Annotated in this window: 53 protein-coding genes (1 of these 53 running past the window's edge); 14 read left to right on the plus strand and 39 right to left on the minus strand. The window is 61.6% G+C overall.

Annotated features, from left to right (window positions below):
* Positions 1–68: 68 nt before the first annotated feature.
* The 4 genes from acs to GOQ28_RS02905 form a co-directional block, all read right to left on the minus strand.
* Positions 69–2,048 carry an acetate--CoA ligase gene (gene acs, locus GOQ28_RS02890; RefSeq protein WP_160355363.1) on the minus strand — a complete coding sequence of 660 codons (1,980 nt, stop codon included), beginning with the start codon at positions 2,046–2,048 and terminating at the stop codon, positions 69–71.
* Between the two features lie 191 nt (positions 2,049–2,239).
* Positions 2,240–3,529: an MFS transporter gene (locus tag GOQ28_RS02895; protein WP_236844204.1), complete on the minus strand. Its 1,290-nt coding sequence runs from the start codon at positions 3,527–3,529 to the stop codon at positions 2,240–2,242.
* 79 nt (positions 3,530–3,608) lie between these two features.
* The gene (locus GOQ28_RS02900; protein ID WP_160355364.1) at positions 3,609–4,016 is read right to left on the minus strand and encodes a GlcG/HbpS family heme-binding protein; all 408 of its coding nucleotides are present in this window, start codon (positions 4,014–4,016) and stop codon (positions 3,609–3,611) included.
* Positions 4,013–5,902: a propionate--CoA ligase gene (locus GOQ28_RS02905; RefSeq protein WP_160355365.1), complete on the minus strand. Its 1,890-nt coding sequence runs from the start codon at positions 5,900–5,902 to the stop codon at positions 4,013–4,015. The genes GOQ28_RS02900 and GOQ28_RS02905 overlap by 4 nt, the downstream gene beginning before the upstream one ends.
* A gap of 307 nt (positions 5,903–6,209) precedes the next feature.
* Here GOQ28_RS02905 and GOQ28_RS02910 point away from each other — a divergent pair, with 307 nt between their 5' ends.
* Positions 6,210–6,854 carry a C40 family peptidase gene (locus tag GOQ28_RS02910; protein ID WP_160355366.1) on the plus strand — a complete coding sequence of 215 codons (645 nt, stop codon included), beginning with the start codon at positions 6,210–6,212 and terminating at the stop codon, positions 6,852–6,854.
* A 12-nt stretch (positions 6,855–6,866) separates the two neighbouring features.
* Here the strand turns inward: GOQ28_RS02910 and GOQ28_RS02915 are convergent, their stop codons facing one another.
* The 5 genes from GOQ28_RS02915 to lptF all read right to left on the minus strand — a co-directional run bounded on the left by GOQ28_RS02915 (position 6,867) and on the right by lptF (position 12,601).
* Positions 6,867–7,193: a DUF2325 domain-containing protein gene (locus tag GOQ28_RS02915; protein WP_160355367.1), complete on the minus strand. Its 327-nt coding sequence runs from the start codon at positions 7,191–7,193 to the stop codon at positions 6,867–6,869.
* A gap of 253 nt (positions 7,194–7,446) precedes the next feature.
* Positions 7,447–8,391 (minus strand): CysB family HTH-type transcriptional regulator, encoded by a 945-nt coding sequence (locus tag GOQ28_RS02920; protein ID WP_160355368.1) that lies wholly within the window; start codon positions 8,389–8,391, stop codon positions 7,447–7,449.
* Positions 8,392–8,566: 175 nt separating this feature from the next.
* On the minus strand, positions 8,567–10,060 hold the full coding sequence (locus tag GOQ28_RS02925) for a CoA-acylating methylmalonate-semialdehyde dehydrogenase (protein ID WP_160355369.1): 1,494 nt from the start codon (positions 10,058–10,060) through the stop codon (positions 8,567–8,569).
* Positions 10,061–10,183: 123 nt separating this feature from the next.
* On the minus strand, positions 10,184–11,401 hold the full coding sequence (locus tag GOQ28_RS02930) for an ABC transporter substrate-binding protein (protein WP_160355370.1): 1,218 nt from the start codon (positions 11,399–11,401) through the stop codon (positions 10,184–10,186).
* A 102-nt stretch (positions 11,402–11,503) separates the two neighbouring features.
* Positions 11,504–12,601: an LPS export ABC transporter permease LptF gene (gene lptF / locus GOQ28_RS02935; RefSeq protein WP_160350348.1), complete on the minus strand. Its 1,098-nt coding sequence runs from the start codon at positions 12,599–12,601 to the stop codon at positions 11,504–11,506.
* A gap of 54 nt (positions 12,602–12,655) precedes the next feature.
* Here lptF and GOQ28_RS02940 point away from each other — a divergent pair, with 54 nt between their 5' ends.
* The 4 genes from GOQ28_RS02940 to GOQ28_RS02955 all read left to right on the plus strand — a co-directional run bounded on the left by GOQ28_RS02940 (position 12,656) and on the right by GOQ28_RS02955 (position 16,024).
* The gene (locus GOQ28_RS02940) at positions 12,656–14,152 is read left to right on the plus strand and encodes a leucyl aminopeptidase (RefSeq protein WP_160355371.1); all 1,497 of its coding nucleotides are present in this window, start codon (positions 12,656–12,658) and stop codon (positions 14,150–14,152) included.
* A 52-nt stretch (positions 14,153–14,204) separates the two neighbouring features.
* A complete protein-coding gene (locus GOQ28_RS02945; protein WP_160350350.1) occupies positions 14,205–14,648 on the plus strand; it encodes a DNA polymerase III subunit chi in 444 nt (147 codons plus the stop codon).
* A gap of 18 nt (positions 14,649–14,666) precedes the next feature.
* Positions 14,667–15,035: a hypothetical protein gene (locus GOQ28_RS02950; protein ID WP_160355372.1), complete on the plus strand. Its 369-nt coding sequence runs from the start codon at positions 14,667–14,669 to the stop codon at positions 15,033–15,035.
* Between the two features lie 278 nt (positions 15,036–15,313).
* Positions 15,314–16,024 (plus strand): Bax inhibitor-1/YccA family protein, encoded by a 711-nt coding sequence (locus tag GOQ28_RS02955; protein ID WP_160350352.1) that lies wholly within the window; start codon positions 15,314–15,316, stop codon positions 16,022–16,024.
* Between the two features lie 83 nt (positions 16,025–16,107).
* Here the strand turns inward: GOQ28_RS02955 and recO are convergent, their stop codons facing one another.
* The 17 genes from recO to GOQ28_RS03040 form a co-directional block, all read right to left on the minus strand.
* The gene (recO, locus tag GOQ28_RS02960) at positions 16,108–16,695 is read right to left on the minus strand and encodes a DNA repair protein RecO (protein WP_160350353.1); all 588 of its coding nucleotides are present in this window, start codon (positions 16,693–16,695) and stop codon (positions 16,108–16,110) included.
* Positions 16,688–17,578, minus strand: a complete 891-nt coding sequence (era, locus tag GOQ28_RS02965) for a GTPase Era (protein ID WP_160350354.1) — start codon at positions 17,576–17,578, stop codon at positions 16,688–16,690. Before era ends, recO begins: the two co-directional genes overlap by 8 nt.
* Positions 17,575–18,336 carry a ribonuclease III gene (gene rnc, locus GOQ28_RS02970; RefSeq protein ID WP_160355373.1) on the minus strand — a complete coding sequence of 254 codons (762 nt, stop codon included), beginning with the start codon at positions 18,334–18,336 and terminating at the stop codon, positions 17,575–17,577. The genes era and rnc overlap by 4 nt, the downstream gene beginning before the upstream one ends.
* A gap of 1 nt (position 18,337) precedes the next feature.
* On the minus strand, positions 18,338–19,222 hold the full coding sequence (gene lepB, locus GOQ28_RS02975) for a signal peptidase I (protein WP_160355374.1): 885 nt from the start codon (positions 19,220–19,222) through the stop codon (positions 18,338–18,340).
* A 22-nt stretch (positions 19,223–19,244) separates the two neighbouring features.
* Complete coding sequence (lepA, locus tag GOQ28_RS02980) at positions 19,245–21,038, minus strand: translation elongation factor 4 (RefSeq protein ID WP_160355375.1); 1,794 nt, start codon at positions 21,036–21,038, stop codon at positions 19,245–19,247.
* Positions 21,039–21,228: 190 nt separating this feature from the next.
* Complete coding sequence (locus GOQ28_RS02985) at positions 21,229–22,713, minus strand: DegQ family serine endoprotease (RefSeq protein ID WP_160350358.1); 1,485 nt, start codon at positions 22,711–22,713, stop codon at positions 21,229–21,231.
* A 42-nt stretch (positions 22,714–22,755) separates the two neighbouring features.
* Positions 22,756–23,760: a MucB/RseB C-terminal domain-containing protein gene (locus tag GOQ28_RS02990; protein ID WP_160355414.1), complete on the minus strand. Its 1,005-nt coding sequence runs from the start codon at positions 23,758–23,760 to the stop codon at positions 22,756–22,758.
* Between the two features lie 50 nt (positions 23,761–23,810).
* Complete coding sequence (locus tag GOQ28_RS02995; protein WP_160355376.1) at positions 23,811–24,311, minus strand: sigma-E factor negative regulatory protein; 501 nt, start codon at positions 24,309–24,311, stop codon at positions 23,811–23,813.
* Positions 24,312–24,323: 12 nt separating this feature from the next.
* The gene (gene rpoE, locus GOQ28_RS03000; protein WP_160350360.1) at positions 24,324–24,923 is read right to left on the minus strand and encodes an RNA polymerase sigma factor RpoE; all 600 of its coding nucleotides are present in this window, start codon (positions 24,921–24,923) and stop codon (positions 24,324–24,326) included.
* A gap of 384 nt (positions 24,924–25,307) precedes the next feature.
* A complete protein-coding gene (gene fabF / locus GOQ28_RS03005; RefSeq protein ID WP_160350361.1) occupies positions 25,308–26,537 on the minus strand; it encodes a beta-ketoacyl-ACP synthase II in 1,230 nt (409 codons plus the stop codon).
* A 178-nt stretch (positions 26,538–26,715) separates the two neighbouring features.
* The gene (gene acpP, locus GOQ28_RS03010) at positions 26,716–26,955 is read right to left on the minus strand and encodes an acyl carrier protein (protein ID WP_003813816.1); all 240 of its coding nucleotides are present in this window, start codon (positions 26,953–26,955) and stop codon (positions 26,716–26,718) included.
* 126 nt (positions 26,956–27,081) lie between these two features.
* A complete protein-coding gene (gene fabG, locus GOQ28_RS03015) occupies positions 27,082–27,837 on the minus strand; it encodes a 3-oxoacyl-ACP reductase FabG (protein ID WP_160350362.1) in 756 nt (251 codons plus the stop codon).
* A gap of 54 nt (positions 27,838–27,891) precedes the next feature.
* A complete protein-coding gene (fabD, locus tag GOQ28_RS03020; RefSeq protein WP_160355377.1) occupies positions 27,892–28,821 on the minus strand; it encodes an ACP S-malonyltransferase in 930 nt (309 codons plus the stop codon).
* A 91-nt stretch (positions 28,822–28,912) separates the two neighbouring features.
* Positions 28,913–29,899, minus strand: a complete 987-nt coding sequence (locus tag GOQ28_RS03025) for a beta-ketoacyl-ACP synthase III (RefSeq protein WP_160355415.1) — start codon at positions 29,897–29,899, stop codon at positions 28,913–28,915.
* Positions 29,899–30,963, minus strand: a complete 1,065-nt coding sequence (plsX, locus tag GOQ28_RS03030) for a phosphate acyltransferase PlsX (protein ID WP_160355378.1) — start codon at positions 30,961–30,963, stop codon at positions 29,899–29,901. The genes GOQ28_RS03025 and plsX overlap by 1 nt, the downstream gene beginning before the upstream one ends.
* A 46-nt stretch (positions 30,964–31,009) precedes the next feature.
* The gene (gene rpmF / locus GOQ28_RS03035; RefSeq protein ID WP_026640362.1) at positions 31,010–31,192 is read right to left on the minus strand and encodes a 50S ribosomal protein L32; all 183 of its coding nucleotides are present in this window, start codon (positions 31,190–31,192) and stop codon (positions 31,010–31,012) included.
* A gap of 52 nt (positions 31,193–31,244) precedes the next feature.
* Positions 31,245–31,862, minus strand: coding sequence for a YceD family protein (locus GOQ28_RS03040; protein ID WP_160350365.1), 618 nt, complete (start codon positions 31,860–31,862; stop codon positions 31,245–31,247).
* Between the two features lie 251 nt (positions 31,863–32,113).
* Between GOQ28_RS03040 and GOQ28_RS03045 the strand changes: the two genes are divergently transcribed.
* From GOQ28_RS03045 to GOQ28_RS03055, 3 genes are read left to right on the plus strand one after another with little or no spacing between them, the layout of a single operon-like run.
* On the plus strand, positions 32,114–32,728 hold the full coding sequence (locus GOQ28_RS03045) for a Maf family nucleotide pyrophosphatase (protein ID WP_160350366.1): 615 nt from the start codon (positions 32,114–32,116) through the stop codon (positions 32,726–32,728).
* Positions 32,725–33,441: an SAM-dependent methyltransferase gene (locus tag GOQ28_RS03050; RefSeq protein WP_160355379.1), complete on the plus strand. Its 717-nt coding sequence runs from the start codon at positions 32,725–32,727 to the stop codon at positions 33,439–33,441. Before GOQ28_RS03045 ends, GOQ28_RS03050 begins: the two co-directional genes overlap by 4 nt.
* Before the next feature lie 7 nt (positions 33,442–33,448).
* A complete protein-coding gene (locus GOQ28_RS03055; protein ID WP_160350368.1) occupies positions 33,449–34,273 on the plus strand; it encodes an N-acetylmuramoyl-L-alanine amidase in 825 nt (274 codons plus the stop codon).
* Here GOQ28_RS03055 and msrQ read toward each other — a convergent pair.
* The 4 genes from msrQ to GOQ28_RS03075 form a co-directional block, all read right to left on the minus strand.
* On the minus strand, positions 34,253–34,849 hold the full coding sequence (gene msrQ, locus GOQ28_RS03060; protein WP_160350369.1) for a protein-methionine-sulfoxide reductase heme-binding subunit MsrQ: 597 nt from the start codon (positions 34,847–34,849) through the stop codon (positions 34,253–34,255). The two genes, GOQ28_RS03055 and msrQ, sit on opposite strands and share 21 nt — an antisense overlap.
* 13 nt (positions 34,850–34,862) lie before the next feature.
* Complete coding sequence (msrP, locus tag GOQ28_RS03065; RefSeq protein WP_160355380.1) at positions 34,863–35,828, minus strand: protein-methionine-sulfoxide reductase catalytic subunit MsrP; 966 nt, start codon at positions 35,826–35,828, stop codon at positions 34,863–34,865.
* A gap of 91 nt (positions 35,829–35,919) precedes the next feature.
* Positions 35,920–36,579, minus strand: coding sequence for an HAD family hydrolase (locus GOQ28_RS03070; protein ID WP_160355381.1), 660 nt, complete (start codon positions 36,577–36,579; stop codon positions 35,920–35,922).
* 2 nt (positions 36,580–36,581) lie between these two features.
* Complete coding sequence (locus GOQ28_RS03075; protein ID WP_160355382.1) at positions 36,582–37,547, minus strand: RluA family pseudouridine synthase; 966 nt, start codon at positions 37,545–37,547, stop codon at positions 36,582–36,584.
* Positions 37,548–38,083: 536 nt separating this feature from the next.
* Between GOQ28_RS03075 and GOQ28_RS03080 the strand changes: the two genes are divergently transcribed.
* Entirely contained in the window at positions 38,084–41,485 is a 3,402-nt protein-coding gene (locus tag GOQ28_RS03080) for an Rne/Rng family ribonuclease (protein ID WP_160355383.1), read from the plus strand.
* A gap of 75 nt (positions 41,486–41,560) precedes the next feature.
* Here the strand turns inward: GOQ28_RS03080 and GOQ28_RS03085 are convergent, their stop codons facing one another.
* From GOQ28_RS03085 to GOQ28_RS03115, 7 genes are all read right to left on the minus strand, one after another.
* Entirely contained in the window at positions 41,561–43,831 is a 2,271-nt protein-coding gene (locus GOQ28_RS03085; RefSeq protein WP_160355384.1) for an FdhF/YdeP family oxidoreductase, read from the minus strand.
* A 294-nt stretch (positions 43,832–44,125) separates the two neighbouring features.
* A complete protein-coding gene (locus tag GOQ28_RS03090; RefSeq protein WP_160355385.1) occupies positions 44,126–44,668 on the minus strand; it encodes an acyloxyacyl hydrolase in 543 nt (180 codons plus the stop codon).
* A gap of 119 nt (positions 44,669–44,787) precedes the next feature.
* Positions 44,788–45,666: an acetyl-CoA carboxylase, carboxyltransferase subunit beta gene (gene accD / locus GOQ28_RS03095; RefSeq protein ID WP_160350376.1), complete on the minus strand. Its 879-nt coding sequence runs from the start codon at positions 45,664–45,666 to the stop codon at positions 44,788–44,790.
* A 33-nt stretch (positions 45,667–45,699) separates the two neighbouring features.
* Positions 45,700–46,560: a tryptophan synthase subunit alpha gene (trpA, locus tag GOQ28_RS03100; protein ID WP_160355386.1), complete on the minus strand. Its 861-nt coding sequence runs from the start codon at positions 46,558–46,560 to the stop codon at positions 45,700–45,702.
* Positions 46,561–46,564: 4 nt separating this feature from the next.
* A complete protein-coding gene (gene trpB / locus GOQ28_RS03105; protein WP_160355387.1) occupies positions 46,565–47,764 on the minus strand; it encodes a tryptophan synthase subunit beta in 1,200 nt (399 codons plus the stop codon).
* Positions 47,765–47,977: 213 nt separating this feature from the next.
* Complete coding sequence (argE, locus tag GOQ28_RS03110) at positions 47,978–49,132, minus strand: acetylornithine deacetylase (RefSeq protein WP_160355388.1); 1,155 nt, start codon at positions 49,130–49,132, stop codon at positions 47,978–47,980.
* Positions 49,133–49,225: 93 nt separating this feature from the next.
* On the minus strand, positions 49,226–51,580 hold the full coding sequence (locus tag GOQ28_RS03115; RefSeq protein ID WP_336603728.1) for a RelA/SpoT family protein: 2,355 nt from the start codon (positions 51,578–51,580) through the stop codon (positions 49,226–49,228).
* A gap of 98 nt (positions 51,581–51,678) precedes the next feature.
* Here GOQ28_RS03115 and GOQ28_RS03120 point away from each other — a divergent pair, with 98 nt between their 5' ends.
* Both GOQ28_RS03120 and GOQ28_RS03125 read left to right on the plus strand, forming a co-directional pair.
* The gene (locus GOQ28_RS03120; protein ID WP_160355390.1) at positions 51,679–52,542 is read left to right on the plus strand and encodes a zinc-dependent peptidase; all 864 of its coding nucleotides are present in this window, start codon (positions 51,679–51,681) and stop codon (positions 52,540–52,542) included.
* Positions 52,539–53,051, plus strand: a complete 513-nt coding sequence (locus GOQ28_RS03125) for a flavodoxin family protein (RefSeq protein ID WP_160350382.1) — start codon at positions 52,539–52,541, stop codon at positions 53,049–53,051. The genes GOQ28_RS03120 and GOQ28_RS03125 overlap by 4 nt, the downstream gene beginning before the upstream one ends.
* 400 nt (positions 53,052–53,451) lie before the next feature.
* Here GOQ28_RS03125 and GOQ28_RS03130 read toward each other — a convergent pair whose 3' ends face one another.
* Positions 53,452–53,805, minus strand: a complete 354-nt coding sequence (locus GOQ28_RS03130; RefSeq protein WP_160350383.1) for a RidA family protein — start codon at positions 53,803–53,805, stop codon at positions 53,452–53,454.
* Positions 53,806–53,851: 46 nt separating this feature from the next.
* The gene (gene pncB / locus GOQ28_RS03135; RefSeq protein ID WP_160350384.1) at positions 53,852–55,027 is read right to left on the minus strand and encodes a nicotinate phosphoribosyltransferase; all 1,176 of its coding nucleotides are present in this window, start codon (positions 55,025–55,027) and stop codon (positions 53,852–53,854) included.
* 196 nt (positions 55,028–55,223) lie between these two features.
* On the opposite strand from pncB, the gene fdxA reads away from it, so the two are divergent.
* The 3 genes from fdxA to GOQ28_RS03150 form a co-directional block, all read left to right on the plus strand.
* Positions 55,224–55,547: a ferredoxin FdxA gene (gene fdxA, locus GOQ28_RS03140; RefSeq protein WP_160350385.1), complete on the plus strand. Its 324-nt coding sequence runs from the start codon at positions 55,224–55,226 to the stop codon at positions 55,545–55,547.
* A gap of 41 nt (positions 55,548–55,588) precedes the next feature.
* Entirely contained in the window at positions 55,589–56,386 is a 798-nt protein-coding gene (locus tag GOQ28_RS03145; protein WP_160355391.1) for a ferredoxin--NADP reductase, read from the plus strand.
* A gap of 184 nt (positions 56,387–56,570) precedes the next feature.
* Positions 56,571–57,671: the 5' portion of a polyhydroxyalkanoate depolymerase gene (locus tag GOQ28_RS03150; RefSeq protein ID WP_160355392.1), read on the plus strand. Its footprint extends 114 nt past the window's final position; the window shows 1,101 of its 1,215 coding nt (coding positions 1–1,101); its start codon is at positions 56,571–56,573; the stop codon falls past the right edge of the window.

Below are 57,671 nucleotides of genomic sequence, written 5' to 3' on the forward strand. Positions count from 1 at the left end.
GGCCCGATCGCAACGAGCCGCGCGCGTATGCCACGCTACGTATGGCATATCGGCGCACGGATCGTTTGTCACACGGGTTTGGCGAGCTGCTCAAGAATCGCCGGGTTTTCCAGCGTGGACACGTCCTGAGTGACTTCCTCGCCCTTGGCCACCACGCGCAGCAATCGGCGCATGATCTTGCCCGAACGCGTCTTAGGCAGGTTGTCACCGAAACGAATGTCCTTAGGCTTGGCGATCGGGCCGATCTCCTTGCCCACCCAGTCGCGCAATTGCTTCGCGATGGCTTGCGCCTGTTCGCCTTCCGGGCGCGCGCCCTTTAGCACCACGAATGCGACCACGGCCTCGCCCGTCGTATCGTCTGGTCGGCCCACGACAGCGGCCTCGGCCACCAATTCATGCGCGACCAGCGCCGATTCGACTTCCATCGTACCCAAGCGGTGACCAGACACGTTCAGCACGTCATCGATACGACCCATGATCCAGAAATAGCCATCGGCATCGCGCTGCGCGCCGTCTCCGGCCAGATAGCAGCCATTGAGCTCGGGCGGGAAATAGCTCTTCTTGAAACGCTCCGGATCGCCCCAGATCGTACGGATCATGGATGGCCACGGACGCTTGATTGCGAGGAACCCGCCATTGCCCGGCGCCACTTCGTTACCCGTTTCGTCCACGATGGCAGCGGCAATACCCGGCAGCGGCAAGGTGCATGAGCCCGGCTTGGTCGGCGTCGCGCCAGGCAAGGGGTTGATCATGTGCCCGCCCGTCTCGGTCTGCCACCACGTATCGACAATCGGGCAACGCTCCTGCCCGACGTTCTTGTGATACCACATCCAGGCTTCGGGATTAATGGGCTCGCCCACCGTGCCGATCAAGCGCAGGCTGGACAAATCATAGTTGCGCGGATGCGTCGACGGCGTCGCCTCCGAAGCCTTGATCAGCGATCGGATCGCGGTAGGCGCGGTGTAGAAAGTCGTCACCTTGTGACGCGCGATCATGTCCCAGAAACGGCCCGCATCGGGATACGTGGGCACGCCTTCGAAGACCACCTGCGTCAAGCCCGCGGCCAGGGGGCCATACGTGATGTAGCTATGACCCGTTATCCAGCCCACGTCCGCGGTGCACCAATAGACATCATCCTCGCGCGCGTCGAAGGTCCACTTCACCGTCATCTTCGCCCACAGCAGATAGCCCGCGGACGAGTGCTGCACGCCCTTGGGTTTGCCAGTCGAACCCGAGGTGTAGAGGATAAAGAGCGGGTGCTCGGCATTGACTGGCACAGGCTCGCATGTGTCGGCCTGTTCGCTCACGACATCGTGCAGCCAGACATCGCGACCCTCGGTCCACGCCACGTCGCCACCCGTGCGGCGATACACGATGACCTTGCTCACCGCCTCGCATCCGCCCATCGCGATCGCATCATCGACCGCGGGCTTCAGCGGTATCGTTTTGCCGCCACGGATCTGCGCATCCGCCGTGATCACCAACGAAGCGCCAACATCACAAATGCGTTCCTGCAAGCTCTTGGAGGAAAAGCCGCCAAACACCACGGAATGCGTCACCCCCAGGCGCGCGCAAGCCTGCATCGCCACGACTGCCTCGATCGACATGGGCAGATAGATAATGGCGCGGTCGCCTTTCTTGTAGCCCAGCGACTTCAGCCCGTTGGCAAAGCGGCAAACGCGAGCCAGCAGCTCGCGATAGGTCACCTTGGTGACCGTGCCGTCATCGGCCTCGAAAATAATCGCCGTCTTGTCGGCATTGCCATTGGTCAAATGCACATCCAGGCAATTGGCCGAGACATTCAGTTCGCCATCACCGAACCAGCGATAAAACGGTGCATTCGATTCGTCTAGCACCTGCGTAAAAGGCTTGGTCCACTGCAGATTCTCGTTGGCATGGCGCGTCCAGAAGCCGTCATGGTCTTGCTCGACCTCCTGGCAAAGGGCGCGATAAGCTTCCATGCTGTCGACCCGCGCGCCCTTTTTCGCCGGCTCCGGCGGCGGGAATACGCGCGTTTCGACCAGGACGGACTCGATATTGTTGGACATGAAAGTCTCCGGATTGCTAATAATTCGAATGGAAGAGCGTCATCGATACGGAACCGTATCGCCGTGCTCTTACGGGCACCTTACGCGGCGGCCACTTATCGGCCGGCCGCGGCGTCACCGCATTGCCAAGGCTGTATAGCGTTAGGATACCAGCCGGAAACGCCGCCTTTTTTCGCAGCGCAGCATGGTTGCTAGGTCAACCGTCTCGCGATGCCACGCTGCATATCGACGCGCGCCAAGAGCAGCAACCCCAACACAAAGAACACCCCCGTCACCAAGATGGCCAGGCGATGGTTACCCATCGTCAACCAAGTGACCAACCCATAGGTCAGCGGCCCCACCACGGCCGCCAGTTGCACCGCAAAAGTCCATAACGCGAAGAACTCGGCCAGGCGCTTCGCGGGCGCAAATGCCCCCACCATGGCGCGCCCCGCGCTCTGGCTGGTGCCCATACACAATCCCGCCAGCGTGGCCGCCACCCAGAACACCGGCACGGTCACCGCCGAATAGGCGACCAGGACCATCACAATCCAGCCAACCAAAGTCAGCGCCAGCGCGCGCTTATGTCCAATACGATCCTGGACATAACCAAAACTGAACGCGCCTATGGCCGCGCCGATATTGACGGTAAACACCAGTAGCATGATCTGCGACATGGTGAACCCCATCACCTGATCCGCATACACTGCGGCCAAGGTCACGACCACCGCGATACCCGCCTGATAACAGGCCCCACACATCAATAGCCGGCGAAACTCGGGATAATGCACCCCCGTGTCACGCCATTCGGCCGCCAGGCGGCTAAGCATGCCGGGGCTTTTCAAGCTTTCCGTATGTGGCATCGCGCGTTCGCGCAACATGAAAAACGACGGCAAGGCCGCCAGCGCAAACACCGCGCTGGTGATGACGATCACCCAGGGCACATATTCAGTGGCCGCCAGTCCACGTGATTCCCCAACCGTCACGGCCGCCAGGGACAAGCCCAACGTCAGCATGCCGCCGCAATATCCAAAGCTCCATCCCCATCCGGAGACACGGCCCAACGCATCGGGCCGCGCGAGCTCGGGCAGAAACGCCGCCACAACCGATTCGCCTATGCAGTAGCAATAATTCGAGATCGCTAAAGCGGCGAGCGCCAGCCACACATCGCCGGGCCCGGCTTGTGTTAACACCAGCGTGGCGGCCACACAGCCCAGTGTGCTGGTATAGAGCAGACGGCGCTTGGCCGCGCGCGCATCCGCCCGCGCCCCCAGCCCGGGCATGGTCAGCATGATAAGCAGATAAGACAATGACAGCGCCGCCGTCCAGGCCAATGTCGCCCAAGGCGCACGCTGCCCCACCACACTCACGAAGTAAGTGCTGAACACCGTCGTCAGAATCACGGTGGTATAGCCCGAGTTGGCGAAGTCATACATCGCCCATGCCCAGACTTCACGTCGTTGGACGCCGGGATTTAACGCGCCCGGCGCGAGTCCGGGCATTTCCAGTGCACTCGCGGGCGGCGCCGCCGGTGCGTCACGATTTGCGGTCGTCAAGACACACCTCCCGCGCCGCCAGACATCACAGACCCAGGGCCGCGATCCCGGCGCGGGCGATTTCCACATCCTCGTTCGACTTCACGCCCGAGACGCCCACCGCGCCGACCACCTCGCCTTCGGCCACCACGGGCACACCGCCTTCGAGCATGCCTTCAAGCAAGGGCGCCGACAGAAATGCCACGCGCCCCTTATTGATGAGGTCCTCGTACGTGCTCGACTCGCGACGGCCCAACGCTGCTGTCTTGGCCTTGGCGGGTGCGATATGGCTGGACACCGGCGGCGCGCCATCCAGGCGCAACATGCCTAATGCATGCCCCCCATCGTCGACCACCGCGATGGTCACTGCCCAGCTGTTCTTTACCGCATGCGCTTCAGCGGCAGCCAGGATTTTCTTCACGTCTTCGGCGGTCAACACGGGTTTGCTTTTCATTGCAATGCATCCTTTATTTGTTCAAGGGACGAAGGGTCTTCGATGGTGGTGAGATCACCGGGGTCGCGACCTTCGCAGATCGCGACAATCGCACGCCGCAGCACCTTGCCCGAACGCGTCTTGGGCAGAGCCGCCACGAACCGGATACGAGCTGGGCGCGCTACCGCGCCCAGCTGATCCTCGACTACGCGCATGATATCGCCTTCCACCGCGCGCGCGTCCTCGGGACGCTCGGCGAGCGCGGGATTTTTCAACACAGCAAACGCCATGGCGACCTGTCCCTTCAAGCTGTCGGCCACCCCCACCACCGCACATTCCGCGATGCCACTATGACTGTTGATGGACTCCTCGATCTCGCGCGTGCCCAGTCGGTGGCCAGCCACGTTGATCACATCATCGGTCCGCCCGAGGATGAACCAATAGCCGTCTTCGTCCACGCGCCCCCAATCGAAGGTCGAATACAGCTGCCGCCCAGGAATCGACGTAAAGTAGGTCTGCACAAAACGATCGTCATCGCCCCAGATCGTCGACATGGCGCCCGGCGGCAGTGGCGGCACGATGGCCACCACGCCTTTCTCGCCGGCGGGCAGGTCCTCGCCCGTCTGCTCGCTGACAATGCGCGCATCGAAGCCATAGACGGGAAACGACGGGCTGCCGAATCGTGTCGCTACGCGTTCGACCCCTGGCTGCGCGGACAGAATCGGCCAGCCTGATTCTGTCTGCCAGTAGTTGTCGATGATGGGCTTGCCCAGCCCTTCCGAAATCCATTGCGCGGTAGGCTCGTCCAGCGGTTCCCCCGCCAGATAGACGGCGCGCAGCGTGGAAAGATCATGTCGGGAAAGCAATTCCGGCGCTTGCCGCTTGAGCACGCGGACCGCCGTCGGCGCCGAAAACAAGGTGTTGACGCGATGCTGCTCGACCAATTTCCACAGGATCGCGCCATCGGGCCGCACCGGCGTGCCCTCGTACAAAATCGTCGCCTGCCCGCCGATCAAGGGCCCGTACACGATATAGGAGTGCCCCACGACCCAGCCAATATCGCTGGTGCAGAAGAAGGTATCGCCCGGCTTGCCGTCGAACAAATACTCCATCGACGCGGCCAGCGCCACGGCGTAGCCGCCAACATCGCGTTGCACGCCTTTGGGCTTGCCCGTGGTGCCCGAGGTATAAAGAATGTAGCTGGGCTCCGACGACTCCAGCCATTGCACCGGCACCCGTGCGCCTTCGTGACGTTCGCGCAGCGCCTGGTAATCGAGATCACGCCGCGGCTCCAGACCGCAAGGCGCGAGGCCCCGGTTCAATACGATCACCGATTTGGGAGGATGGGCGCACAGGCTCAAGGCCTTGTCGAGCAGTGGCTTATACGGCACCACCTTGCCGGCGCGCGAGCCCGCGTCGGCCGACACAATCACCTTGGGTGTGGCGTCATCGATGCGCTGCGCCAGATTCACCGACGCAAACCCGCCGAACACCACGGAATGCACCGCGCCCAAACGCGCGCACGCCAACATCGTGAACACCGCCTGCGGCACCATCGGCATATAAAGCAGCACACGATCGCCCCGGCCCACGCCCTGCTCGCGCAGCATCGCGGCCACCGCGTTGACCTCGTCGAACAGTTGTCGGCGCGTGTAGGTGATTTCCTGATCGACCTCGGTGGACACCCAGATCAGCGCGGGCTGCTCGCCTTGCGACTCGACCCACCGGTCGACCGCGTTGAAACACAGATTCGTCTGCCCCCCGACAAACCAGCGAGCGAAAGGCGGCCGAGAAAAATCCAGCACCTCGGCAAATGGCGTGTCCCAAAGTACACGCTCGGCTTGCTCACGCCAGAAGGCATCGCGGTCCGTGATCGAGCGGCGGTGAAACTCGCGGGTCTTTTGCATGGTTTGTCTCCGGTATGTGCGGTCGTCAGCGACGATGCGACTTATTTTTTCCAGATCTTATTGTCGCGAGCGAAGCTTGCATCAGTCTTTCGCGGCCCCCTCGGGAAATCCCCTAGAAAAAAGATGAATTTCCCGCAAAGCCAGCAATACCGGGCCTCTCCAACCAATTTGGCCTGCGAATCCGTCTGAAATGCGGCCCTAAGCCGCTGTAACAGGGATGACGAGGTGTGAGTGTTTGATAGAATCGCTGCACTTCAATGCCAACCCTCTATCGCCAACCGGCGGTCTTCCAGCTCATAACGTATCTATGACGCGCGCGAACCCCACGCCTAGCGAAGTCTTTAGTTTCCGTATCCCGGGTCTGATGATTGCCGCTTGCTGCCTGGTGTTAGCAGGTTGCGCGGCGCCGCGCCAGAGCGCTGATGTGTTCATCATCGATGACCAAGATATCGCGCTCGCCTCGTTATCAAACGATCCAATAGGCGCACTGACCAAGAGCGCTGGCAAGCACGGTATCTCGCGTCAGCCAGTAGCAATGGCAGGGGCAAGCAACGCACTGATCGACGAGGCGCTGGAGCTCATCGGCATTCGCTATCGATATGGCGGCTCATCGCCCGAGACGGGGTTTGACTGCAGTGGCTTCGTGGCCTACACCGCCCAGCGCGCGCTCGGCTTGAAATTACCGCGTAACGCGGCGGCCATTGCCTCGATTGGCGCGAACGTCGACCAAAAGCAGCTGCAGCCTGGGGATCTGGTGTTTTTCAACACGCTGGGCCGCCGCTATTCCCACGTCGGCATCTATCTAGGCGAAAACCGTTTCGTGCATTCGCCCAGCGCCGGCGGCGCGGTGCGTATTGAAAGCATGACCATGGCCTATTGGTCCAAACGCTATAACGGCGCGCGCCGCTTGGACGGCAACTACGTCGCTGCGGCCGGTTCCGCCAGACGTTAACCTGCGGTCCCGTTAACCCGCGGACCCGCAGTGCCTGCCGCAAAGGCCGCACTGCTGCAGCGCCTGTTGCATGCTACATACCGAGCGCCGGCACGCCACGACCCGGATTCCTCCGCGCTGCGCCGCATTACGAAACGTCTTCATGACGTTATGGCCCAGAAAATCCGTCAGCAAAATAACCAGTTGCGTCCCCGAGGGTAATTGCAAGGTTTTCTTCTGATGCGACGGGTCGCGCCCACTGATGTGATGCGTGATTGAAATATTGTGGCCTTTGAGCAGATCCGGAATATTTCCCAGCCGGTCCGCGCCTACCACCACCGCACTTAGCGCTGCTGTCATGATCATCACTCCAGAGGTTTAAACGATTGGTGTTAATGATAATTATTCCCATTCTTTTGGGCAACTTAAATGAGATCGGTTCTTATTTAATTATTTAATCAGGTCTGCTATTGGGATAGCGGCATGCGGGAGTTCCGGACCGACTTGCCGGCCGAAGCCCACACCATGCCGTCTGCCGTATATTGAAGGACATGAAAAAACCCGGCTTTGCGCCGGGTCAAGAAATCGTCATTCGCTATCTGCCACGCCTGCACTAAGGGCGTCGACTCTGCACGGCCTCCGTCACCACCTCGCGCGTCAACGCCGGAGCCATCATTTCCAGGAACGTATAGACATAATCGCGCAGAAAAACCCCCGCCTTCACGCCCACGCGGGTGGTATGCGTGCCGAAGAGGTGCCCCACCGGCAGCCCAATCAGGTTGCCATCGCGGCGCGGATCATAGGCTACGCCCGCGATAATGCCGATGCCCAAGCCCACATCCACATAAGTTTTGATCACGTCGGCGTCGATGGCTTCCAGCACGATATCGGGATGTACGCTCTGGCTCGCAAAAACCTCGTCGATCGTGCTACGGCCGGTAAATGCGCGGTCGTACGTGACGATGGGATATTCGGCCAGTTGCGTCAGCGTGATATTACGCGCCTCGCTGGAGGTCAGATCCGCCAAGGGATGGTCCGGCCGCACCACCACCGTATGCTCCCAGGTGTAGACCGGCAAGGTAGCCAGCCCAGGCGTGAGCGCGAGCGACTCGGTCGCCAAGGCCAGATCCGCCTGTTCATGCAGCACCATTTCGGCCAATTGCGCGGGGCTGCCCTCGGCCAAAGACAGGTGGACTTTCGGAAACTGCTGTCGAAACGCGGGGATGACACGCGGCAATAGATACCGGGCCTGGGTGTGGGTGCAGGCAATCACCAGTCCGCCCTCATCCCGGCGCGCGAATTCGTCGCTGACTTTTTTCAGGTTATCGACTTCGCGCATGATGCGGTCGATCACCTGCGACACGGCTAAACCGGGCTTGGTCAGGCCCTTGATGCGCTTGCCATGACGCTCGAAGATCTTGATACCGAGCTCGTCCTCAAACTCAATGATCGCTTTAGACACCCCCGGCTGGGAGGTGTACAACATACGCGCGGCTTCCGTCAGGTTGAAGTCGCGGCGTATCGTTTCTCGCACAAAGCGAAACTGCTGAAGATTCATGATGGCCCCGTATATGTCGGAACCATTATAGGTAATATAGAAGGCGATCTATATTACTTATTGGAATTTGTAAATTTAGAGCAAGCGCGCCCTGCCGCATGGGGTAGACGCCACGCGCCCGCGCAGGCAAGCGCATGGCTTCTTGCGGCCTGCGCTGCGCGGACACCCTCCTCGTTCAACGCATAGAAATGGTCGTATTCACCGTCCGGCCATGCGCGGACCAGCGCGCCGTAACCGTCTTGGTTTGCGTCCAGAACTGCACGGCCTGTTTGCCATTGGGCCCCAGGTCACCCAGTTTGGATCCTCGCGAACCCGTGAAGCTGAACCAAGCGACCGGCACCGGAATGGGGATATTGATGCCCACCTGCCCGACATCGATATTGTTCTGGAAATAACGCGCCGCGCCGCCATCCTGAGTAAACAGCGCCACGCCGTTTCCGTTCGGATTGCGGTTGATAAACGCCACCGCCTCTTCCAATGTATCGACTCCGACCACGCACAGAACGGGGCCAAAGATTTCCTCTTTATAGACGGCCATATTTTCCGTCACCCCGTCGAAGACTGTCGGCCCGACGAAATTGCCTTGTTCGTATCCCGCGATGCTTGGATTGCGGCCATCGAGCAGCAGTTTCGCCCCCTCCTCTATGCCTTGCTGAATCAGGCTTTCTACACGCTTTCTGGCTTGTGGCGATACCAGTGGCCCCAGATCGGCCTCGCGGTCCGTGCCGGCATTGACTTTCAGCTTCTTCGCGCGCTCGACAAAATCAGGCAGCCAGTTGCGCGCCTCGCCCACCAGCACGGCGACCGAGGCGGCCATGCAGCGCTGCCCGGCCGCGCCGAACGCCGCGCCCAGAAGTTGGTTCAACGCGACCTCCGGATCCGCATCCGGCAAGATCACGCAGTGGTTTTTCGCGCCCATCATGGCCTGACAACGCTTGCCCGCATCCGAAGCGCGCCGATAGATCTCGGTGCCTACGCGCGTGGACCCGATGAATGAAATCGCCTTGATATCGGTATGATCGCAAATCGCGTTAGCGATGTCGGGGCCGCCATGCACGACGTTCAACACACCCGGCGGCAATCCGGCTTCCAGCGCGAGTTGCGCGAGAAACAGCGACGAGGTGGGATCTTGCTCGGACGGCTTGAGCACGAACGTGTTTCCGCAGGCCACGGCGATCGGGAACATGAAGCAAGGCAACATCACCGGGAAGTTAAACGCGGTAATACCCGCGCATACCCCCAGCGGCTGGATCAGCGTATACACATCGATGCCGCCCGCGGCATTCTCGGCGTATTCGCCCAGCTGCAACGAGGCGATCGAGCAGGCATGTTCGACCACTTCCAGGCCGCGCCCGACTTCGCCTTCCGCATCGGGCAAGGTTTTGCCATGCTCGCGGGTAATCATTTCCGCTAACTTGGTCGTGTTCGCTCGCAGCAGTTCTTGCAGCTTCAGCATGACGCGCATGCGGGTACCTTGCCCGCTGTTGCGCCAGGTCTGAAATGCCGCTTTGGCACTGGCTACGGCCCGGTCCAGCTCTTCACGCGTGGCGAATGGCACACGCGCTACGACTTCTTGGGTCGCGGGATTGATGACATCGCGCCATTCGCTGGTCTGCGACTGCACGAGTTGGCCATCGATCAATAGCGGTACGCGGGGGACTTCACTCATACTGGCTCCTTATGGGAGAAGGAAACACCATGCCGGCGGGATGCCGGTCAGTGATACCGGTCTACGGCGACTGCGCTCGTCACGCGCATGGGCTGGCGATCGCGCCGCCGTATCAACAGCGATTTACTGCTTGAGTAATGGACAAGTCGATTCCGACAGCGGCTGGAATGCCTCGGCCGCTGGAATGGTGGCGATGAGCTTCGAATAGTCCCACCCGCCTTTGGACTCGTCGGGTTTCTTCACCTCGTACAAGTACATGTCGTGGATCACACGCCCGTCGGGACGAATGCTGGCGTTGCGCATAATCGGGTCCTGGATCGGCAACTCGCGCATCTTGTCGGCGACGACTTTGCCCTGCGTGCTACCCGTGGCGGCAACGGCGCGCAGATAGTGCAGCACGCTGGAATACACGCCCGCCTGCGTCATGGTTGGCTTCAAGCCGCGAAAGGCTTTTTCAAACCGCGCCGACCAGTCGCGCGTGGCGTCGTCATAGTCCCAATAGAAACCATCGACGTACGAAAGCCCCTGCGCATTGTCCAGCCCCAACGCACGCAGATCCGAGAGGAAAATCAGCAGCGACACCAAACGCTGGCCGCCTTCGACGATGCCGAATTCGCGCGCCTGTTTGACCGCATTGACCGTGTCTTGTCCGCCGTTGGCCAAGGCCACTACCTGGGCCTTGGAGCTTTGCGCTTGCAGCAGGTAGGAGGCAAAATCCGGCGCATTCAAGGGATGGCGCACCGAGCCCGCGACGGTTCCACCCAGCGCTTTAACGGCTTTGGCCGTATCGGCCTCCAGTGAATGGCCAAACGCATAGTCTACGGTGATGAAATACCAGGACTTGCCGCCCGCGCGTACCGTCGCTTTGGCGCCGCCGGCGGATTGGGAATAGGTGTCGAACATCCAATGAAAACCGACCGGCGAGCATTCTTTATTGGTCAGCGCCGTGGTTGCCGGACCCGAGAACATCACGACTTTGTCTTTTTCGCGCGCGATGCCCTGCACCGCCAGCGCCACGGCCGAGTTCGTCAGGTCGGCAATCGCCGTGACACCGTCCCGATCGAACCATTCGCGCGCGCGAGCCGCGCCCACATCCGCTTTATTCTGATTGTCGGCCGAGACAAGCTCGATTTTCATGCCTTTGCATTCGGCGGCCAGACAATCGTCAATCGCCATCTGGGCAGCGGCGACAGACCCTGGTCCGCCCATCGCGGCGTACGTGCCTGACATATCCGTCAGCACCCCGATCTTGACCGGCGGCTTATCGGCCGCCCAAGCTGAACCGCAAAAAATCGCGCCCAAACACCAACCAGCGGCCAAGCCGCGAGCGTAGCGTGTCATGATGGTTGTCTCCGGTGATTATTATGATCGTCGTGGACCCTATGCACCGTCGGTCCGACGACCTAGTGTAGAGGGGCGATCTTCATCCGGCAACCCTGGGAATTACGCGTCTTTGGGTGCCTTTACCCGCAAACGCCGCCATAACAAATACATGGCAAACGCGAACACCACGGCATGAATCGCCCACACCCCCACGCTGAACGGCAGCTTGCCGCTACTGATCCAGGCTCTGGAGAGATTCATCAGATTCATATAAAGCAGGCCCACCAGCCCGGCGATCAACAAATCGCCCGAGCGCCCGAGACGCGGATTGACGGCCCCTAATGGCACGGCCAACAAAGCCAGATTCAACGCCGCGATCGGCAGGGAAATTCGCCACATGATCTGTGCCCAGGCGCTGTCCGTATCGTCAGCCACCAGCTGCAATGTCGGCCGCGCCTTGCTGGATCGCTCTGCCGCTGCGCGAGCCTCGGCCATCGGGTCGCCCGATTTGCTCTCCAAGCGCACCCCATACTGATCGAAATCGACCAACCGAATTTCGGGGGTGCCAGGTTTTAAGTCGTAGCGATGTCCGCTGCCGAGCACCAGGAACCGGTCACCATTGGGTTCGGTCTGGATGCGAGCGTTGTCAGCAGTCATGACGCTATGCCACTCTGGACCCGTTTCGCGGGCAAATACATTGCCCAACTCGTGATCCTTGGAGGTCGGCGCCTCCGCAAAAAACACGCGCTGGCCATCGTTGGACTCGGCAAATTGACCGGCGGCGACTTTTGACAGGTCCGAGCGTTGTTCGAACCGTTCGCGATATTCCGCGATCTGGCGATATGCCCAAGGCGATGCACCCAAGGTCAGAAACGCCACCACAATTGCCACCGGCACCGCGACCCGCAGCACAGGACGCAACCAGTCCGCCAACGACAGTCCGCTGGCAAACCACACCACCATTTCAGACTCGCGATAATTGCGCGTGACAGTCGTCAATACGGCGATGAACAGCGACACCGCCAATACCGTCGGCAGCGCGGTAATGGTAGAGAAAGCAGCAAGTCCGAATACGACGTCCGCGCCAATAGAGCCACCGGCGGCCTCACCCAAAAGCCGGACCAGCAGCACGCTCAGCCAGACGACAATCAAGGTGGAAAACACGACCCCAGCGTGGCTGGTGATTTCAGTGACGACAGACCGTTTAAATAAAGACATGTGAGAATATGCGGGATAATCAACCGCACTGCACCACGCACACGGGAATCCTTCATGGAATTTAGCACACAGACCACCGCTTCCCCGCACCAAATCAAGACGGCCGCATTGGCGGTTGGCGTCTTTGCCGATGGCGAACTCAGCCCCGCCGCAGATGTCATCGATCGCGCCAGCAACCAGGCCTTGCGCAATATCGTCAAAACCGAGTTTCGTGGCCTGCCCGGCAACACGCTGGTGCTGCGCGCCCTGCCCGGCGTGACCGCGCAACGTGTCGTGTTGGTCGGCCTGGGCAAGCAAAACGAATACAACGCGCGCGCGCATGCCAAGGCCGAACAGGCCTTCGCCTCCGTCTGCGTCAGCGCTCGGATCACCGAAGGCGTGTCGACGCTGGCCGCGATTGCGATCGAAGGCGTCGATCTACGCGCACGCGCTCGCGCCGCTGCCATTGCCGCCGGCGCTGCGACCTACCACTATGACGCCACATTCGGCTCGCCCGACCGCGACGATCGTCCGAAACTCAAGAAGATCGTACACGTCGTCGAGCGCGCCGATGTCGCGGCCGCGCAGCAAGGCCTGCGCGAAGGCGCCGCTATCGCTCGCGGCATGGACCTGACTCGCACGCTGGGCAACTTACCCGGCAATGTCTGCACCCCCACCTATCTCGGCGATACGGCCAAGAAACTGGCCCGCGAGTTCCCCTCGCTGAAGGCCGAAGTGCTCGACCGTAAGCAAGTCGAGGCGTTGGGCATGGGTTCGTTCCTGTCCGTGGCCCGTGGGTCCGAGGAACCACTGCGCTTTATCGTGCTGCGCCATCAGATCAAGGCTGCCAAAAAGGCCAAGACCGGTCCGGTTGTGCTGGTCGGCAAAGGCATCACATTCGATGCGGGCGGCATTTCGCTCAAGCCGGCGGCGACCATGGACGAGATGAAGTACGACATGTGCGGCGCGGCCAGCGTACTTGGCACGTTCCGCGCGCTGGCGGAATTGGAGCTGCCCGTGGAGGTCGTGGGTCTCATCCCGGCTTGCGAGAACTTGCCCAGCGGCAAGGCCAACAAACCCGGCGACGTCGTGACCAGCATGTCCGGGCAGACCATCGAGATTCTGAACACCGACGCCGAGGGCCGCCTGGTCCTGTGCGACGCGCTGACCTACGCCGAGCGCTTCAAGCCCTCGGCCGTCATCGACATCGCCACGCTCACGGGCGCGTGCGTAGTGGCGCTGGGCCACGTGAACACGGGCCTCTTCTCGACCGATGACAGCCTGGCCGACGCGTTGCTGGCCGCTGGCAAACAGTCGCTCGACACCGCCTGGCGCATGCCCATGGACGATGCCTACCAGGAACAGCTGAAGTCGAATTTCGCCGACATCGCCAACATCGGTGGCCCCCCGGCCGGATCGGTGACGGCGGCTTGCTTCCTGTCGCGCTTCACCAAAGCCTATCGTTGGGCGCACCTGGACATCGCCGGCACGGCGTGGCGCGGTGGCAAGGACAAGGGCGCGACCGGCCGTCCGGTGCCGCTGCTGATGCAATTCCTGCTGGATCAGGCCTGATCATGTCGGAGTTGCAATGCCCTGACCGGCATTTGCCCGCGCGTGTGGGCCCATGACGCGAATTGATTTCGCCTTTGGGGCCAACGACCGGCTGCGCGCGGCCTGCCAGGTGGCGCGCAAGCGTTATCAGGCAGGCCAGCGGCTGGTGGTATATTGCAGTGAAGGCGCCCGCCTCACGGCGTTCGACCGATTGCTCTGGGCTTTTGACGACGTCGCGTTCGTGCCTCATGTGCTGGCCACGGACCCGCTCGCGGCGGTCACGCCCATTGTGCTGACCGCAGCAACGCCCGTGGCGGACGCAGCGGATGCCGCCGACGCGCGTTGGCTCATGAACCTCGACGACGAGTGCCCGCCGGGCTACGAGGCGTTTCCCCGCTTACTCGAGATCGTGACCACCGAACCTTCGGATGTCCAGAACGCGCGTCAACGCTGGCGTGCCTACCAGGCCGCCGGACATACGTTGCATGCCCACGATCTGGCCGGACGTCTGGCTTAAGCCAAGCAGGAGCACTCTATGCCGCAGTACACGGATCCCGGGATTCCTACCCTCACGCAACGCGCCGAACCGTCTCTGGGAACGGCGTACGAAGCGCCGGTGGGCCCCTCGGATGACGACTTTCCTGTCCTGACGGACGTAGCCGCCCATCCCGACATGCCGGCCGAGCCGAGCATCGGAGATGCCGCCGGCCTGCGGCACGCAGTACCCGCGTCGACGGGCAGCGCTGATCCAACGCTGACCGTCCTCAGAGCCGCGCTGCAAGCGGAACTGGAGCAGGCGCTGAATCAGGCGGTAGAGGACGCAGCCGCCGACCTGCGCAGCCGGCTGGAGGCGGAGCTGCCCGCCCTTATTGACCGCGCGGTACGCCAGGTGCGGCCGGGCTGATCAGAACGCGGGCCGTAGGCCGTCAACGTATCCAGACTTTCCCTGAGAGCGGACTTGCCGCGGCGCTACGCCTGTAAGATGCGTGCTGCCCCGAGAAGTCGCAAAACTTGCATCGGCATGCCTTGTCTAAGGGATGGATGCCCTCATATAGGGTCAGACTCGACTGATTAGCCCCGAATTTCCCAGATAAGTAGATTTTTCAGGGAACTGTAAGGTATCCTATCCCTCTAAGTACTTGGGGCAACCCTTGCGTTTGCCGTACACAGGAGCCGTCCATCATGAATCAGTACCGTCCTTCACCGTTTAACCGCTCCGGCACCCTGGCCGGCGCCCCGGGCGAAGTCGTCCGCAATCAAGTCCTGCGCAACACCTACTGGCTGTTGGCGCTGTCATTGATCCCGACCGTGCTGGGTGCGGCGGTGGGTCTGTACACGGGCATCAACCAGGTCATGATGGCCAGCCCCGGCTTGTCGGCGGGCATCTTCCTGATTGGCGCCTTTGGCCTGATGTTCGCCATCGAGAAGAACAAGAACAGTTCGCTCGGCGTGGTCCTGCTGCTGGCCTTTACCTTCTTTATGGGCGTGATGCTCTCGCGCTTGCTGGGCTTCGTGCTGGGCATGGGCAATGGCGCACAGTTGGTCATGACAGCGTTCGGCGGCACCGCCGTGGTGTTTGGCACGATGGCCACGCTGGCCACGACGCTCAAGCGTGACCTGTCTGGCATGCAGAAATGGCTGTTTACCGGCGCGGTGGTGATTCTGGTCGCAGCGTTGGCCAACATCTTCCTGCAGTTGCCCGCGCTGATGCTGACCATTTCGGTGCTTGCGATTGTGATCTTCTCGGCTTTCATGCTGGTGGACCTGCAACGCGTCGTAAATGGCGGCGAGACCAACTACGTGTCTGCCACGCTGGCGATCTACCTGGACGTCTACAACGTCTTCTCGAACCTGCTGATGCTGCTGGGCATCTTCGGCGGCAATCGGGACTAAGCTTCTACGATGCCGTGAGGCATCGGCAGACGCAATAAAGGCTACGCAATGCGTAGCCTTTATTGTTTGCGGGTGCTGTGGATTTACAGGCGCTGCAGATCGAGCAGCACACGTCGCGTGGACAAAGGCCGCCCGACCAGATTGGCAGCCAAACGCTCGCGCAGGTCTTGCCTCAAACCGGCCTCGATAGTCGGGTCGTCAAAGTCGGGCAAGGCGCCTTCGATGCCGTAGCCCGTCTCGGCCAGCAACGTCCATTCGAAGCGACGCAAGGCGCCGGCCGCGCGCCCGCCTTCGGCGAGTTGCTGCAAGGCAAAGTCATACGCGTCGAACAGTGCGGGATGCGCGTCATCGCGCGGCAAGATGCGTAGCAGCAGCTCGTTCATGTACCAGGCGGACATGAGCGCGGTGCCTTTCAGCGGGCGAATGCCTGCGACCTCGGCGCGGGTCAGGGTTTTGACTTCGCCCGAGCCGCTCCACGACAGCAGCAGCGGCTGAAAGGCCGACAAGACCGGTCGCAGGACAGAATACGGGCGCTTGGCGCCCTTGGCGACCAGGGCCACACAGCCATGGTCGCGGGAAAAACTTTGAACAATCAGGGAGGTTTCGCGCCACGGCGTGGCGTGGAGCATAAATGCCGGGCAATCCTGGACGCGATGCGCCCTTCTACTCATAGCCCAGGTCGCGCAAGGCGCTTTCGCGATCGGACCAGCCCTTGCGCACCTTGATGTAGACCTCAAGATGGACAGGCTTATCCACCAGTTTGGCGATGTCCTGACGCGCCTCGGTGGCGATACGCTTCATGTGGGCGCCGCCCGAGCCAAGCAGGATAGGACGATGACTTTCACGTTCGACCACCACGCAGGCCGCGACGCGCACACCGGCCTCGTTTTCTTCCCACTGCTCGATGACCACGGTCGAACCATAAGGCAATTCGTCGCCAACCAGGCGGAAGATTTTCTCGCGCAGCAACTCGGCCGCGATAAAGCGCATCGGCCGGTCAGTGAGCGTGTCCTCTTCGAATAGGGGCTCCCCCTCGGGCAGCCGCGCGGAGATTTCCTGCAGCAGCTGATCCAATTGTTGCGACTTTAGCGCGCTGACGGGCACCACGGCGTCATACGGGTGCAGCGCCACGAGCTTAGAGACAAATGCAAACAACTCATCGCGCCGTTTGAGCGCGTCGATCTTGTTCACCACCAGAATCGTGCGCTTGGGATCGGGCAGCAGCGGCAGCAGCTTGGCGTCGCCTTCGGACCATTTGCCGGCTTCGACCACATGCACAACCACATCGACATCGGCCAGGGTCTGCGTCACCACCCGGTTCATCATGCGGTTCATCGCGCCGCCATGACGCGTCTGAAAGCCCGGGGTGTCCACGAAAATAAACTGCTCGTGCTCGCGGGTGAGCACGCCATGAATACGGTGGCGCGTGGTTTGCGCCTTGCGCGACACGATGGAAATTTTCGTACCGATCAAAGCGTTGGTCAGGGTGGACTTGCCCACATTGGGACGGCCCACCACGGCCACGAAACCAGTACGGAAGGGAATATCGCTCATTTGATCTCTTGAGCAACGGCCACCGGGAGTGACAGCTGCGCGGTTTTACGGGCTTTGCCCGATTTGCGGGCGGGACGCCCGGTAGGACTGGCGGCCAACGCCGCCTCTAGCGCCATCTTGGCGGCACCTTGTTCGGCGGCGCGACGGCTCGCGCCCGGGGCAACGATTTTGATGTCCAAGGCTGGGATCGAACACTCCACCTCGAACTGCTGATTGTGCGCAGCGCCGTGCGTCGCCACGACGGTATATTGCGGCAGAGCCATCTTTCGGCCCTGCAGGAACTCTTGCAACAAGGTTTTGGCGTCCTTGCCGAGCGTGGCCGGGTCAACGCTGGCCAGCACGGGTTCGTATTGATGCGATATGACTCTGCGCGCCACCTCGAACCCGCCATCCAGGAACGCCGCGCCAAAAATCGCCTCGACCGCATCAGCCAAAATAGACGGGCGGCGGAATCCACCGCTTTTGAGTTCGCCCTCGCCCAGGTGCAGATACTGCGAGAGCTCCAGGCGCTGGGCGATGTCCGCCAGCGACGCTTGTTTGACCAAATTGGCGCGCACCCGGGACAAATCGCCTTCGTCCAGTTTGGGATAGCGATCGAACAGCAGGGCCGCCACAACGAAATTGAGTACGGAATCGCCCAGAAATTCCAGGCGCTCGTTGTGCCGGGCACCATGGCTGCGATGCGTCAGGGCCTGCTCGAGCAGGCCCACATCGCGAAAGCGATAGTCCAGGCGGGTTTCCAGCGTGGCTAGTGACATGTTAGTTAAAGCTGCCAATGCGGCCGAGGTCGCTGAAGTTCATCCAAATAAAGAAGGCTTTCCCGACGATGTTTTCGTCCGGGACAAAACCCCAATAACGGCTATCGGCACTGTTGTCCCGATTGTCGCCCATGACGAAATAATTGCCTTCAGGTACTTTACAGCGTACTCCATTGCGGGCGTACTGGCAGTTCTGGATGTAAGGAAACTGCCAGATCGGGCCGTATACCTGGGGTTTATTCTCGTCCAGCAAGATCTGGTGGTCTACTTCGCCCAGCTTTTCCTTGTATTGCGCGATGTACGAGACGCGGTCTGGCTCGAAATATTCCCCGTCCTTGACGTGCGGCACAAGCTCGCCGTTGATGTAGAGCTTTTTATCCACGTAGGCGACCTCGTCGCCCGGCAGACCCACGACGCGCTTGATGTAATCGACGCTGGTATCGACGGGATAGCGAAACACCACCACATCGCCGCGCTGGGGCGAGCCCACGTCGATGATTTTCTTGTCGATGACAGGCAGACGCACGCCATAGTCGTACTTGTTGACCAGGATCAGATCGCCCGACTGCAAGGTCGGCAGCATGGAACCCGACGGAATGCGAAAGGGCTCGACCACAAAAGATCGCAGCACGAACACAAACAAGATGACCGGGAAAAAGCTGACCGCATATTCCACCCACCAGGGCGCGCGCGCAGCCGATTCCTGGGCGGCCTGACGCATGCGCGTGGCCTCCTGCGGATCGGTCACGTAGCCCGTGTCAACCGCCGCGGCGGCCTCGCGCCCGCGCGCTGCGCGCCGCCGGCGTAGCACCGTGATGTCCAACGCCCAAATTACGCCGGTCACCACCAACAGCACGAACAGGATCAGCGCGAAATTCCAACTCATAGAGGGCCGCCTTCTTTATTGACTACTTGTCTTCGACTTGCAGGATAGCCAGGAAGGCCTCTTGCGGGATTTCCACGCTACCGACTTGCTTCATGCGCTTTTTACCCGCCTTCTGCTTTTCCAGGAGCTTCTTCTTGCGGGTGATGTCGCCGCCATAGCACTTGGCCAGCACGTTCTTGCGCAGCGCCTTGACGTTTTCGCGGGCAATCACCTCGGCGCCGATGGCCGCCTGGATCGCCACATCGAACATCTGGCGCGGGATCAGGCCACGCATGCGCGTGACCACGTCGCGCGCGCGATAGCGTGCGTTGGCGCGGTGCACGATCATGGCGAGCGCATCGACGCGGTCGCCGTTGATCAGCAGGTCGACCTTCACCACGTCGGCGGAGCGATATTCGAGGAACTCGTAGTCCATCGACGCATAGCCACGCGAGACGGATTTGAGCTTATCGAAGAAGTCGAGCACGATTTCCGCCAGCGGAATTTCGTAGGTCAGATGCACCTGGCGGCCGTGGTAGCTCATGTTGATCTGAATACCGCGCTTTTGGTTGCACAGCGTCATGACCGGGCCCACATATTCCTGCGGCATGAACAGCGTCACTTTGACGATGGGCTCGCGGATATCGGTGATATGACCCACCTCGGGCATACGCGCCGGGCTGTCGATCACGGCCATCGTGCCGTCGCGCTGCACGACCTCGTACACCACCGACGGCGCGGTGGTGATGATGTCCATGTCGAATTCGCGCTCCAGGCGCTCCTGCACGATTTCCATGTGCAGCAGACCCAAAAAGCCGCAACGGAAACCGAAGCCCAGCGCCTGGGAGACCTCGGGCTCGAACATCAGCGCGGCATCATTGAGCTTGAGCTTTTCCAAGGAATCACGCAGCTGGTCGTATTCCGAGCTTTCCACCGGATAGAGACCGGCGAACACCTGCGGCTTGACCTCTTTGAAGCCCGGCAGCGGTGCCGGCGCGGGCTTGCCGGCCAGCGTAATGGTGTCGCCCACCTTGGCTGCGGCCAGTTCCTTGATGCCAGCGATGATAAAGCCCACCTCACCGGCCGAGAGCTTCGTGCGCGGCTGAGACTTGGGCGTGAAGACACCGAGCTGTTCGCACAAATGCGTCGAGCCCGAGGCCATCAAATGAATTTTGTCCTTCGGATGCAGCACGCCGTTGACAATACGCACCAGCATCACGACGCCCACGTAGTTATCGAACCACGAGTCGATGATGAGGGCCTGCAAGGGCGCATCCGGATCGCCCACCGGCGGCGGCACGCGGGCGACCACGGTTTCGAGGATCTCGTCGATGCCCATACCAGTCTTGGCGCTGGCAAGCACGGCTTCGCTGGCGTCGATGCCGATGACGTCTTCGACTTCCTGGCGAGCCGAATCGGGATCGGCCTGGGGCAAGTCCATTTTGTTGAGCACAGGCAAGACTTCCACGCCCAACTCAATCGCGGTGTAGCAGTTCGCCACCGTCTGCGCTTCGACGCCTTGCGAGGCATCGACCACCAGCAGCGCGCCTTCGCACGCCGAGAGCGACCGGCTGACTTCGTACGAGAAGTCCACGTGTCCCGGGGTGTCGATCAGGTTCAGGTTATAGACCTTGCCATCTTTGGCGCGATATTCCAGCGCCGCCGTCTGGGCCTTGATAGTGATGCCACGCTCGCGCTCGATATCCATGGAATCCAGCACCTGCGCGGACATTTCACGCGCCTCCAGCCCGCCACAACGCTGGATCAGCCGATCGGCCAAGGTCGATTTGCCATGATCGATGTGGGCAATGATGGAAAAGTTGCGAATATGCTGCATAGAGTGGATTTATAAGGGACAAAACGCGCGCACCAGGCGCACGGCGTGGAAGTCAATTCAAGCAGCCACCGAAAACGGGCTGCCGTGCCTAGCCGCCCGACCGCGTATTAGCCCAGGGACTCGCAAAAACGAGGGGGCGCATTGCGCCCCCTTTCTTGTGGCAACCAGCTATTTTAGCCGGTCTTGCTGCTTATTTGGACGGCTCGATCGCAACCCACTGCGCCTGCTCGCCACGACGGACCAACAAACCGGCCGCCTTGCCCTTGGGGAGCTTGCCAACCAGGCTGTTGAACTGCGCCGCATCGGTAATATCGGTCTGGTTCAGTGCCAGCACAATATCGCCCGATTGCAGGCCCACCGCACCGGCCGGCCCGGAGGCAGCACGGACCAGCGCGCCACCCTTGATGCCCAGCTTGCGCTGCAGTTCTTCGGGTACGTCCGCCACGATCAGTCCCAGGGCGTTGGTGCTGGTTTCCGCCTCGGGCTTGGCCTTGCTGGCGGCCTCGGCGGACTTCGCCTGCAACTCGCCAACCTTGACCGACAGCGTGACCATCTTGCCGCGACGCCAGACTTCCATATCGGCGCGTGTACCGGGCTTGGTCTGGCCGACGATACGCGGCAAATCGGACCAGCGCTTCACGGCTTCGCCGTTAAAGGACACAATCACGTCGCCAGCGCGTACACCGGCGTCGCCTGCCGGGCCTTCGGCCTCGACGTTGCTCACCAATGCGCCCTCGGCCTTGGGCAAACCGATGGCTTCGGCCACGTCTTTACCGACTTCGCCGATTTGCACGCCGATACGGCCACGCGTCACCTTGCCGTTCTCGCGCAGCTGGTCGGCTACGCGCATGGCCTCGTCGATAGGAATAGCCAGCGAGATACCCATGAACCCGCCGCTTCGCGACACGATCTGCGAGTTGATCCCGACCACTTCGCCATTCAGGTTGATGAGCGGTCCGCCCGAGTTACCGGGGTTGACCGCCACGTCGGTCTGGATGAAAGGCAGATACTCGCCGGTATCACGGCTGATGGCGCTGACAATGCCTGCCGTTGCCGTGGAATCCAAACCGAAGGGCGAACCGATAGCCAGGACCCATTGGCCTTTCTGCAAGCGCTTGGGATCACCGATCTTCAGCGGCGTCATGTCCTTGGCGTCGATCTTGATGAGCGCCACGTCCGTGCGCTCGTCGGTGCCAATGACCTTGGCCTTGAATTCGCGGCCGTCGGTCAAGGTGACATAAATGTCCGCTGCGTCGCTGACCACGTGGTTATTGGTCAGGATGTAGCCGTCGGCCGAGATAAAGAAACCCGAGCCCACGCCACGCGGCACCTTGCGCTCTTCAGGCGCCTGGCGCGGGGCTGGCTGAGGTTGTGGCACGCCGGGACCCTGGAAATCGGGGCCGAAGAACCAACGGAACAATTCATAAGGATCGTTGGTGGCGCCGGGCGCGCGCACGGGGACGGTAGCCGTCGTGCGAATGTTGACGACCGCGGGGTCCGCCTTGGCGATGATCGCACTGAAATCAGGCAGCGCCACCGCGGGGCCAGCCGCCGCCGGAGGCGTTTGAGCTAGAGCTGGCGCCGTCGGTCCGAAAGCGCCGGCCAGCAGAACGGCCGAGAGAACGGTGGGGGCAAAGCGCCGCAAAAAAGGGGTCGACACTGAATGTGATTCCATGAGAGAGAACTCCGAAAACTCCCCAGACCTTTTACAGGCTCGTTATTGTGACTTCGAAACCGGGACGTATTCAGTCGAGGTCGCCAGCTGTTCCAATGTCGCAGCCGGGACTTCACCCAACGCGGTCAACCAGAAATCCGCGATGCGCGTGCTGTAAATATTGATCGCACCGCGCCGCACAGCACCCTCGGCCATCGGTTGTTCATGCTGCTTATCGTAGGGCTCAATGAACACCGAAATCGCCGCGAGGCCATCCGACAACACCAGTTGATTGACTTTGTTGCGTCCCATTGAGCGCGCGACTTGCATAACCGCTACAAAACCGCCTGGGGCAGGAATACGCCAGCCTTGCGCAGCTAGGTCTACGGGCTCAACGGGGGGTTGGACAACCTTCCAGTCACGAATGTTCCACGGAGATTGCAATTCTTTTGGATCTACCCCATCACCCACGCGTATCGACGAAAACGACACCTGTTCGATGACGCGCTGGTCATGATCGACCGTTTGGGCGCGCAGCAGTAAGTTGGTCTTTGCATCCGCGCAGAGGCGATAACCATAACGCTGTCCGTCGCGCGGCTGAATCGTGATCAGCCGGCATTGGCGGTCCGCGACGCGATGCATGCCGTCTTGCAAACGGATGTCGTAGTACTGCGCCAATTCTTTCGGGTTACCGAGCAGCAAACCCGGAAAGCGGTCGCCCCGGCGCGGCTCCATCAAGACGGTTTTACGCTCGGGGATGAGGCACTGAATCTCATCGTTGTGCCGCAGATATTCTCGCGGCTGACCATCGAGGATTTCCAATCGTTCGCGTTCGCCCGTGCCATCGACCAGATGCACCAGACGCGACGACTGTATAGCCTCGCCTTGCTGGTACATGAAGACGCCCGAGTAGTCTTGCTTGCGCGCCGCCTGCTGGATGTCATAGAGCAACTGCACGGCCGCATCGGGGGCAGCGCTTTGCGCCTGGGCGCTATTCTGACTCGCCGCGAGCCCAACAAGCATCAAAGCCGCGAAGGCCCACGCGGCGCCATCGACGGGCCGGCGCATCGACCGGGCGCGATTGAACACGGGACGACAGAACTGTTGCAGCTGCGCGATCAACGTCCTACTCCGCCATCGAAAGACACCTGACGCACGGCGCTGGGGCCCGCCATCTGGCGATGCGCTTCCAGGTAATCACGCAATACAGGGGTTTCGTTGAGGGAGGCATCCGCCACCGTACGAATTTCGCCGGGGCTGGTAGCGCCGCCCATCACGTACGGCTGCGCCACCCAGGCCACGGTCGCCACGGCGGCGGCCACGGCCAGGCCAGACAAGCCCATCCGGATGGGAGAACGACGTCGCTGCGGTGCGACGATAGGCAGCTCGGCATCGAGTGCGCGCGACAACCGCGCCTGAAAGTCCGCGCTGGGACGCACGGCCAGATCCGAGTTACGCAGGGCATCGCCAATCAGGTGATAAGTGTCCCAGGTACGGCGGCCCTGCTCGCTGGCCAATTCGGAAAAATTAATGTCGGACGGCTCTCCGTCCATCCACGCGGACAACGATTCCTCTAGGGATAATTCGGTCTCGACCGCGGATTTTGCTGTTGACTGCATGACTGCCGCTCCTTACCAACGACGCTCGGCATCGGTATCCAGCAACGGACGCAATTGGGCGGCAATGGCTTCGCGCGCACGGAAAATGCGCGAGCGTACCGTTCCAATTGGACAGTCCATGCTCTGGGCGATGTCTTCGTAACTCATACCTTCGATCTCACGCAGCACGATAGCCGTGCGCAACTCTTCGGGCAAACCATCGATAACGGCATTGACCGTCTCGGCGATTTCCCGGCTTGCGACCATGGATTCCGGCGTGCTGATGTCTGTTAGGTTGTCTGTTTCGTTAAAAGTTTCACCGTCTTCGCTTTCTATTGCATTTGGCGCACTGGGACGACGGCCGGCCGAGGCCAGCCAGTTGCGCGCGGTGTTGACGGCAATGCGGTAAAGCCAGGTGTAAAAGGCGCTTTCGCCCCGGAATTGAGGCAGTGCGCGATACGCTTTGATGAAGGCTTCCTGGGCCACGTCCTCGATTTCCGAGGGATCGCGGATCATGCGCCCAAGCAGCCGCAGGATCTTGCGCTGGTACTTGAGCACCAGCAGATCGAAAGCTTTTTTATCCCCGCGCTGGACGCGGGCGACCAATTCGGCGTCTACGTCGCGCTCGCTCATGAAGCGTTCCTAGAGTCGTGAGACCGCAGGCGCCGGGCCGCACTGACCAGTATGCATAGACGGCGCCATGCTCGGGCGGGCACTAAAGGCTGCCAGATAGAAAGATGCAGGCAGTGTGCGCCCTGCCCCGCGGACCCGGTCTGCAATTGCAAATAAAGCCAGAACGGCCCGCGCCGGCTGTCGCGCAGCACGGCGGGAAACCAGCTGCGGCCCAGGCGAATTTGCCAGGTTCTGCTGCCCGCCACCGCACGCAGTGCGCGGGCGCGGACAGGGCGGCGCCCATGCGTCTGAGCCAAAGCCGGCTCGGACGCTGGCCGGGCCCGCCGGATCGGACGCAGTGGCACGCACTGCGTCCAGGAACTGGACTCCCGAAGGACGCCCAAATTAGATCCGGCGAACGGCCATGGAGCCGTTGGTGCCGCCAAAACCAAAGGAATTGGAAATTGCGACATCGATCTTCAGGTCCCGCGCCTCGTTGGCGCAGTAGTCCAGATCACACTCGGGATCCTGGTTAAAGATGTTGATCGTCGGGGGCGACTTCTGGTTGTACACCGCCAGCGTCGTGAACACAGCTTCGATACCGCCGGCCGCGCCCAACAAGTGACCCGTCATCGACTTCGTCGAATTGACCACCAGTTTCTTGGCGTGATCACCAAAGGCGAGCTTCAGTGCGTCGGTTTCGTTCTTGTCACCCAGCGGGGTAGAGGTACCGTGCGCATTGACGTAGTTCACCTCGTCGAGGTTGATGCCGCCATTGCGCAGCGCGTTGATCACGCCACGACGCGGACCATCTTTGTCCGGTGCAGTGATGTGATGCGCGTCGGAGCTCATGCCGTAGCCCGCGAACTCGCCATAGATGCGAGCGCCACGCTTTTTGGCATGCTCGTATTCTTCGAGCACCAGGACACCCGCGCCTTCGCCGAGCACGAAGCCATCGCGATCACGATCCCAGGGTCGCGAAGCGGTGGTCGGATCATCGTTACGCGTGGACAAGGCGCGCATCGCGGCAAAGCCACCGATACCCAAGGGCGAAACCGTGGATTCCGCACCGCCGGCGACCATGACGTCGGCGTCGCCGTATTCGATCAGACGCGCGGCATCACCAATGCAATGCAAGCCCGTCGTGCATGCCGAGACCACGGCATAGCTCGGGCCTTTCATGCCAAAGCGAATCGACAATTGACCGGAAATCAGGTTGATCAACGAGGCCGGCACGAAAAACGGCGAGATACGACGCGGTCCCTTGGCCAGGAACTCGGTCTGCGTTTCCTCGATGCGCGGCAGGCCGCCAATGCCGGAGCCTACGATGACGCCGATACGCTCCGCGTTTTCCTCGGTCACGGTCAGACCGCTATCTTGCCAAGCCTGGATGCCCGCGGCCATGCCGTAATGGATAAAAGTATCCATCTGGCGGGCTTCTTTGGCGGGCATGTACTGCGTGACGTCGAAGTCTTTGACCTCACCGGCGATGTGCGTGGTGATGGCTGAAGGATCGAAACGGGTGATGCGGCTAATGCCGGAACGTCCGTTGACGATATTGTCCCAGGCTGTGGAGATATCGTTGCCCACGGGCGATACGATACCCAGGCCAGTAATGACGACTCGTCGCTTCACGGAGGACTCCTAAAACAGACAAAAGAAAGGCGGTTCTCGGATGCGCCATGCGAACGGCACACCAGCAGACGTATCTTAACAATACCCTGCCAGCGAACCGCACGACACCCCTGAAACCGCCCCGATCCCGATCGCCAGCCGAAAACGGCATGACGGCGGGAAAATTTACAGGCTGCGCTTACTGCTTACCGTGCGAATTGATGTAATCAATCGCTTGCTGCACGGTCGTGATCTTCTCGGCCTCTTCGTCGGGGATCTCGGTCTCAAACTCGTCTTCGAGCGCCATGACCAGTTCCACCATGTCGAGCGAATCGGCACCGAGGTCGTCAAGGAAGGAGGATTCGTTCTTGATCTCGGCTTCGTTCACGCCAAGTTGTTCAGCGACGATCTTCTTGACGCGCTGTTCGATGCTTTCCATGCAGATCTCCAATTGGGAAAAATCCCGCGAATTATAGCTAAGCGCAGAGGAATGCAAACGCCTAGCCGTGAGAAAAGTAACTTTACGCCCGTGGGCGTACCCTAAAACCGGCCCTGAAAGACCGATTTATTGCATATACATTCCGCCGTTGACGTGCAGCGTGGTCCCGGTAATGTAACCCGCTTGCGGGCTCGCTAAAAAGGCCACCGCGTGCGCGATATCTTCGGCCGCGCCCAAACGCCCCAACGGAATTTGCTGCATCAGCGCCGAGGTCTGAGCCTCGCCCAACGCACGGGTCATGTCCGTGTCGATGAAACCCGGGGCGACGCAGTTGACCGTGATATTACGGCTGCCCAATTCACGAGCCAGCGCGCGCGACATACCGGCCACGCCTGCCTTGGCGGCAGCGTAATTGGCCTGGCCTGCGTTGCCGCTGGCGCCCACCACCGAGGTCACGTTGATGATACGACCCCAACGAGCCTTCATCATGCCGCGCATGACGGCGCGTGACAAGCGGAATACGGCCGCGAGGTTGGTGTCGATCACCGCGCTCCAGTCGTCGTCTTTCATCCGCATGGCGAGGTTATCGCGCGTGATGCCGGCATTATTGACCAAAATGTGAGGACCGCCTTCCGGGGCCTTGCTGAGCGTCTCGATCAACGCTTCGCTGGCTTGGGCGTCCGTCACATCAAGGACCACGCCGCGGCCACCGAACGGCGCGAGCGCTTCGCTGATGGCTTGCGCGCCCGACTCGCTGGTCGCCGTACCCACGACGATAGCACCGCGTTGCGCGAGTTCCAAGGCGATAGCCTTGCCGATCCCGCGCGTGGCGCCAGTGACGAGGGCCACTTTACCTTGCAGTTCTGCCAATTGTTTGTCCATGTCAGTTTCCGTGTATGTGGCGATGTGCGTGCAATGCCGAGGCGTGCCCCGGCGTTACGACAGCGTCGCCAGCGCGGCTTCGAGAGAGGCCGGATCGGTAATCGACAGACCAACGAGTTCGCTGTCGATACGCTTGGTCAATCCGGCGAGGACTTTGCCCGGCCCGCATTCGACCACGTGGGTAACGCCTTGGGCTTTCATGGCCTGCAGGGTTTCGACCCAACGAACCGGATGCCATGCCTGGCGCACCAAGGCGTCGCGGATGGCTTCGGGATCGGCGGGCGTGGCCACGTCAACGTTATTGATCACGGGCACTTGCGGAGCCGCGAGGGAGATCTTGGCGAGCGCATCGGCCAGCACATCGGCGGCCGGGCGCAGCAGGCTGGAATGGAACGGCGCGGACACCGGCAACGGCAGCGCGCGCTTGGCGCCGGCTGCCTTGGCGGCCTCACAGGCGCGCTCGACAGCGGCTTTGTGGCCGGCGATCACGACTTGCGCGGGCGCGTTGAAGTTCACGGCTTCGACGACCTCGCCTTGCGCCGCCTCGGCGCACGCAGCGCGTACCGCATCGTCGCTCAGACCCAAGATCGCCGCCATGCCACCCGTACCCACAGGCACCGCGGCCTGCATGGCATCGGCGCGCACGCGCACCAGGCGCACGGCGTCTTCGAGTGCCAGACTACCGGCAGCCGTCAGGGCGGAATACTCGCCGAGGCTGTGACCGGCTACCAAGGCGGGCATCGGGCCGCCTGCGGCACGCCAGGCGGCGAACACCGCAACGCCGGCCGTCAGCATGGCGGGCTGAGTATTGGTGGTGAGGTTGAGCTGATCCGCGGGGCCCTGGGCGATCAGAGCGCCCAAATCCTGCCCCAACGCTTCACCCGCGCGCGCGACCACATCGGCCACGGCGGCATTGCCGGCCCAGACATCGAGCATGCCGACCGACTGAGATCCCTGGCCGGGAAAGACAAACGCGATTTTCATGATAGAAGCATCAACTGATTTCAGATTGGGAGAATACCCGAGATCGTGTGGAGGCCCGTCACCGGCGCGAGCCAGCGGGCCCGCGCGACGGTCACATACGTGCCAACACCGAACCCCAAGTAAAGCCGCCGCCCACGCCCTGCATCAGGACGAGCTGGCCCGGCTGTACGCGCCCGTCGCGGCGCGCGGCGTCCAGCGCGAGCGGAACGCTTGCGGCAGACGTGTTGGCGTGCGAATCCACAGTGATCACGACCTTTTCGGTCGGCACGTGCAGCTTGCGCGCCAGGAAATTCAAAATCCGGACATTCGCCTGATGTGGAATGAGCCAGTCCACGTCAGAGACTTCGACGCCGGCCTCGGCGCAGACATCGCGCGCCGAACGGTCCAGCACGGTGACGGCTTGCTTGAAGACGGCCTGGCCGTCCATGCGCAGGAACGGATCGCCCACCACTGCGCCGTACGCCACATTGCCAGCCGCGCAGAGAATCTTGGTCTGCGAACCGTCGGCGTGCAGGTGCGCGGCCATGATGCCCGGCTCGTCGGAAGCCTTGAGCACAACAGCACCCGCACCGTCGCCAAACAATACGCAGGTGCTGCGATCGTTCCAGTCGAGGATGCTGGAGAAGACTTCGGCGCCGATCACCAGCGCGCAACGCGCCCGGCCAGCACGCACGAATGCGTCCGCGGTGCTCAGGGCATAGACAAAGCCGCTGCAAACCGCCTGCACATCGAACGCCGCGCCACCCTTGGCACCCAGATTGGCTTGCACCAGGCAAGCCGTGCTGGGAAACACAAAATCAGGCGTGGAAGTCGCAACGATAATCAAGTCAACTTCGGAGGCGTCCACGCCCGCGTCGGCCAAGGCCCGACGCGCGGCTTCGGTCGCCAACTGGCTGGTGGTCACGCCACGTTCAGCCAGATGACGTTGGCGTATCCCCGTGCGCTCGACGATCCATTCGTCGGACGTCGCGATATCGCGCGTCGCCAGTTCGGCGGCCAATTCGTCGTTGGAGACGACCCGCTCAGGCAAGAAACTACCGGAGCCAGCGATCTTGGCGTATGTCATTACCTTATCCATCAAACGGTATTTCCAGCCGCGGCAGTCTCACCGGCTGCGGCATCGCCCAGTTGTGAGCGCTGAGTGATCAGCACCACGGTCTGGGCAGTGCGTTCCAGCAGTTTACTCACGACGGCTTCGCGCGCGCGTTGCAGGGCAAAGCCATACGCATACGCATCGGCCGAGCCATGGCTTTTGATCACCACACCGCGCAAACCGAGCAACGCGGCACCGTTATACCGGCGGTTATCGACGCGGCCGCGCAAACGGTTCAGCACCGGCTTGGCGATAGCGCCCGCCAGGAGCGTGATGATGTTGCGTTTGAATTCCTCGCGAATCATGCTCGAGAGCATTTTCGCCAGGCCTTCCACGGATTTGAGCACGACATTGCCGACAAAGCCGTCACACACCACGACATCGACGGTACCCTTGAAGATGTCGTTGCCCTCGACGTTGCCGTAAAAATTCAGCGGACTGCGGCGCAGCAGCTCGGCCGCCTCTTTGACGACCTCGTTGCCTTTGATCACCTCTTCGCCAATATTCAACAAGCCCACTGAGGGGTTGTCGCGATGGTCCACCGCCTGCGTCAGCGCGGCGCCCATGATGGCGAACTGCAAGAGGTGTTCTGCCGTGCAATCGACGTTCGCCCCCAAATCCAGCACGGTGGTGGCCCGCCCGGTCTGATTGGGAATCGACGTGGCAATGGCCGGACGATCGATGCCATCCAGCGTCTTGAGCACGTAACGCGAAATCGCCATCCACGCGCCGGTATTGCCAGCGGACACGCAGGCGTCGGCCCGCCCATCCTTGACGGCTTGAGCCGCCAGGCGCATGGACGAATCTTTTTTACGACGCAAAGCCACCTCGACCGGGTCGTCCATGGTGACGACCTCGGAGGCAGGGACGATTTCCAGGCGATCGCGCGGAACGGACTGATGTTCTTTCAGAGCCGTTTCGATAGCGTCAGGCAGCCCGACCAGCAACAAGTGGGTATCGGGAAACTGCCGGGCGAATTCGATCGCAGCCGGTATCGTGACGGGCAGACCGAAGTCGCCGCCCATGCAGTCAATAGCGATGCGTATCACAGTTGCAGATCAGCTGCTGCCGTGAGAAAAAGCGCTTTGCAGCAGCTTATTCGTCAGCTTTGGTCTTCAGGACCTTGCGGCCACGGTAGAAGCCGTTGGGGCTGATGTGGTGACGCAGATGCGTTTCGCCCGTGGTGGGTTCGATCGCGGTCGGCGGGTTGACCAGAAAATCGTGCGAGCGGTGCATGCCACGCTTGGACGGGGATTTTTTGTTTTGTTGAACAGCCATGATGACTCCTAGAAACGGGGCGCATTGTACGCGATGCGCGCCCGATGTTGATCTAATCTTTACGCTTTAGTTGTTCGAGCACCGCGAACGGCGACGGACGCTGGGTGGCAGACGCTTGCTGCGCGTCGCCGTCTTCGGCCTGCGCGCCCGGGCATACGAGATGCTTGGGCACGAATGGAATGCTCAAAATGAGCTCATCTTCAACCTGGGCCAACAGGTCAAATCGATGCGAACCCACGACCTTTTCAGGTAGCGAATCCACAACATCCGGATCTTGCGTATCCATAGACAGATCGTCGTCGAGCTCATCCTCGGACTTGACCAACTGCAATACTGTCGAAGAATCTACGTCGAATACAAAGGGATCGTTGCAACGCTGGCAAATTAGGACCGGATGCGCCTCGACGTGCAGATGCAACAGCGGCTGATCGGCAGCAATGCTCGACCCGACCACGCCCTTGCCCATCTCGCCACGCACGGACCATCGCACCAGGCCCGCATCGCCCTGGGGCTGCTCGGGCAAACCCTCGATAGCGCGCGTCATGCGCGACAGCGGCACCTCGCCCTGCAGAGAACCACCCTGTCTGGCCAGCGCGAATGCATCGACTACGGTAGCCGCCGACACGGACCCGTGCGGCTTTGCCGCGCCTGCCCGTTGATTGTCACTCATGCGAACTCCGTAAACTTTGTTAGTCCCGAACCGCCGACCTTTCCGTCGAGGATCTGCCAAACTTTTCGGCGATACGACTCGTAGACAGAAAATCAGCGGGTTTAGCATTTACCGGCACGACACCCGGTCGCACCCGGCATCATAGCCGCTGCGCGACCATCCTGCGTGACACCAAAATCCTCGGGCGCCGTGCAAAAATCCCGCAAAACGTTAGATAATACCGTGACTTACGCCTAACCGTCAAACAACGCATGCCTAATTTACCACCCCGCCTGATCCTGGCTTCGAGCTCTCCCTACCGTCGCGAATTGCTGGCGCGCCTGCGCCTGCCCTTTGAGGCCATTTCGCCGGATGTGGACGAAACACCACAGGATGGCGAAACCCCGGCCGCGCTGGCGCTGCGACTGTCGGTCGCCAAAGCCATGGCAATCGCGACGAAACACCCCGGCTGCGTCGTGATCGGCTCCGATCAGGTGGCTACCATCGATGGCCAACCGATTGGCAAACCCGGCGATTTTGCCCGCGCCCAGGCGCAGCTGCGCATGCTGGCGGGGCAAACCGTGGAATTCCACAGCGCACTCGCCGTGACCGATGGACAACGCGTCGAGAAAACGGACGTAGTGACGCTGTGCCGTTTCCGCCCGCTGTCGGACGCCGCCATAGACGCTTATCTGCGCGCCGAGGCGCCGTTTGACACGGCCGGCAGCGCCAAGGCGGAGAGCCTGGGTATCGCGTTGATGGAGTCCATCCGTAGCGACGATCCGACCGCCATTATCGGCCTGCCATTGATCGCGTTGACCGGCATGCTGGCCACCTTTGGACTGGATCCTTTGACTCATGCTTCGCCGTTGGAAAACGCGGCATGAGCGGCGTGCTACACCTTATCCCGGTAGGCCTGGGCACCGCCTCGCCCGAGCGCTGGCTGCCCTCGGATGCGCGCGCGCTGGCGGGCGGCCTGGACACGTATATTGCCGAGAACGCCAAGACGGCCCGCGCTTTTTTGAAGCAGATCGGCACAGTCCGCCCCCTGCAGGAAATCACCATCCATACCCTGACGCCCAAAACCAACGCAGGCGAGATTCAGCAGTGGCTGGCGCCGGTGCGAGACGGCAAGGAAATTGGGTTGGTTTCCGAGGCCGGTTGCCCGGCCGTCGCGGACCCTGGCGCCACGGTGGTGGCCGCCGCTCACCGGATGGGCATTATCGTGCGCCCGTGGGTCGGGCCATCGTCGATTCTACTGGGATTGATGGCCAGCGGCCTGGATGGCCAGCGCTTTGCCTTTCATGGCTACGCCCCGGTGGACCCGGCCGAGCGGGCCAAGCAGCTGCGCGCGTGGGAGCAGCATTCCGCGCGCCATCATCAGACGCAGCTGCTGATCGAAACGCCTTATCGCAATGCGGCGATGTTCGCCACACTGTTGTCGAGCCTGCGGCCCGACACGCGGCTGTGCGTTGCCCGTTCCCTGACCACGGACGAGGAATGGGTACGCACGTACAGCATCGCGGAATGGAAAAAGCAGCCCGCGCCGGATCTGGACAAGCAGCCGACACTATTTCTTTATCTCGCCCAGCGCGCGTGACGGCAATATGACTCAAACCTTATTAAGGTGGCCCGCCCTGCTGTGCGCGTCACTGACGCTCGCTCTGGCCGGCTGCGCCGCGCCGCGCGCGCCGACCTCGCTGCGAATCGATGACTCGATCCGCGCCGTCAGCCAGGACAGTCGGGTGCGCTACATCGTGCTGCATTACACCTCGGCCAACAACGAGGTATCGCTCAGGCTGCTGTCTCAGGGCAACGTCAGTTCGCACTACCTGATCACCGATACGCCGCGTCCTCAGGTGTATCGATTGGTGGATGAATCGCGCACGGCGTGGCATGCGGGAGAGAGCCGCTGGTTCAAGCAGGTGTCGGTGAATCCGGTCTCGATCGGCATCGAGCTGGTCAACCAGGGCCGCACCGATCTGCCGCAGGGCCAAGCCACGTGGGAGCCTTACAGCGAAAATCAGATTCAAGCGTTGATCTTGCTGCTCAAGGATCTGATCGCCCGCCATGGCGTAAAGCCGGAAAATATCGTCGGCCATAGTGATATTGCGCCCCAACGCAAGACGGATCCGGGACCGTTATTTCCCTGGAAACGACTCGCGCAGGCAGGGATCGGCCGCTGGTATGACGAGGCGCGGGCGGCGACGTACTGGGTCAGTCTGCAACAGCAAGGCGTGCCGGACATCGCCTGGTTCCAGCGGCAGCTGGAGCTGCTGGGCTATGCCTGCCCGCAGACCGGAAAGCTGGACCGCGAAACCAAAAACGTGCTGGCGGCATTCCAGATGCACTACCGCCCCCACGACTACCAAGGCAAGCCCGACGCGGAAACCGCCGCGATCATGATGGCGCTACTTGAACCGCGCAACTAAGCGCCAGCCAAGCAACAGGGCAAGCACGGCACCGTAAATGAGCGGCTGCTCAAAGTCGTTCTTGCCCGCCTTGTGCCACCACAGATGCACGATCGCCAGTACGCCTAACAGATAGATCAGCCGGTGCAGGGTCTGCCAGCGCTTGCCCAGCCGGCGCATGGCCCCTTGCGTCGAGGTAAGCGCCAGCGCCGTCATGCAGATAAACGCCACGAAGCCGGCCGTGATGAACGGTCTTTCCCACACATCCTGGATCATGGCCGAAATATCCAACCCCCTATCCCACCAGACCCACGCAATCACGTGCAAAAGCGCGTAAAAGAACGCAAATAACCCACATGCGCGCCGCAGCCGCACCAACGCGGGCTGGTGCAGGATCCGGCGCAGCGGCGTAATGGCCAGGGTGACCAACAGGCAGACTAGCGCCCAGGTGCCCGAAGATCGGGTCAGGAACTCAATCGGATTCGCCGTCAGGGCGTCATGCCAGCCCAGCCAAATCCATCGCGCCAGCGGAAACAGCCCGGCTGCGAACAAGACGGGCTTATAGCGCGCGACCGTCTGCGCTGACCATTGCTTCATGGGCGTGCCTGCCTCAATAATTGGCACGCAAGTCCATCCCCTGATAGAGGGATGCCACCTGATCGCCGTAGCCATTGAATAACAGTGTCTTGCGCTTGGGCGTGAAAAAACCGCCCTCCCCGATGCGTCGCTCGGTCGCCTGACTCCAACGAGGATGGGGAACATCGGGGTTCACGTTGGCGTAAAACCCGTATTCACTGGGCGCGGCCTGCATCCAGGAGCTGGTGGGCTGCTGCTCGACCAGACGGATGCGCACCAAGGACTTGGCGGATTTGAAGCCATACTTCCAAGGCACGGCCAGACGCAGCGGCGCGCCATTCTGATTGGGCAAGACTTTCCCATATAAGCCGAACACCAGCATGGTCAATGGGTGCATGGCCTCGTCCAGACGTAGCGCTTCGACGTAAGGCCAATCTAGCACCGGATAACGCAGGCGCGGCATATTGTCCTTTTGCACCACGGTGGTGAATTCCACATATTTCGCGTTGCCCGTGGGCTCGACCTGTTTGAGCAGGTTCGCCAGTGAATAGCCGACCCACGGAATCACCATCGACCATCCCTCGACACAGCGCAGGCGATAGACGCGCTCTTCTAGCGGAGCGAGCTTGAGCAGCGTATCGATGTCGAATGTCTTGGGCTGCACGACTTCGCCTTCGACCGACACGGTCCACGGGCGAGTCTGCAATTTTTCGGCGTAACGAGCGGGCTGATCTTTGTCGACCCCGAACTCGTAGTAGTTGTTATAGGAGGTGATGTCCTTCAATTCGGTCGGCTTGTCCATGACCGAATACGCCCCATTTGGCTTGGCGGGTAAGGCATCGGGGGCTTGCGCGAACGCCTGGCGATTCGCCCAGGATGACAGGCCGGCCGCCGCGGCGATCGTGGCGGCGCGCGCCATCCATTCCCGACGCGACTGCCAGACGGCTTCCGGCGTGATTTCGGACGACAAAGGGTCGTGACCCGGTTTGCGTATCAACATGACCTGCTCTCCTGAGGCGCGCCCAAGCGCTGCCTGTTATGGATAAACAACTGCCAGTGATCGCGGCCGGGCGGGCCAGGAAATCGGGAGTTCAGCCGCCCACGCGAGGCAACAACCACTCCCGCAGAGCCGGCACATCGTCCACGACGGCCTGTGGCACGCACTCCAGCAGTTCCTTGGGACTGTGAGCGCCATAGGTGACGCCCAGGCCGTGCACACCGGCATTGGTCGCCATATTCAAGTCGTGCGAGGTGTCGCCCACCATGATCACGTGCTCGGGTTCGACATCTAATTCGGCCATGAGTTCTTGCAACATGGCGGGATGAGGTTTAGAAAATGTTTCGTCGGCGGTTCGTGTCGCGTCGAACACATTGCGCAGACCGGTGGCGGCCAGGACACGATTCAGCCCTACCCGGCTCTTGCCTGTCGCGACCGCCAGCCGCACGTTCTTGGCTGCCAATTCGCCCAACAGCGGCTGGATGCCGTCAAAAAGCTGCAAATCAGGGTCACGCAGCAAATAATGCGTCCGATAACGCTCGAGAAAACGTGGCAGCATGGCCTGGGTGAGCTGGGGCACGGCGCGGCGCAAAGCGCTTTCCAGCGACAAACCGATGACCCAGCTGGCCTCGGAGGCGGAAGGCACGGGCAATTCCAGATCGCGACAGGCGCCTTGAATGGCCGAGACGATGCCGTGGGTGGAATCCATCAGCGTTCCGTCCCAATCGAACACCACCAGCGAGTACGACGACATAATTATTTATTCTCCAACTGCTGCAAGAGCTTGCGGCATGCTGCCGGCAGGGGCGCCGTCAATGTGAGCGTTTCCCCGGTCAAGGGATGCGGCAAGGTTAATTGGTGCGCGTGCAAAAACATACGGGTAAAACCCTGACGGGCGAACTGAGCGCGCGTTTCGTCCCTTCCATACTTGTCGTCCCCGACAATGGGATAGCCACTGGCGGCCAGATGCACGCGGATCTGGTGCGTGCGACCGCTACGCAGTTCGGCGTCGAGCAAACTGTAGCCGCCAAAACGCTGCTGCAGCGTCACGATCGTGTGGGCGGGCTGACCATCGGGGTCGGGACGCACGCGGCGCTCGCCGGATTGCGTCGTCCATTTGGTCAGCGCCATGCGGATGTGCTGGCGTTCGTTGACCCAGTCGCCTTCGACCAGGGCGAGATAGTGTTTGCCGCCCTTGCCTTCGCGCAGCATGGCGTGCAGGGCCAGCAAGGCGCTGCGCTTTTTCGCGACCATCAATAGCCCCGACGTTTCGCGATCCAGCCGGTGAACGAGCTCAAGGAATTTTGCCCCGGGGCGCGCCGCGCGCAACTGTTCGATCACGCCGAACGACACGCCACTGCCGCCATGCACGGCGACACCGGCGGGTTTGTCGATGACCAGCATGGCGTCATCTTCGAACACCACGGGGAACTCCGCGGCCGGCACTGGCCGCGGCTGATCCGGCGCGGGCATGCGAAAGGGCGGCACGCGCACCACATCGCCCACGGCCACCCGGTAATCCGCTTGGATACGCCCTTTATTCACCCGAACTTCGCCGCCCCGGATGGCTTTATAGATATGCGTCTTGGGCACGCCTTTGCACAGGCGTAACAGAAAATTATCAATGCGCTGACCCTCGTGTTCGGGGCCGACCTCGACGAGGCGCACGGCGGGACTTGCAGTGGAGGCAGGGGTTTCTTTGCGCATTACGGAAAGCGACATATAATCGGGACAGCCTTGAGGGGCTGAACATCGGGGGCTGAACAACGGGGAACACGCCGCCCGGCGTAGAGATGCAACAACGCGTCTCCGTCGAGCACGCGCGCCGTCATTGTACCGTCGCCTGCTAATTCAGCTCCGGGGTCTCTCGGTCGCCGGCGCAACCGCGCTTTGCCGGACAGTGGCGTGGCACTTTTTGCCCGCTGTTCAGGCTCAGTCGTTGCCTGCCGCAAGCGGCTCTGAAGAACTGTAAGAATTTTCGCGTATTAAAAAGCACCAGGTGCGCGCAGGCTGATCGTTCGCCGCATCTGTCGTTCACAGCAATCCTTTCCGTCAACCTCTTCGTGAAACTGACTCTCCTGCTGACAGAACCTCGTGCCCGTAGGCACGCTGTGCCCGCCTGACCGGCGGCGGCGCAGCCTGGGCTCTGCCCGGCGGCCGTTTAACGTTTGAATTTCTTGCCAGCTTCAGGCCGCAGCTCGAGTGACCCGGGGTCACGCGCCGATATCGGCGCGTCATGACAACGGAGAACACCACTCATGAAGCGCATGCTGTTCAATGCAACGCACCAGGAAGAACTGCGCGTTGCAATTGTCGATGGGCAAAAGCTCATCGATCTCGACATCGAAACCGCCGGCCGCGAACAGCGCAAAGGCAACATTTACAAAGGCGTCATCACCCGCATCGAACCCGGCCTCGAGGCCTGCTTTGTCAACTACGGCGAAGATCGTCACGGTTTTCTCCCCTTCAAAGAAGTCGCCCGCAGTTACTTTAAAGAAGGCGTCGATGTCCGCAGCGCCCGCATCCAGGATGCCCTGCGCGAAGGCCAGGAACTGATTGTTCAGGTCGAAAAAGAAGAGCGCGGCAACAAGGGCGCGGCGCTGACCACGTTTATCTCGCTGGCTGGCCGTTACCTGGTCTTGATGCCCAACAACCCGCGTGGCGGTGGCGTTTCGCGCCGCGTGGAAGGCGAAGACCGCCAAGAGCTGCGTGACACGATGGAGCAGCTGCAAGTGCCGCAAGGCATGAGCATCATCGCCCGCACCGCCGGCATCGGCCGCAGCGTCGAAGAGCTGCAGTGGGACTTATCCTACCTGATGCAGTTGTGGACGGCGATCGATTCGGCCGCGCGCGACAATGCCGCGCCGATCCTGATCTACCTCGAATCCAGCCTGGTTATCCGCGCCATTCGCGACTATTTCTCGCCAGAAATCGGCGAGATCCTGATTGATACCGACGAGATCGCCGATCAAGCCACCGCTTTTATGAGCGTGGTGATGCCGGACAATGTCCAGCGCGTCAAACGCTATCGCGACGATATCCCGCTGTTCTCGCGTTTCCAGATCGAGCACCAGATCGAAACCGCTTATTCCCGTACGGTACAGCTGCCCTCGGGCGGCGCCGTGGTGATCGACCACACCGAGGCGCTGGTCGCCGTGGACGTGAACTCGGCGCGCTCGACCCGTGGCGCCGACATCGAGGAAACGGCCCTGCGCACCAACCTGGAGGCCGCCGACGAAGTCGCCCGCCAGCTGCGCCTGCGCGACTTGGGCGGTCTGATCGTTATCGACTTTATCGATATGGAGGACAGCAAGAACCAGCGCGCCGTCGAACAGCGCCTGCGTGATGCCCTGCATTTCGATCGCGCGCGTGTCCAGATGGGCAAGATTTCCCGTTTCGGCCTGATGGAGCTGTCGCGTCAGCGTCTGCGCCCGGCCTTGAACGAAGGCTCGCACATCACCTGCCCGCGTTGTAACGGCACCGGCGTGATCCGCGACGCCGAATCGAGCGCCCTGCACGTCCTGCGCCTGCTGCAGGAAGAAGCCATGAAGGAAAACACCGCCGCCGTGCACGCACAGGTGCCGGTGGACGTGGCGACCTATCTGCTGAACGAAAAGCGGTCCGACATCACCAAGATGGAAGCCCGCCTGAAGGTCAATCTGGTGCTGATCCCCAACAAGCACCTGGAAACGCCGCATCACCACCTGGAACGTCTGCGTCACGACGATCCGCGTCTGGAAGAAGTCAAAACCAGTTTCGAGCTGGCCGACGCGCCCGCCGAGGAATTGACCTGGGCGCCCCGCGACCAAGAAGTCAAAGCGCGTCCGGAAGCATTGGTCAAGGGCATCACGCCCTCGCAACCTGCTCCCGTGTCGCCCCCCACCCCCGTCGCGCAGCCGGCCGAAGCAGGATTCAGCCTGGGCGGTCTGATCAAGCGCTTTATCAGCTGGATCAGCGGCACTCCGGCCACCGCCCCCGCACCGGTCAAGGAAGAAACCAAGCGCAACGGCTCCGCCCGGGGCAACCGACGCTCCGACGGACAGGACCGCCGTGGCGATCGTCAAGGTTCGGACCGCAACCGCCAGCGCCGCAACGGCGAGGCACGCCAAACCACGGAAACCACCGAGGCAACCGAAGGCCAGAGCCGCCAACAGCAGCGCGGCAACCGCCGTCAAGATGAGCGTTCTGAGCGCCCTGCCCGCGCCGAGCGCGACAGCAACCGTGTGGAGAACGACGCCGCAGCGCGCAACGAACGCGATAACCAGCGCAATGACCGCGCTCCGGCGACGGACGCGTCCGTTGAGGAATCGAACCGCGGTCCGCGCAGCCGTCGCGGTCGTGGCCGTAACCGCCGCGAGGACGCTCAACAACAGGATCTGGAGCTGAACGAGCAGGACGCGACTGTAGTGGCCGCTGCCGGCGTGGCAGCCCCGGTAGGCGCCGCCACGCCGCAGTCCGTCGAAACGGTGGCTTCGGTCGAGCCGTCGCGCGCCGCCGCTGACGTTGCCCGTTCCGCTTCGGCCGATGCCGAAGACACGACGCAAGCCGTCGACAGCATCGATGCCGACGATCAATCGACGGAAAACCAGGGTGCTGAAGGCACCGGCGATCCGGAGCGCAAGCGCCGTCGTCGTCGCAGCCGTCGTGGCCGCCGTGGTCAGGAAGACCAAGTGGCACAAGGTAGCGACGATCAAACGGGTGAGGAATTGACGGTGGACGCTTCGCCGGTCCAAGCCGTCGTCTCGGCTGAAGGCCAAGCGCCTGTGGCTGCGCCGGCTCAAGGTGACGCTGCCCCAGCGGCCGTGCCCGCAGCCTCGGAATCGTCTTCTCAGACCGCTACAACCGCCCCTGCGGTGGCGTCAGCAGCACCCGCTGCACCGGCGTCGACGCCTGCAACCGACGCACCGGCCACCCCGACCGCCGTTGAAACAGCCGCCGCGGCCCGTGCGGATAGCACTCACGCCGCCGCCTCGACTCCGGCCGCTGCCAGCGAAGCCGACATCTCGGCCGCAACTGCCGTTGCACCTGAGGCTACGACTGCGCCCGCCGTGTCAGTGGAAACTGGCGACAAGGCGCCTGTCGCGACCGAAGAACGTGTCCAGACGGCCACCACCGACGCAGCGACGCCCGAAACGGAGCAACCGGCGAACGTGCAAGCGGGTTCCGATGTAACGGAGACCTCTCCTGCACAGGAAGCGACCCAGCCGGCGCAGGGTTCAAATGAGCCTCTCTCGGCTACGGTCATCACACCGGCGCAGCAAGCTGACACCTCGAACACCTTCCCGGTGTCCGAGCCGGTCAAGGCCTTCCCTGCCACCGACAGCGCCGCTACGGAGCAAGGTGCTGAGGTAGCGTCTCCTGCCGCGACCCCGGTCCCTGCAACGACCGAGGCATCGGCCGATAAAGCCGCCGCGCCCGCAGTCGTGACGCCAGGGGCCTCGCAGGACATCATCTTGCCCGGCACTGCTACCAAGCAGGACCTGCACGCCGTCGTGCAATCCGCCGGCCTGAAGTGGGTGGAAACGGACCCCGAGCGTCTGGCGCAAACGCAGCAGCGCATCGCCGCCGCGTCGACTCCGGTACGCCTGGGTCGCGAACGCAAGCCCGTGGCTCCCGTGGCGAACGTCACGTTGGTACAGGTAGAAACGCAGCGCCAATAAACGCAGCGTAAGCACCATGACAAACGCCGGCAATTGCCGGCGTTTGTCATTGGGGGGGTCACTAGTGAGACTGCATCAAGCTTCGGCTGACACTTTCCGGATCTGCACCGGAATCGACTTATAGCAGGGGATGCCACTGATCGGATCCTGGTAATCCAACGGGCACAAATTGTTGGCCTCAGGGAAATACGCCCCCACCGAGCCGGCGGCAATGTCATGGGCGATCGCCGTCAGCGACAGGCAACGATGCGTTTCACCATTGAGCGCCGTGTTGATCTGGACACGTTGGCCATGTTCGATGCCCAGGCGTTGCATGTCCTGCGCATTCATAAAGAGCACATCGCGCCGTCCGAACACCCCACGGTACCGATCGTCCATGCCGTAGATGGTGGTGTTGTACTGATCATGACTACGCAAGGTGGTGAGCTTGAGCGCATCGGGGTAGACGGGATCTTCATCCAAGCCTTGGAATATCAGGAATTCCGCCTTGCCCGATGGCGTCTTCCACACGCGTTCGGTCGCGGGCAGAGACAGCCGGAAGCCACCCGGTTTACGGATGCGAGCGTTGTAGTCGTGGAAATCAGGGTAGATTTTCTCGATCAAATCGCGGATGCGGTCGTAATCCTCGACGAGATGCGCCCATGGCACGCGGCTATTGGGCAGCGCAGCTTGCGCAATCCCGGCGATGATGGCGGGTTCGGAACGCAGCCATTCGGAGGCGGGCGTGAGTTTGCCGCGCGAAGCGTGCACCATGGACATCGAATCCTCGACCGTCACGGCTTGCGCGACGCCGCCCTGAATGTCGAGTTCGGTGCGGCCCAGTACCGGCAGGATATACACCTCTTTGCCAACCAGCAGATGCGAACGATTGAGTTTGGTGTTCAGGTGTACGGTCAGCTCCAGCCCGCGCATGGCCTGCCCGGCGCGTTCCGGATCGGGCATGGCGATGGCGAAATTGCCCCCCAGACAGATCAGCACCTTGCTCTCGCCGCTGCTCATGGCGCGTAGCGTATTGACGGCATTGTGGCCGGGCTTGGCGGGCGGACGGAACCCAAACGTCTGCTCGATGCGGTCGAACATGACCGGATCAATCAATTCGGTAATGCCGACGGTACGGTTACCTTGCACGTTCGAGTGGCCGCGCAAGGGGCAAATGCCCGCGCCCGGCTTGCCGATATTGCCTCGCATCAACAAGAGCGCGGTCGCCTGCTGAACGTTGTGCGCACCGGTGCTGTGCTGCGTCAGGCCCATTCCATAGGTCAGGATCACGCGATTCGCCTGGGCGTAAATGCCGGCGATTTCCTGAAGCTGATCGCGGGTCAAACCGCTATGACGTTCGATCTCTTCCCAGGAGGTGGCTTCCAGATCCGCGCGGAACGCGTCAAAGCCATGCGTATGCTGGGCGATGAATTCGTGGTCCAAGATACCCGGCTGCGCGGCATCGCGTTCGACCAGCGCCTTCATGATGCCTTTGAACGCCGCGGCATCGCCGCCGACTTTCACCTGATAGTAGTTCGAGGCGATACGCGTCGAGCTGAGACTACCCATTTCGATGGGGTCTTGCGGATCGGCAAAACGCTCCAGCGACCGCTCGCGCAGCGGATTGAGCACCACAATCGGCACACCGCGACGCGCACAGTCATGCAGCGGACCCATCATGCGGGGGTGATTGGTGCCGGGGTTATGACCCACACTGATGATTAGATCGCATTGATCGAAATCGTCCAGCGAGACACTGCCCTTGCCCTGGCCGATGACTTTCGGCAGGCCGACGCTGGTCGGCTCATGGCACATATTGGAGCAGTCGGCGAAGTTGTTGCTGCCGTACTCGCGTCCGAAGATACTGAACAGAAACGACGCCTCATTCGACGCGCGGCCAGAGGTGTAGAGTTCGACCCCCGATTTATCGGTCTGAGCCTGTAAGACGTGGCCGATCCTTGCGAATGCCTCGTTCCAGGACACCGGCACGTATTTATCCGTGGCGGCATCGTAGCGCATCGGATGCGTCAGACGCCCGGCGTTTTCCAGATCGTGATCGCTCCAGGTCAGCAGCTCGGTGACCGTATGCTGCGCAAAGAACTCAGGGCCGACACGGCGCTTGGTCGCTTCCCAGGTCACAGCCTTGGCGCCGTTCTCACAGAACTGGAATGTGGACTGGCTATGCTTGTCCGGCCACGCACAGCCGGGGCAATCGAAGCCCTCGGGCTGGTTGGTCTGCAACAGCAGCTTGGGCGCCTTGCCGGCACTCATTTGTTCAGCGATGGCGACGGCCGTCGCCTTCAAGGCTCCCCAACCGCCAGCGGGCATGTGGTAGGAGCGGATACCGCTCAGGTCGCGTTCAGTCATAGCAGGTTCTGGTGAAGGTTAATGCGGTTGATTAACGGACGCCAGGCGCCTCGCCATGAGACGCACCTCGGCCCTTCGGTAAATAAGCAGGCGACTCCGGTTTTTGCCTCACGCAAGACATCCTGCGAGGAATCGCTCCTTTCTCAATGCATCATAACTGCTTACGAAAGGTTACGGCTGCAATTTCGATCACCTAGCCATCCGAATACAAAAAACCCGGCACGAAGCCGGGTTGATTCACAGGCGGTGTTGCGTCGCGTCGTTGCGTAGGCCTTACCGCCCACGCACCGGTGCTTAAAACTGATAGGTATAGGTCAGCTGAACAACGTCCAAGCCAGGATTGGGGCGTTTGATGCCGGCATTCGAATAATGCGAATAACGCAGCCCGAAGCGATTGTTCGGCGTGGCAAGAAAGCCCAGGCCGATGTGATCGCCAAACTGGAAAGCCGTGCTGATATTCTCGTCGGCGAATCGCGTGCGAGTAAATGCCGTCGCACCAATACCGGCTTCCACATAGAAGCGCTCGCCCATCCACCAGCGGAACATCGGGATGGCGTTGAATTGCCAGACGTTGCTGGGGCTGCGCGAGCCGTTCGCCTTCCAATAGGCCGCACCGAATTCGCCGTTCAGATCAATGTGACCCCAATTGCTGTCGAATCGGTATAGCTCGATGGACGGCGTCTCATACACCAGCTCCGTGCGCGAATAATGATCGCCCACGCCATAGTGCAAGCCAATGCCGCCCTGCGGTTCATGTGCCTGTGCGGAGAATGCCAGACCAGCCAACGATACAGCGGCCACGGCCGTGCGGAAGTTATTGTTCTTGAAGTTCAGCATGAAGACTCCTAATTGGGTGCTTGGAGTAACTTATCAGAAATTCGAAGCTCCGCCCGCAGCTTGTGTGGGCGGGACAACACTTACGTAAAATTCAGCACTTGTCCCAATAGGCAAACACCTCAGGCCGCAGCCACCACATCCGCCGGCTGGTCGGTCAACAGGGCGAGCAGACGCGCGATTTCCTCGCGCAACTGGCGACGGTCGACCACCATATCGATGGCGCCCTTCTGCAACAGGAACTCCGCGCGCTGGAAGCCCTCGGGGAGTTTTTCTCGCACGGTCTGTTCGATCACGCGCGGACCGGCAAAGCCGATCAAGGCCTTCGGTTCCGCGATCACCACATCGCCCATGAAGGCGAAGCTGGCCGATACACCCCCCATGGTGGGGTCCGTCAGAACGCTGATGAACGGCAAGCCAGCCGCCGACAGACGCGTGAGCATGGCGTTGGTCTTGGCCATCTGCATCAGCGACAGCAAGCTTTCCTGCATACGTGCGCCACCCGAGGCGGCCACGCAGACAAACGGTGTCTTGTTATCCAGAGCCGCTTGCGCGCCACGGGCGAATCGCTCGCCCACGACCGAACCCATCGAACCGCCCATGAATTCGAATTCGAAGCATGCAACCACGGCCGGGACGCCACGGATGCTGCCGCTCATGACCACCAGCGCATCGGTTTCGCCGGTGTGCTTGATCGCCTCGGCGACACGCTCCGGATATTTGCGCGTGTCCTTGAACTTCAGCGAATCGACTGAACGGGTGTTCTGGCCGATCTCGACGCGTCCTTCGACATCGAGCAGCGAGTCCAGGCGCGCGCGCGAACCGATACGCATGTGATGGTCGCATTTGGGACACACATGCAGGTTCGCGGCGAGGTCCTCGCTATACAGCACCGATTCGCACGACGGGCATTTCACCCACAAGCCCTCGGGCACGCGGCGGGCGTTGTTCTCGTTGGACTTGTTGATGCGTGGCGGCAGGAGTTTATCAATCCAGCTCATTGTCTTTTTCCATGAAGAAACCGCGCTCAGGCCTCAGGCCGTGACGGGGTTTCGTTTGACTTGATCGAGTGCCTGACGGATGCCGGCCAGCCATTGGCCAGCCGCGGCGATGGCGGTCTCGGACTGTTGGCCGGCAGGCGCGGTCGCGGCCGCCAGCTCCAGGGTTTCGATGAGTTTGGTGCCGATCACGACCGCATCGGCGCAACCCGCGATACGCTGAGCGCTCTTGGCATCGCGAATGCCAAAGCCCACGCCCACGGGCACGCTGACGTGGCGTTTAATCAAGGCCACGCGCTGAGCCACATCGTCGGTGTTCAAACTGCCAGCACCGGTCACACCCTTGAGCGACACATAGTAAACATAGCCGCGCGCAACACGCGAGACGGCCTGTATACGGTCCTCGGTAGAGGTAGGCGCCAAGAGGAAGATGGGCGCAATCCCGCAGGCTTCCAATTGACCCGCGAAGGTATCGACTTCCTCGGGCGGATAGTCGACCACGAGCACACCGTCCACCCCGGCCGCTTGTGCGGCGCTGGCAAAGGCCTGTTGTCCCATGCGTTCGATCGGGTTCGCATAGCCCATGAGCACCACAGGCGTATCCGTGTCGGTTTTGCGAAATTCCGCGACGAGTTCGAGCACGCGGGGCAGGCCCACGCCCTGGGCGATTGCACGCTCGGCGGCGCGCTGAATCACCGGGCCATCCGCCATGGGATCGGAAAACGGCACGCCCAGCTCGATGATGTCGGCGCCGGCTTGCGTCAGCGCGTGCATGAGCGGCACGGTAGCCGCGGGCGACGGATCACCGGCGGCGATGTAGGGAATCAGCGCTGCCGACCGGCCGGATTCGGCGACTCGGGAGAACGCGGCTGCGATACGGTCGATTCGGGTAGTCATGGTGTCACAGTTGAATGCCCGCGCGCTCGGCGACGGTGTGCATGTCTTTGTCGCCACGGCCCGACAAGTTGACCAGAATGATTTTGTCCTTGGGCAGCGTGGGCGCCATTTTGACGGCTTGGGCGATGGCGTGCGAGGACTCCAGCGCAGGCATGATGCCCTCGATGCGGCAGCAATCGTGAAAGGCCGCCAGGGCCTCGTCGTCGCTGATGCCCACGTATTCGGCGCGGCCGCTGTCTTTCAGCCAGGCGTGCTCGGGACCGACGCCGGGATAATCCAGGCCTGCGGAAACCGAATGGGTATCCATCACCTGGCCGTCAGCGTTCTGGATGATGTAGGTACGATTGCCATGCAGCACGCCGACCTGACCTGCCGCCAAAGACGCGGCATGACGGCCGGTTTCCATTCCCTCGCCCGCCGCCTCGACACCGATCAGCTTGACGTCTTCGTAGGGTATGTAGGGATGGAAAATACCCATTGCGTTCGAACCTCCGCCCACCGCCGCCACCACGTAATCGGGCTGACGGCCGGCATCGCGCGGCATCTGTTCAATGCACTCGTTACCAATGACGGTCTGGAAGTCGCGCACCATGCGGGGATAGGGATCGGGACCCGCCACCGTGCCGATGATGTAGAAGGTGTTCTCGATGTTGGTGACCCAGTCACGCATCGCTTCGTTCAGCGCGTCTTTCAATGTGCGCGAACCCGACTCGACAGGCACCACGGTCGCGCCCAGCAGTTTCATGCGATAGACATTGGAGGCCTGACGGCGGACATCTTCACTGCCCATGTAGACCACGCATTCCATGCCATAGCGCGCTGCCACGGTCGCCGTGGCCACGCCGTGCTGGCCGGCGCCCGTCTCGGCGATCACGCGCGGCTTGCCCATGTGACGGGCGAGCAAGGCCTGACCAATACAGTTATTGACCTTGTGCGCGCCCGTGTGATTGAGGTCCTCGCGCTTGAACCAGATCTGCGCGCCACCCAGCTCGCGCGACCAGCGCTCGGCATGATAGACAGGGCTGGGACGGCCAACGAAGTGCCGCAGCTCGTAGTTGAACTTCTCGATGAACGCGGGATCCACGCGGCATTGCTCATAGGCCGCGCGCAGCTCATCCAAGGCATGGATCAGCGTTTCCGCGACGAACACGCCACCGTAGGGACCAAAATGGCCCTTGGCATCCGGAAGGTCGTAAAAATTCACCTGGTATCTCCTGGGCGGTAGACAGACGACACATTCGCCCGTGTACCCGCTTCGCAACCGATCATTTTACCCGAGGGCGGGATCCGGCCGGCAAACCTGGGGTTTTAACAGGCGACGGACATGCCGCGCCATATCTCGCCGCCCAAAACCCGCGTCGTCGAACGCGGGGTTGAGGCGCCCTGCACGGCCCTTTGGGTTGCCCGCGACGACCAATCAGGCCAGGGATTGACCCAAGCGGCGCAAAAAGCGCTCGCAGGATGCCAACTGATCCAGGGCCACGAACTCGTCCGGCCGATGCGCATTATCGATGTGGCCCGGCCCGCAGACCACGGTGGGGACGCCGAGCGCCTGGAACAGGCCGGCTTCGGTGCCATACGCCACCTTGCGGGTGGTGCGGTCCTCGGTAAGCGCGCGCACCAATTGGGTAATCGCCGCCGCTTCGGACGCATCCAGGCCAGGAGCCTGCGCGCCCACTCGAATGTCGATTTGAGCGTCTTCGTACTCCGCGCGCATGGCGGGCAGCAGCGTTCCCTGAATATAGTTTTCGATCTCGGCCTGGATCGCATCGGCGGGCGTGCCCGGCAGATTGCGGAACTCATACGAGAACTCGCAGCGATCCGGAATGGTATTGACCGCGATACCGCCCTGGATCAGGTTCGTCGTCAGGGTCGAATAGGGAACGTCGTAGAACTCGTCGTAAGGGCCATTCGCCTTGAAGGCATCGGCTACATCCCGGATGCGGCAAATCAGGCGCGCGGCGTATTCGATTGCGTTGCAGCCCCGCGGAGTCAGCGAAGAATGCGAGGCTTTGCCCTGCACGCAGCAGCGATAGAGGTTAATGCCTTTGTGCGCCACCACGACCTGCATGCCCGTGGGTTCGCCCACCACGCAGCCATCGGGGCGGATGCCGCGATCGCGCAGCTCGGCCAGCATGACGGGCGCGCCGACGCAGCCGACTTCCTCATCATAGGAAAACGCCAGATGAATGGGCTTTTTGCGTGGCATGGCCAGAAACTCGGGCACGAGCGCAAGCGAGGCGGCAATAAAGCCTTTCATGTCGCAGGTGCCACGGCCATACAGACGCCCGTCGGATTCCGTCAGCACGAACGGATCGGTAGACCATTTCTGCCCATCCACAGGCACCACATCGGTATGCCCGGATAGCACGATGCCACCTTGCTCGCCACCATCGCTGGCCGGCAGAGTCGCAAAAAGATTGGCCTTGCTGCCATCATCGTTATGGGCCAGCCAGGCTTGTATCCCTTGCGATTTGAGGTGATCCCTGACGGTTTCGATCAAACCGAGATTCGAATTCCGGCTGGTCGTGTCAAACCCCACCAAGGTTTCAAGCCAAGTGCGCGTGTCCATGCGATGGTCCTCTACATATAAAACATGAGTTTAGGCGAGATTCGCGGCTCACCGAATGGGGAGTATCCAGGTGGCCAATAGAGGCAGCCGTCATCATCCCCGCACAGCAGAGGTCACGCCGGGCACTTCGGCCAGCGCCGACAGCGCCTTGGTCAGCGAATCGCCACCGCGCACCTCGACCGTGAAGATCATATGGGCCAGCGACTGGCGGCTCTGCGTATTCACCCCCACCACATTAAGCCGTTGACGCGCGAAGACTTCGGACAAATCGCGCAGCAGGCCGGAGCGATCCTGCGCATGTACGCTGATGTCCACGGGATAGAACGTGTCGGAGGTATCCCCCCAGGCCACGTCGATGATCCGTTCGGGCTCGCGCGCCGCCAGCGCCTTGTAACTATGGCAGTTCGTGCGGTGTATCGAGACCCCGCGCCCACGCGTGACAAAGCCGGCAATCTCATCCGGCGGCGCGGGACGGCAGCAGCGCGCGAGTTGCGTCAACAGCGACCCCACGCCCACGACCAGCACGCCGCTCTTGCCACTGCGTGCCGCGCTCTCGGCGCTGTGCGCGTTAGCCAAGTCGGCGGCTTCGGGCTCGGGCTCCGGCACGGGCTGCTGAAAAACAGCATCGATCTGCCGCAGGCTGAATTCATCCTTGGCCACCGCCACGTACAAGTCATCGGCGCGCGCAAAGCCCAGCGACTGCGCCAGCTGTTCGAGGTTGACCGCCGTTTTGCCCAAACGCTGCAGTTCTTTTTCGACCATGGACTGGCCGGTGTTGATGCGCTGCTGCAGTTCGATGGCGTTGAACCACATACGCACCTTGGCGCGTGCGCGAGGGCTGGCGAGAAAGCCCAGTTGCGGGTTTAACCAGTCGCGCGAGGGGCTGCCCGCCTTGGCGGCGATGATTTCGACGGTCTGCCCCGTCGAAAGCTTGGTCTGCAAGGGCACCATCTGCCCATCCACGCGCGCGCCGCGGCAGCGATGCCCCAGATCGGTGTGCAGGTGATAGGCAAAATCGACCGGCGTTGCGCCCTCGGGCAGCTCGATGACCCGGGCCTGGGGGGTCAACACATAAATCCGGTTGCTGGACTGCGCTATCGGTTGTGCCGTGCGACGGCGACCGCGCGTGGCTGGCGCGTTTGGCGAGCCACCCTCGCTCGCGCCTGCACTGCCCGTCGTCGCGTTACCGCCGGACTCGTCGCCTTGTCCCTCCGCGGCGTTGCCGGTGCCTGTGGGGGCATCGCCAGCCTCGATCTCCGAATTCCAAGCCAGCAACTGACGCATCCAGGACAACTGCCGATCGTAGTCGCTGGAGGCCTCTACCTGGCCGCCCTTGGCGCCCGCCTCTTTATAACGCCAGTGGGCCGCCATCCCGTATTCGGCGAACTGGTGCATTTCCCGCGTACGGATTTGAATCTCGAACTGGCGCCCGTCCTCGTCGGTCACGACGGTATGCAGCGAACGATAGCCGTTGGGTTTGGGCCGCGAGATATAGTCGTCGAACTCTTCCGAGTAAGGCGTCCACATATCGTGCACCATACCCAGCACGGTATAGCAGGCCCGGACATCGTCGACGATCACGCGCAGTGCACGCAGGTCGTACAACTGCGAGAATTCCAGGTTCTTGATGCGCATCTTGTTCCAGATGCTGTAGATATGTTTGGGCCGGCCGCTGACCTCGGCGGGAATGCCCGCCTGCGCCAAGGTCGTTTGCAACCGTTCGACGGCATGCGCGATAAAGGCTTCGCGCTCGACCCGCTTTTCCTCGAGCAGCTTGGCGATCTGCTTATAGCGATCCGGGTCCAGAAAGCGAAACGACAGATCCTCCATTTCCCACTTGACCTGCCAGATGCCCAGCCGGTTTGCCAGCGGGGCGTACAGATCCATGGTCTCGCGCGCGAATGCCGGCGAGCATGGCACCTTGGACGCCGCATGCCAGCGCAGCGTCTGCAGTCGCGACGCCAGGCGCATCAGCACAATGCGCAGATCCGCCGCCATCGCCAGCAGCATCTTGCGCTGCATCTCTTTCTGATCGCCCGAGCCCGCCTCGCTGTCGCTGGCGTGACGCGCCATCAGCCCCAACCGCAACAGAGCGCGCGCGCCTTGCACCAAGCGCGCGATCTCCGCGCCGAACTCGGCAGCCAGGGGATCATTACGCAAGGGCGGCGCCGGCGCCGACAAGTCCGCCGGCAGGGTCACCAGCAGTGCGGCGATCCGGGTAGCCGCGTCGGACTGAAGCCCGGCCAGTATCCGCACTACGCCAGCCGCATGATTAGCCAAGGGCTCACCCGACACCGCGAGCTGATCGCCATATTGCGGTAACGCCCAGGCGACCGCATCCGAGATGCGGGCAGCATCAGCAGGATCAAGACCGGCAGCGGCTAGCTGCTGCCATGCGTCGTCAAACGGCGAGAACGCATTCGTATCAGGCATCACGGATATCGCAATTGAGATGGGCGCAACGTGCCCAAAATTTTTCCTACACTCTACACTAAGCGGCAAGCGTGTCGAGGTGTACGCACGCAATCATTAAGGATTTGCGAATCATGTTGCGATGGCTCAAGGGCCGGGGTGCCGCCACGTCCGCGGTCGCACAGATGCGAGCCCGCATCGCGCCCGGGTTGTGGTACGAAGTTCTGCAGACTTACCCTTTTCTATGGGCATTGGAAACCGCCGAGCGTGACGCGCTGCTGGACCGCGCAGCGTGGCTGCTGGCCAGCAAGACCATGAACGGCGCGCGGGGTCTGACGCTGACCGACTTTATGCGCCTGTCCATCGCGGCGCAGGCCGCACTGCCGATTTTGCACCTGTCGCCCAGGCTCTACGAAGGCTGGGAAGAAATCATTATCTATCCCGAAGGATTTCGCATTCCGCGCGTGCAGCAGGACGAGGCCGGCGTGGTTCATGAATACGACGAGGATGCTGCCGGCGAGGCCTGGGATGGCGGCCCGGTCATTTTGTCGTGGGACGATATGCTGCCCCAGCACGGCGCTTTCAACGTGATCATTCATGAATTCGCGCACAAACTAGACCTCTCCTCCGGCTACGCCGACGGCATGCCGGACTTGAGCGCGCACGCCGATCTGTCACCACGCACATGGCGCCGCACGCTTTCTGACAGCCTGGATCAATTCACCGAGGCCTTGGAGGCCGTGGAAGCCGCCATACCGGCCGACGTGGACCCGGAGAGCGACGAAGCCGCGCCCTGGTACGACCAGTTGCCTCTGGACCCCTATGCGGCCACCGACGAGGCGGAGTTCTTCGCCGTCAGCTCGGAACACTTCTTTGTCGATCCCGAGCCGCTCGCCCATGCCCTGCCCGATTGGTACCAGCTACTGCGTGTGTATTACCGCCAAGACCCGTTAAACCGAACCTACCCCAGCAGCCACCTGGACGCAGCCACTCCATGAAAACGCTGCTTATCATCTGGCACTCCCGCACCGGCTATGCGAGACAGATGGCGCAGGCATTGGCGCGCGGTGCCGACCAGGTGGCACATGAACTCGAACTACAAGCGAAGTTGCGCGTGCGCCTGCAAGCCGCGCCCGACACCGATCCCGCCGACATACTGGCCGCAGACGGCTACCTATTCTGCGCCCCTGAAAACCTCGCCAGCCTGACCGGCGAGATGAAAGCCTGCCTGGACCGCTGCTACTACCCTGTCCTGGACCAAATCGCCGGCCGCCCCTACGCCGCCGCCATTAGTGCCGGCACGGATGGTGAAGGCGCGGCGCGCCAACTCACCCGCATCGCCACCGGCTGGCGCCTGCGCGCTGTCGCGGCCCCCTTGATCGAACGCAACGGCGCCCAAACCCCCGACGCCATCCTCGCGCCAAAAACCGTTCCCCCGCAGGCCCTGGCACGCTGCGAGGAACTCGGCGGCCTGCTTGCCGCGACGTTATTGACGAGCGAGACATAGCCCCCGCCAAGCAAGCACCGACGAAGCGGTGAATCGCATCACGCCCCCAGACGCCAAGCGGCCAAAAGCCACATTCACAGAGCCTCGCCCGTCCTCCACCGCGAGCCGGCTTGTCGGGGCGAGGGCTATCGGGGCGCCTCGGATCCGAACGAGGGAAACCGAAGGAGCGCAGCGACGAGGTTGACGAAGTGGTGCCGGGCGCGCAGGCGCCCGGCCGGATCCGTGAAGCCCCGATAGCCCTCGCCCCGGCAAGCCGGCGCCTAAAGAACCCCGGCCCCGACCGAACTGCCACACACACGCCCCCAAACAAAAAGAGCCCCGCGCATGACTCATACGCGGAGCTCCCTGCCACCGTCCAGAATCGCAACCGACTCCGGACAGCTTTCAACCCGACGCAGCCTTAGGCCACCGCCGCCGTCACGACAATCTCAACCTTGTAGTCAGGATTAGCCAAACGCGCTTCGATCGTAGCCCGAGGCGGCGCATTGCCGTCAGCCACCCATGCGTCCCACGCACGGTTCATCGCATCGAATTCCTTCATGTTCGCCACAAAAATCTGCGCCATCAGGATCTTGCTCTTATCCGTGCCAGCCTCGGCCAGCAGACGATCGATCGTAGCCAGAACCTGAGCCGTCTGCCCTTCCATATCCAGCGAAGCATCATCCGGCACCTGACCCGCCAGATAGGCCACACCGTTATACACCGCCATATCCGACAGACGCTTTTCCACATTGACGCGCTTAATGCTGCTCATCAAAAATCCCCAAAAATATCAAGAGAAAATAACCACCCCCGGCCCATCAAGCCGGCGGCAACTGAAACACCTGGCGCAGATACGCCAAATAAGCCGGATCATCGCACATGGTTTTTTCCGGCGCGTCAGAAACCTTAGCCACCGGTTGGCCATTACAGCGAACCATCTTCATCACAATCTGCAGCGGCTCGTGCCCGAGGTCGTTCGTCAAGTTCGTGCCAATGCCAAACGACACCTTGCAACGCCCGGCAAATTGCCGCGCCAGCTCGATCGCCTTAGGAAACGTCAGCGAATCCGAAAACACCAAAGTTTTGGCCCGCGGATCCGTGCGATTTTTGCGATAGTGCTCGAGCATACGCTCGCCCCATTCAAACGGATCGCCCGAATCATGGCGCGCGCCGTCAAAGAGCTTGCAGAAATACATATCGAAATCGCGCAGGAACGCATCCAGACCGTAGACATCCGATAGCGCAATCCCCAGATCGCCGCGATATTCCTTGGCCCAGACCTCCAACGCGAACACCTGCGAATCGCGCAGCCGAGGCCCCAGGGCCTGGCATGCCTGCAGATACTCATGCCCCATCGTGCCCAGCGGCAGCACATCATGCTTCATCGCCAGCAGCACATTGCTCGTGCCCGCGAAGTGCTTGCCCATCTGCGCTTTCATCGTGGTCACGACTTCCTCGTGCCACAACTTGGAGAAACGTCGGCGCGTGCCATATTCAGCCACGCGGAAATCGGCCAGCGCCGGGTCATCCAGCACCAATTGCATCTTGGACTGCAGGCGTTTGCGGCCCTCTTCCCAGTCCGGATTGCGGCGCGTATTACGGAAGTACACCTCGTTGACGATCGCCAGCACCGGGATCTCGAACAGAATCGTGTGCAGCCAAGGGCCTTTCACCGTGATGGAGATTTCACCCGGACCCTCGCCCTCGGTAATGGCAATACAGCGCTCGGGCAGGTGAAACAGCCCCAGAAAGTCAACAAAATCGCTCTTGATAAAGCGCAAGCCCCGCAGGTAATCCAGCTCCTCCTCGGTAAACCGCAGCTGGCACAGCGCGTGAATCTCGTCGCGGATCTCGTCCATATACGGCCGCAGATTCACATTCGGCGTGCGGCATTTATAGCGATATTCGACCTGCGCAGCGGGAAACTGATGCAAAACCACCTGCATCATGCTGAACTTGTACAGATCGGTGTCAAGCAAGGAAGTAATGATCATGATGGCGCGGACTCGGCGCGAGATGTTTTATTTACCTGATATTTTTTTCCACACCATAGCATAGCTGCCGCCAGGATCCCCCGGGCTGGCCGCTGTGCGGCACTACCGCACCCAGGGTTATCGCCACCCCGATCGGGGCAAGAGGGTAAAATCAAGGGAATTCATCACAGCTGTTGCCTGTCTGCGGAGTCCCCGAATGACCCACGTCGTCACCGAAAACTGTATCAAATGCAAGTACACCGACTGCGTCGACGTGTGCCCGGTAGACTGTTTTCGTGAAGGCCCGAATTTTCTCGTGATTGACCCCGACGAGTGCATCGATTGCGCCGTCTGTATTCCGGAGTGCCCCGCCAACGCCATCTATGCGGAGGAAGACGTGCCTCAGGATCAGGTCCAATTTATCGCGCTTAACGCGGAGTTGTCGCCGGAATTCGCGCCGATCAGCCGGGCCAAGAAACCGCTGCCGGACGCCGACGATTGGAACGGCAAGCCAAACAAGCTCGAGCTCCTGGAAAAATAAGGCCTGGCGCCCTCTCGGCCCCGGCCGCTGTCACCCTCTAGATGACCGAACTCAAGTACACACGCCAGACCGTCACCCACGTACACACATGGGTTCCGGATAAGCTGTTTTCCATCCACACCACGCGTGACCCGGCCTTTAAATTTCAGGCGGGGCAATTCGCGCGCGTGGGCTTGCCCGAGGGCGATGATCCGGCTGCCGAGCCCACCGTGTGGCGCGCCTATTCAATGGTTTCCGCCCCGGACGAAGATCGTCTGGAGTTCTATTCCATCGTGGTGCCCGAGGGTCAGTTCAGCCCCCGTCTGGCGCGTCTGCAGCCGGGCGATGCGATCTACGTCGACAAAACGGCGTTCGGATTTCTCACCATTGAACGGTTTCCGCAGGGCGGCGACTTGTGGTTGCTGGCGACTGGCACGGGGCTTTCAGCCTACCTGTCGATCCTGCGCGACCCGGGCACCTGGCGGGCTTTCCGGCGCATCGTGCTGGTGCATGGCGTGCGCTCGGTCAGCGAATTGGCCTACCGCGACGAGATCGAATCCTGGCGCGCGCATCCGGATTTCGCCGAGCATTTCCAGGCCGATCCGCGCAAACTGATTTACCTGCCCATCGCCACGCGCGAGGCCATTCCTGGCATGCCGCAGGCGCGCTTGACCACGCTGATTCAAAACGGCGAGCTCGAGCAGCTGGCAGGTATGAAGCTCGATCCCGAGCAATCCAAGATCATGCTCTGCGGCAACCCCGAAATGCTCAGTGAAGCGCGCAAGCTGCTGGGCGAACGTGGTTTTGCCCCGGGCCGGCGCGGCATTCCCGGTAATCTGGCCGTCGAAAATTATTGGTAGCACGGCGCCCGACCGTCGGATGTTGTAAATCAGGTACAGATATCGGACGGCTCCGGACAACAGGCCAGACAGATTCGCTATATCCTTACGCGAAATCGATATAACCGCAGCCGCGATTGAGGCCGTCAGGCCGTGGACTCACGACCTCCCCCCACTCTTTATTGAGCAGAAGGACACTCGCCAGATGCTGTACCAATTTCATGAAATGCAGCGAGCGTTCCTGACGCCGCTGGCCGCCTTTACCGAAGCCGGCGCGCAATGGTTTTCCAGCCCCTATAGTCCCTTGGCGTATACGCCGCTGTCGCGGCAACTGGCCGCCAGCTGCGAACTGATCCACCGACTGGGCAAGGAATACCAAAAGCCCGCCTGGAATCTGACCTCTACCGTGATCGACGGTCAGCCCGTGAAAGTGGCGGAGTCGGTGGCGCTGAATAAACCGTTTTGTCGCTTGCTGCATTTTGAACGCGACGCGCGCCGTGACGATCCGCGCGTGCTCGTGGTGGCGCCGCTGTCGGGCCATCATGCGACGCTGCTGCGCGATACCGTGCGCGCATTGCTGCCGAATCACGATGTCTATGTGACCGACTGGGTCGATGCACGCATGGTGCCGCTGTCAGCTGGGGCGTTTCATCTTAACGATTACGTGCACTATGTGCGCGATTTCATCCGCCATCTGGGCCCGGATCTGCATGTGATTTCGGTCTGTCAGCCCACCGTGCCGGTCTTGGCCGCGATTTCCCTCATGGCGAGCGCGAATGAGCCGAATCAGCCGCGCAGCATGGTGATGATGGGCGGGCCCATCGATCCTCGCGAGTCGCCCACGCAGGTCAACCGTCTGGCCACAACCAAGCCCTATTCGTGGTTCGAGAGCCAGTTGATCGACCGGGTGCCGGTGCGTTATCCGGGCGCGGGGCGCCGGGTTTATCCGGGCTTTTTGCAGCATGCTGGCTTCATGGCGATGAATCCGGACCGCCATCTGAAATCGCACTACGATTTTTACCTGGACTTGCTGCGCGGCGACGATGACGACGCGCAAGCGCATCGCCGTTTTTACGACGAATACAACGCGGTGCTGGATATGCCGGCGGAGTTTTACCTGGACACGATACGCGTTGTGTTTCAGGAGTTCCAATTACCCAAGGGAACGTGGAATATCGATGGCGAGCTTGTGAATCCAGCCGCCATACGCGGGCCCGCACTGCTCACCATCGAAGGCGAGCTGGATGATATTTCGGGCCAGGGGCAGACACGTGCCGCGCAGAATCTGTGCCGTAGCATCCCTGCC

The sequence above is a fragment of the Bordetella sp. 02P26C-1 genome (genome assembly GCF_009763255.1).
In the GTDB taxonomy this organism is placed as follows: Bacteria; Pseudomonadota; Gammaproteobacteria; order Burkholderiales; family Burkholderiaceae_B; genus Bordetella_A.

Bases quoted from the DNA above. Each gene is read 5' to 3' on its own strand.
- GOQ28_RS02985 (WP_160350358.1), bottom strand. From the start codon at position 22,713: ATGGAATCACATTCAGTGTCGACCCCTTTTTTGCGGCGCTTTGCCCCC.
- acpP (WP_003813816.1), bottom strand. From the start codon at position 26,955: ATGGAAAGCATCGAACAGCGCGTCAAGAAGATCGTCGCTGAACAACTT.
- GOQ28_RS03080 (WP_160355383.1), top strand. From the start codon at position 38,084: ATGAAGCGCATGCTGTTCAATGCAACGCACCAGGAAGAACTGCGCGTT.
- era (WP_160350354.1), bottom strand. From the start codon at position 17,578: ATGAGCGATATTCCCTTCCGTACTGGTTTCGTGGCCGTGGTGGGCCGT.
- GOQ28_RS02940 (WP_160355371.1), top strand. From the start codon at position 12,656: ATGGAATTTAGCACACAGACCACCGCTTCCCCGCACCAAATCAAGACG.
- GOQ28_RS02910 (WP_160355366.1), top strand. From the start codon at position 6,210: ATGACGCGCGCGAACCCCACGCCTAGCGAAGTCTTTAGTTTCCGTATC.
- fabD (WP_160355377.1), bottom strand. From the start codon at position 28,821: ATGAAAATCGCGTTTGTCTTTCCCGGCCAGGGATCTCAGTCGGTCGGC.
- argE (WP_160355388.1), bottom strand. From the start codon at position 49,132: ATGGACACGCGCACTTGGCTTGAAACCTTGGTGGGGTTTGACACGACC.
- GOQ28_RS03075 (WP_160355382.1), bottom strand. From the start codon at position 37,547: ATGTCGCTTTCCGTAATGCGCAAAGAAACCCCTGCCTCCACTGCAAGT.
- pncB (WP_160350384.1), bottom strand. From the start codon at position 55,027: ATGATCATTACTTCCTTGCTTGACACCGATCTGTACAAGTTCAGCATG.
- GOQ28_RS03090 (WP_160355385.1), bottom strand. From the start codon at position 44,668: ATGCTGAACTTCAAGAACAATAACTTCCGCACGGCCGTGGCCGCTGTA.
- GOQ28_RS02905 (WP_160355365.1), bottom strand. From the start codon at position 5,902: ATGCAAAAGACCCGCGAGTTTCACCGCCGCTCGATCACGGACCGCGAT.
- GOQ28_RS02925 (WP_160355369.1), bottom strand. From the start codon at position 10,060: ATGAGTGAAGTCCCCCGCGTACCGCTATTGATCGATGGCCAACTCGTG.
- GOQ28_RS02900 (WP_160355364.1), bottom strand. From the start codon at position 4,016: ATGAAAAGCAAACCCGTGTTGACCGCCGAAGACGTGAAGAAAATCCTG.
- msrP (WP_160355380.1), bottom strand. From the start codon at position 35,828: ATGTTGATACGCAAACCGGGTCACGACCCTTTGTCGTCCGAAATCACG.
- GOQ28_RS03070 (WP_160355381.1), bottom strand. From the start codon at position 36,579: ATGTCGTCGTACTCGCTGGTGGTGTTCGATTGGGACGGAACGCTGATG.
- GOQ28_RS02920 (WP_160355368.1), bottom strand. From the start codon at position 8,391: ATGAATCTTCAGCAGTTTCGCTTTGTGCGAGAAACGATACGCCGCGAC.
- GOQ28_RS02945 (WP_160350350.1), top strand. From the start codon at position 14,205: ATGACGCGAATTGATTTCGCCTTTGGGGCCAACGACCGGCTGCGCGCG.
- GOQ28_RS03125 (WP_160350382.1), top strand. From the start codon at position 52,539: ATGAAAACGCTGCTTATCATCTGGCACTCCCGCACCGGCTATGCGAGA.
- trpA (WP_160355386.1), bottom strand. From the start codon at position 46,560: ATGACTACCCGAATCGACCGTATCGCAGCCGCGTTCTCCCGAGTCGCC.
- GOQ28_RS03085 (WP_160355384.1), bottom strand. From the start codon at position 43,831: ATGACTGAACGCGACCTGAGCGGTATCCGCTCCTACCACATGCCCGCT.
- GOQ28_RS02915 (WP_160355367.1), bottom strand. From the start codon at position 7,193: ATGACAGCAGCGCTAAGTGCGGTGGTGGTAGGCGCGGACCGGCTGGGA.
- lptF (WP_160350348.1), bottom strand. From the start codon at position 12,601: ATGTCTTTATTTAAACGGTCTGTCGTCACTGAAATCACCAGCCACGCT.
- lepA (WP_160355375.1), bottom strand. From the start codon at position 21,038: ATGCAGCATATTCGCAACTTTTCCATCATTGCCCACATCGATCATGGC.
- GOQ28_RS03130 (WP_160350383.1), bottom strand. From the start codon at position 53,805: ATGAGCAGCATTAAGCGCGTCAATGTGGAAAAGCGTCTGTCGGATATG.
- rpoE (WP_160350360.1), bottom strand. From the start codon at position 24,923: ATGAGCGAGCGCGACGTAGACGCCGAATTGGTCGCCCGCGTCCAGCGC.
- GOQ28_RS02930 (WP_160355370.1), bottom strand. From the start codon at position 11,401: ATGACACGCTACGCTCGCGGCTTGGCCGCTGGTTGGTGTTTGGGCGCG.
- fabG (WP_160350362.1), bottom strand. From the start codon at position 27,837: ATGGACAAACAATTGGCAGAACTGCAAGGTAAAGTGGCCCTCGTCACT.
- recO (WP_160350353.1), bottom strand. From the start codon at position 16,695: ATGAGTAGAAGGGCGCATCGCGTCCAGGATTGCCCGGCATTTATGCTC.
- GOQ28_RS03055 (WP_160350368.1), top strand. From the start codon at position 33,449: ATGACTCAAACCTTATTAAGGTGGCCCGCCCTGCTGTGCGCGTCACTG.
- lepB (WP_160355374.1), bottom strand. From the start codon at position 19,222: ATGAGTTGGAATTTCGCGCTGATCCTGTTCGTGCTGTTGGTGGTGACC.
- rnc (WP_160355373.1), bottom strand. From the start codon at position 18,336: ATGTCACTAGCCACGCTGGAAACCCGCCTGGACTATCGCTTTCGCGAT.
- msrQ (WP_160350369.1), bottom strand. From the start codon at position 34,849: ATGAAGCAATGGTCAGCGCAGACGGTCGCGCGCTATAAGCCCGTCTTG.
- rpmF (WP_026640362.1), bottom strand. From the start codon at position 31,192: ATGGCTGTTCAACAAAACAAAAAATCCCCGTCCAAGCGTGGCATGCAC.
- GOQ28_RS02950 (WP_160355372.1), top strand. From the start codon at position 14,667: ATGCCGCAGTACACGGATCCCGGGATTCCTACCCTCACGCAACGCGCC.
- GOQ28_RS03145 (WP_160355391.1), top strand. From the start codon at position 55,589: ATGACCGAACTCAAGTACACACGCCAGACCGTCACCCACGTACACACA.
- GOQ28_RS03040 (WP_160350365.1), bottom strand. From the start codon at position 31,862: ATGAGTGACAATCAACGGGCAGGCGCGGCAAAGCCGCACGGGTCCGTG.
- GOQ28_RS03025 (WP_160355415.1), bottom strand. From the start codon at position 29,899: ATGGATAAGGTAATGACATACGCCAAGATCGCTGGCTCCGGTAGTTTC.
- accD (WP_160350376.1), bottom strand. From the start codon at position 45,666: ATGAGCTGGATTGATAAACTCCTGCCGCCACGCATCAACAAGTCCAAC.
- GOQ28_RS03050 (WP_160355379.1), top strand. From the start codon at position 32,725: ATGAGCGGCGTGCTACACCTTATCCCGGTAGGCCTGGGCACCGCCTCG.
- GOQ28_RS02995 (WP_160355376.1), bottom strand. From the start codon at position 24,311: ATGCAGTCAACAGCAAAATCCGCGGTCGAGACCGAATTATCCCTAGAG.
- GOQ28_RS02895 (WP_236844204.1), bottom strand. From the start codon at position 3,529: ATGCCCGGACTCGCGCCGGGCGCGTTAAATCCCGGCGTCCAACGACGT.
- fdxA (WP_160350385.1), top strand. From the start codon at position 55,224: ATGACCCACGTCGTCACCGAAAACTGTATCAAATGCAAGTACACCGAC.
- GOQ28_RS03045 (WP_160350366.1), top strand. From the start codon at position 32,114: ATGCCTAATTTACCACCCCGCCTGATCCTGGCTTCGAGCTCTCCCTAC.
- GOQ28_RS02990 (WP_160355414.1), bottom strand. From the start codon at position 23,760: ATGCGCCGGCCCGTCGATGGCGCCGCGTGGGCCTTCGCGGCTTTGATG.
- GOQ28_RS03120 (WP_160355390.1), top strand. From the start codon at position 51,679: ATGTTGCGATGGCTCAAGGGCCGGGGTGCCGCCACGTCCGCGGTCGCA.
- acs (WP_160355363.1), bottom strand. From the start codon at position 2,048: ATGTCCAACAATATCGAGTCCGTCCTGGTCGAAACGCGCGTATTCCCG.
- GOQ28_RS02955 (WP_160350352.1), top strand. From the start codon at position 15,314: ATGAATCAGTACCGTCCTTCACCGTTTAACCGCTCCGGCACCCTGGCC.